Below are 56,952 nucleotides of genomic sequence, written 5' to 3'. Positions count from 1 at the left end.
CAGTTGAGGTCGGCCAGGCCGTTGACGGGCGGCTTGCCGTGCTTCTCCTCGTACGCCTCCTCCAGGTGGTCGGCGCGGTAGCGCTTGTGACAGGAGGTGCACTCGGTGAGCGGGTCGGAGAAGGTGGCGACATGGCCGGAGGCGACCCAGACCTCGGGGGCCAGGATGACCGAGGAGTCAATGCCGACGACGTCCTCGCGCGAAGTGACCATGTAGCGCCACCACTGGCGCTTGAGGTTCTCCTTCAGCTCGACGCCCAGCGGCCCGTAGTCCCAGGCGGCCTTCTGGCCCCCGTAGATCTCACTGCAGGGGTAGACGAAGCCACGGCGCTTGCTCAGGCTGACGATGGTGTCGATCTTGTCGGCGGCCACGGTGCTCTCTTCATTGCGACGGCGAGGGATGGCGAATGCCTCAGATTACCGGCGGGCGCACCCCTTGGATCAAATCGGCAGGGGGTTAACGGGATCCGGACTGTGATCCGGGCATCTCATCGGCCTTGTTGACAATCGTTTCCAGTTTTGTTGAAAATGACTGTCATGAACGTACGCCGCCTCATACCCACGACCGCCGTCGCCGGAGCAGTCGCCCTCGGCCTCACCGCGCTCTCCGCGCTCTCCGCATGCTCCTCCTCCGACGCGGTCGACCACGCGGGCGGCGACAAGCTGAACGTGGTGGCGTCCTTCTACCCGATGCAGTTCCTGGCCGAGAGGATCGGTGGAACGCACGTCTCGGTCACCCAGCTAACGAAGCCGGGCGTCGAGCCGCACGACCTGGACCTCACCCCGCGCCAGATCGGCGGACTGAGCGAGGCCGACTACATCCTGTTCCTCAAGGGCGTCCAGCCGGCCGTCGACGACGCTGTCGGCCAGGCCGGCGTCGAGAACACCGTGGACGCGGCGGAGCTCACCACGCTCGAGAACCACGGCGCCGAGGTCGAAGGCCACGACCACGGCCACGAGGAGGGCGAGGAGCACGCGCACGAGGGCGAGGAGGCGGGCGCCGACCCGCACATCTGGCTGGACCCGGTGAAGTACGCGGAGGTCGCGAAGGGGGTCGGCAAGTCCCTGGAGAAGGCGGACCCCGGCCACGCCGCCGACTACCGCAAGAACACGGACGCCCTGGTCACCGAGTTGAACGCGCTGAACACGGCGTACGAAACCGGGCTGAGGAACACCGCGACCAAGACCTTCATCACCACCCACTCCGCCTTCGGATACCTCGCCGAGCGCTACGGCCTGACCCAGGAGGGCATCGCCGGCATCGACCCCGAGGCCGAGCCCAGCCCCGCCCGGATCAACGAGATCCACACCGTCGCGTCGAAGAACAAGGCCACCACCGTGTTCTTCGAGACGCTCGCCAGCGACAAGACCGCCAAGACGCTGGCGAAGGACCTCGGACTGAAGACCGACGTCCTGGACCCGCTGGAGGGAATCACCGACTCCTCCAAGGGCGCTGACTACCTCGAGGTCATGAAGTCCAACCTGGCCGCGCTGCAGAAGGCTCTCGGCGCGAAGTGACCCCCACCCCGCCCGTACCAGTCGCATCGGAGGCGCTCATGCCCGAGCCCAGCAAGCCCGAACCCGTGATCAGCATGCGCGGAGCCACGGCGACGCTCGGTGCGCGCCCCGTGCTGCGCGGCGTCGACCTCACCGTTCTCCGCGGTGAGGTCGCCGCGCTGCTCGGCGCCAACGGGTCGGGCAAGTCCACGGCCGTGCGCTCCGTCATCGGCCAGGTCCCGCTCACCGGCGGCACCGTCGAACTGTTCGGCACCCCGCTGCGCCGCTTCCGCACGTGGTCCCGCGTCGGCTACGTGCCGCAGCGCACCACGGCGGCCGGCGGCGTCCCCGCCACGGTCCGTGAGGTCGTCTCCTCCGGGCGCCTTTCGCGTACGAAGCTGAGGCTGCCGGGCAAGGCGGACCGGGCGGCCGTCGACCGTGCCATCGAGCTCGTCGGACTCGCCGACCGGGCCAAGGACTCCGTGAACGCCCTCTCCGGCGGGCAGCACCAGCGGGTCCTGATCGCCCGTGCCCTGGCCGCCGAGCCGGAACTGCTGATCATGGACGAACCGATGGCCGGCGTCGACCTGGCCAGCCAGGAGATCCTCGCCGCGACGCTGCGCGAGCAGGTCGCCGCCGGTACGACGGTGCTGCTCGTCCTGCACGAGCTCGGCGCGCTGGAGCCGCTGATCGACCGGGCGATCGTGCTGCGCGACGGCTGCGTGACGCACGACGGACCGCCCCCCGAGGCCCTGGGCCAGCACGCGCTGCCCGGCCACGACCACGTACACCCCCACGCGGCCTCCGAGCCCGTCCGGACGGGACTGCTGACCTGATCATGGAATTCCTCACACCCCCCTTCATGCAGCGGGCCCTGATCGCGGCCGTCCTGGTCGGGATCACCGCCCCCGCCATCGGCATCTTCCTGGTCCAGCGCCGCCAGGCCCTGATGGGCGACGGCATCGGGCACATCGCGATGACCGGTGTCGGCCTCGGCTTCCTGCTCTCCGCCAGCCCCATCTGGATGGCCACGCTCGTCGCCGTCGCGGGCTCGGTCGTCATGGAGCTGATCCGCTGGTACGGACGCACCCGCGGCGACATCGCCCTGGCCATGCTGTTCTACGGTGGCATGGCGGGCGGGGTGATGCTGATCAACCTCTCCGACACCGGCTCCAACGCCAACCTCACCTCGTTCCTCTTCGGCTCCCTGTCGACGGTCTCCGAGGAGGACGTCCGCGCGATCGTCGTGCTGGCCGCCTTCGTGGTGCTGGTGACGGTGGGACTGCGGCGGCAGCTGTTCGCGGTCAGCCAGGACGAGGAGTTCGCCCGGGTCACCGGCCTTCCGGTGCGGGCGCTCAACCTGCTGATCGCCGTGACGGCGGCGGTGACGGTGACCGTGGCGATGCGGGTCGTCGGTCTGCTGCTGGTCAGCGCGCTGATGGTGGTCCCGGTCGCGGCGGCGCAGCAGATCTCGAAGTCCTTCAAGGTGACGTTCGTCCTGGCCGTCGTCATCGGCACGGCCGTGACCCTGAGCGGCACCGTGACCTCGTACTACCAGGACGTGCCGCCCGGCGCGACGATCGTGCTGCTGGCCATCGCCGTGTTCATCGCACTGACCGCACTCGCCGCGCCACTGGCCCGAAGGCGCGCCCGTGAACGCGGAGCGGACACGTCCCAGTGCACCCTGGAGGTACCGAAGGCCCGCACGGCCACGGACGACGTCCGTGTCTGATGTGTCGACCGTGCCGCCGGTACGGGCTGGCACAATGGCCCGACATACGTACGGGCGACATGAGGAGGCACCTGTGGCCACGGCGCCGATCAGTGGCACGAACGCGGCCCCGGTACGCGGCCGGTCCACCAAGCAGCGGGCGGCGGTCGCCGCGGCGCTGGACGAGGTGGACGAGTTCCGCAGCGCCCAGGACCTGCACGATGTGCTCAAGCACCGGGGGGATTCGGTCGGGCTGACGACGGTCTACCGCACCCTGCAGTCCCTCGCGGACGCGGGCGAGGTCGACGTCCTGCGGACGACGGACGGCGAGGCCGTCTACCGGCGCTGCTCGACGGGGGACCACCACCACCACCTGGTGTGCCGGATCTGCGGCAAGGCCGTCGAGGTCGAGGGACCTGCCGTGGAGCAGTGGGCGGAGACGATCGCCTCGCAGCACGGCTACGTGAACGTGGCCCACACGGTGGAGATCTTCGGCACCTGCGCGGAGTGCGCGTCACCCACCGAGTAGGCCGCCCGCCCCGGAGGTCCTCCGGGGCTCCCCGGAGGACTCAGAATCTCGTCGGACGGCCCGTGCGGTCCCGGGCGGTCAGCCGGAATCCCGGCTGACCGCCCCCCGCTCCACGACGTCCGGTTCCTGCGGCACGGCCCCTCCCCCGCTCGACGGGCCGTGGTCGTACAGACCGGTCAGACGGCCGGTCCCTGTCCCGTCGCCGCCTCTTCCTCGGCGCCGCCGAAACGGCGGTCGCGCCGGGCGAACTCCAGGCAGGCGCGCCACAGGTCCCGGCGGTCGAAGTCCGGCCACAGGACGTCCTGGAAGACCATCTCTGCGTACGCGCTCTGCCAGATCAGGTAGTTGGACGTGCGCTGCTCCCCGCTGGGGCGCACGAAGAGGTCGACGTCCGGCATGTCCGGGTAGTAGATGTACTTCGCGAACGTCTTCTCGTTGACCTTCGACGGGTCGAGCTTCCCTGCCGCGACGTCCTGCGCGATGCGCTGCGCGGCGTCGGCGATCTCGGCCCGGCCGCCGTAGTTGACGCAGAAGTACAGCGTCATCTTGTCGTTGTCCTTCGTCTGCTCCTGCGCGACCTGGAGCTCCTGGACGACGGACTTCCACAGCTTCGGCATGCGGCCGACCCAGCGGATCCGGATGCCGAGCTCGTCCATCTCGTCACGCCTGCGGCGGATGACGTCGCGGTTGAAGTTCATCAGGAACTTCACCTCGTCCGGCGAGCGCTTCCAGTTCTCGGTGGAGAAGGCGTACAGCGAGAGGTTCTTGACGCCCATCTCGATGCAGCCCTTGAGGACATCCATGACGACGCCCTCGCCGACCTTGTGGCCCTCGGTGCGCGGGAGGCCCCGCTCCTTGGCCCAGCGGCCGTTGCCGTCCATCACGACCGCGACGTGCTTGGGGACCAGCTCGCCGGGGATCTTCGGCGGGGTGGCACCGGAGGGGTGCGGCTCGGGGGTCTTGTACTCGCGCCGGCTACGGCCACCGAGAATCCCGCGTACTGCCATGAGCTCTCTCGTCTCCCTGTGTCACTTTTCCACGTACCGCAGCGAGCGCAGCCCGCGCTCCAGATGCCAGTGCAGGTAGGCGGACACCAGTCCGCTGCCCTCCCTGACATGACGCGCCTCGGACGCGTCCGCCGTCTCCCAGTCACCGGTGAGCAGTGCGCTCAGCAGCTCGAGGGCCTCCGCTGAGGGTACGACGCTGCCGGGTACCCGGCAGTCGCCGCATATGACGCCGCCCGCCGCGACGGAGAAGAACCGGTTCGGACCGGGCATTCCGCACTTGGCGCAGTCGTCGAAGCTGGGGGCGTAGCCGTTGACGGCGAGGGAACGCAGCAGGAAGGCGTCGAGGATGAGGTTCGGCGCGTGCTCGGCGCGCGAGAGGGTGCGCAGCCCGCCCACCAGCAGCAGGTACTGCTGGACCGCGGGCTCGCCCTCGTGGTCGGTGAAGCGCTCGGCGGTCTCCAGCATCGCGGTGCCCGCGGTGTAGCGGCCGTAGTCGGAGACGATGCCGCCGCCGTACGGGGCGATCGTCTCGCTCTGGGTGCACAGGGGGAGACCGCGGCCGATCAGTTCGCTGCCGCGCGCGAAGAACTGCACGTCCACGTGGGAGAAGGGTTCGAGCCGCGCCCCGAACTTGGACTTGGTGCGCCGCACCCCGCGCGCGACGGCACGCACCCGGCCGTGGCCGCGGGTCAGGATCGTGATGATCCGGTCGGCCTCGCCCAGCTTCTGCGTACGCAGCACGACGCCGTCGTCCCGGAACAAGCTCATGCGCCCATTGTCGCCCACCGGGACGGCGGCCCGTCGGCGGTCCTCATTCCTGGTGGCCCGCGGGTACGACGAGGCCGGACTCGTAGGCGATGATCACGAGTTGTGCCCTGTCCCGGGCGCCCAGCCTGCCCATGATCCTGCTCACATGCGTCTTCGCGGTGAGCGGGCTGAGCCCCAGGGTCTCGGCGATCTCCGTGTTGTTGAGTCCGCGCGCGACGAGGCCGAGAACCTGGCGCTCGCGGTCCGAGAGACGGTCCGGGCCGCCGGTCGCCGCGGTGGCCGGCGGGCGGGGAGCGCTGAGCACCCGGGCGATGAGCCGGGCCGTCGGGCCCGGGGAGAGCAGTGCCTCGCCCGCGGCCACCGTCCTGATGGCGGCGAGGAGCTCGGCGGGCCGGGTGTCCTTGACCAGGAAGCCGGACGCGCCCGCACGCAGTGCCTCCACGACGTGGTCGTCGGTGTCGTACGTCGTCAGCACGAGGACCTTGACCCCGGCGAGGTCCTCGTCGGCGGCGATGCGGCGGGTGGCCTCGATGCCGTCGAGTTCGGGCATGCGGATGTCCATGACGACGAGGTCGGCCCGTGCCGAGCGGGCCTTCTCGACCGCCTCCAGGCCGGTGCCGGCCTCGGCGACGACGGTCATGTCCGGGGCGGACCCGACGAGCATCGCGAAGGCGGCCCTGACGAGGGTCTGGTCGTCGGCGAGCAGGACCCGGATCATCGCGCGGTCTCCTCCGTGCCGGCGGTGACGGCGTCGGCGGCCGCACGCTCCGCGTCGTGGGGTCCGGGCGGTGAGCCGTCCCGGGGCCCGGGCAGCGGCAGCACCGCTGCGACTTCGAAGCCGCCCCCGGGAAGGGGTCCCACGGCCAGTGTGCCGCCCGAACTGCGTGCGCGTTCCCGCATCCCCACGATGCCGAATCCGGGCCCGGAGCCGCCCGTCCCGGAGCTTTCCCGCCCCGCGCCGTCGTCGGTGACCGTGACCCGCAGGGCGCCACTGCCTGGATCCGGTTCCACGGCGACCCTGATCCGCACCCCCGGCCCCGCGTGCCGCACGGCGTTCGTCAGCGACTCCTGCACGATCCGGTACGTGGCGGCGCCGGTCGCCGGGGCGATCCCCTCCGCCGGGTCCCGTACGGAGAGCTCCACCGTCGCTCCCGCCGCCTCGGCAGCCCGTACGAGACCGGGCAGGGCGACCAGGCCGGGCAGCGGCCCCTCGCTCTCGTGGGAGTCCGTACGCAGGACCTGGAGGGTGGTGCGCAGTTCGGCGCGGGCCTCCCGGCAGGTCCCGGCGATGTCGTCGAGGGCCCGCGCGACGGCTTCGCGGTCCAGGCGCTCCGGGTCGACGGTCAGGATGTGTGAGGCCACGGAGGTCTGCACCCCGATGACGGTGATGCTGTGGGCCAGGAGGTCGTGCAGGTCGCGTGCGATCCGCAGCCGCTCCTCGGTGACTCTGCGCCGGGCCTCCTCCTCCCTGGTGCGCTCGGCCCGTTCCGCGCGCTCCACCATGGAGGCGACGTACCGGCGGTAGAACCGCACGTCCACACCGAAGAACAGCACGGCGATGATCCAGCCGGAGGTCCGCAGCAGTTCGAGCCCCTGGTGGGCGTCGATGGCCGACACGACGGACACCATCGCGCCGAGCACGACGCCGCCGGTGAGCAGGGTGCGCAGGGGACGGCCGGTCACCGCCACGGTGTAGAGCACGATGAGGGTCTGCGGCATCGGTGCCGTGTGGGCGTTGTCCATCCCGTGGTAGGCCATGAGGACCGGGATCATCGCGAGCAGGACGACGACGGGGTTGCTGCGGCGCCACACCAGCGGCACGGCACTGGCCAGGAGCAGGGCCCAGCCGACCGCGTCGGGGGCCCTTCCGTCGTGGGTGACGAGGCCGAGCACGACGGACAGCGCACCGGCGCCCCCCGCGATGAGGGCGTCGGTGCGCAGCCTGTGCGGCGCGTCCATGGGGTCGCGGTTGACGACGGCCAGGACGCGCTCGCCGCGGCGCGTGGTTCGGGTTGCGGACACGCTGCCATCCTCGGTCAGTTGCGCGGTTCCCGTCAGCGGGTCGCTGTGAGTTCCGGTGTGCGGGGGCGGTCAGCGGAGGGCTTTCGGCCGAGTGCGCCCGGCCACCACACCCGGCGCCCCAGAGCCACACTCGCCGAGGTCACCAGGTAGGTGCGGACCAGGAAGGTGTCCAGGAGCACACCGACCGCGATGACGAAGCCCATCTCGACCAGGGCCGTCATCGGCATGCTCGTGAGCACGCCGAAGGTGGCCGCGAGCACCAGCCCCGCCGAGGCGATGACCCCGCCGGTGGTGCGCAGGGCGGTGAGCGCGGCGGCCGTCGGTTCGGCTCCGGAGAGGCATTCCTCCCGCATCCGGTGCAGGAGGAAGATCCCGTAGTCGACGCCGAGCGCCACCAGGAAGACGAAGGACAGCAGGGGGAGTCCGGGGTCGGTGCCCTGGAGGCCGAGGAGCGGCTCGAAGAGGAGTCCCGCGATACCGAGCGAGGCTCCCCAGACCGCGACGACGGCGGCGACGAGCAGCAGTGGGGCGACGAGGCTCCGCAGCAGCACGACCAGGATCAGCAGGACGGAGAGGATGACGAGCGGCACGACGAGCTTCAGGTCGCGGGCGCTGGTCTTCTCCAGGTCCATCTGCTGAGCGCTGGGTCCGCCCACGTGGCTGCCCTCCAGAACGCCGCGCAGGGCCTCGATGGTGGCCTGCTCCCCCGCCGACTCGGGCGGGTCCTGGGCGGTGACGGACAGCTCGGTCCAGCCGCCGCCGCTGCGGCCGCGTTCGACGGCCGCGACGCCGTCGGTCGTGCGGGCCGCGGCCAGTGTGCCGTCCGCCCGGCCGGTGGGGGTGATCACGGTGATCGGCTGGGTGGAGCGCTCGGGGTAGGCGGCGGAGAGGGTCTCCATCGCGGTGATCGACTCGGGCCTGGTGGTGAAGGAGTCCTCCTGCTTGAGGTCGCCCGGCATGCTGAACACGCCGAGCGCGAGTGCGCCGAGCAGTACTCCTCCGGAGACGAGCACGGCGACCGGCCTGCGTCCGGCGGAGCTGCCCATGGCGGCGAAGAGCGACCGGCGCTGCTTGGGCGTGCTGCCGTACGCGGGCACGAGCGGCCAGAAGACGCGGCGGCCCAGGAGCACGAGGAGCGCCGGCAGGAGGGTCATCATCGCGAAGAGGGCGCACAGCACCCCGACGGCCGCGATGGGCCCCATGCCCCGGCTGCTGTTGAGGTCGGCGGCGAGCAGGCACAGGAGCCCGGCCGCGACGGTGCCCGAGGAGGCGACGACAGCGGGCCCGCAGCCGCGCAGGGCGGCGGCCATGGCGTCGCGGGGCTGCGCCCAGCGGCCCAGTTCCTCGCGGTAGCGGGCCACGAGCAGCAGGGCGTAGTCGGTGCCCGCGCCGAAGACCAGGATGGTCATCACACCCGAGCTCTGACCGCTGACGGTGATGTCGAAGCCCTGGTTGAGCCCGTACACCACCGCCATCGACAGGAAGTCGGCGAGCCCCGCGACGACCAGGGGCACCAGCCACAGGAACGGGCTGCGGTAGATCAGGATCAGCAGGATCGCGACCACGGCGACGGTCGTGTAGAGCAGCGGACCGTCCAGGGACCCGTAGACCTCCTGGGCGTCGGTCATCAGCGCCCCGGGGCCGCCGACCTCGACGCTCAGCCCACCGCTTCCCTCGGCCGTCCCGCGCACCTCGCCGACGAACGCGGCCCTGGCTTCCTCGTCCTGGCCCGGCTCGGTCGAGGAGACGGGGGCCATCAGGGTCGTGCCGTCCTCGGACGGAATGCCCCGAGGGGTGGCGGTGAGTGTGTGGTCGCGTGCGACCGCGGCGGTCTGTTCGCCGGCCGTGGCCCGGTCGGCCGCGGTCAGTCCGCCGTCCCGGTGGTAGACGAGGACGAGGTCGGTGGACTCACCGCCGGGCAGCGTGTCCTGGATCTTCGCGACCTGGGTGGAGTCCGCGCCCGCCGGCAGGTAGTCCACGGCACGGTCACGCTGTACGTCGGCGAGACTGCCCGCGAACGGCCCCACGACGGCCATCAGCGCGACCCAGAAGGCGACGACCACCCAGGGCACGGCCTGGCGCAGCCGTGACCTGTGCTCGGGCTGCGGTCGCCCGGCGCTCATTTCCGTTTCGGCCCTCATGACGGGGCCCTCCCCTCCTGGACGGTGTCGGTCCTGTCCAGACTCCCGTCCGGGGAGGGCCGATTCGTCGCACGCGGGAGGGACATCACCGCTACTGCCGGGGGTGGCCCACGGCGTCCGGTACTCCCTGGGGAGTACCGCGGCTCCGGGGCCTACGAAGGTGTGCGCGCGGCTGCCGCGAGCAGTTCGGCGGTGTCGCCGGGGCAGAGCTGGAGCGCGCCGCCCACCGTCGTCAGCACCTCGCGTTCGGCCGGGCTGTACGGGCCGTCGGCGAGCGCGATCCTGGCGCCCTGCAGCAGGACCGTCTCGCGTCCGGCCACGGCCAGATGCGGGGCGAGCGGCTTCAGCACCTCGTGCAGTTCGATGGCGAGGGCGGCGCCGCAGGCCTCGGCCGCGGGGTCGGTGCCGTCGCCGTGCCCCGTGTCCGCCGCGAGCACCTCGACGATGGTGAAGAGCTGTTCCTGGGTGCAGTCGTCGAGTCCGGCGTCGCGGACGGTGGCCGCCGCGGCCTCCAGGACCGTACGGGAGGTGGTTCCGCCCGCGGCGAGCACGGCGAGCGTGACGGTGTGCACGGCTTCCCGGAGCATGGCGGAGAACCGGGTGGTGGTGGGGTGCTCGAGGGTGTCGGTCGGGAAGTGGGCCCGGCAGGCCGCGCATTCGATCACGGGGCCGGTGCCGCCGCGCCGCAGCAGCGGCAGGCCGAGCACGGTGAAGCGGTTGCGTCCGGCCAGGCGCCGGTAGTTGCGGTCGCCTCCGCAGCCGGGGCAGAAGAACTCACCGTCGCCCGTGGTGTCCCATACGGTGCGGATGCCACAGATGCGCAGTCTTATGGCGCGTTGTCCTTTGGCTGACCGCACGTCGCACACCTCCGTAACGCTCCGGCAACATTGCCGCGTTGGACGTGATGTTAGCCACATGCGTGATGTGGCGTCAGTATCCCGGATGTCACAACACCCGGAGATGGCCGAACCCCGTCCACCCTCGGCGGGTGGACGGGGCTCCTGAACCGGGTGGTTCCGCGACTTCTCGGACGTATCTCCGAAGGGTCGGCGGAGCCGTCAGCGCGTCGCGCGGTTGACCGCGGAGACGACCGCCTTGAGCGAGGCGCGCGTGGTGTTGGCGTCGATACCGATGCCCCACAGCACCTTGCCGTCGATCGCGCACTCGATGTAGGAGGCGGCCTGGGCGCTCGCGCCCTCGCTCATCGTGTGCTCGGTGTAGTCCAGCAGACGTGCGTCGATGCCGATGGCCTGCAGTGCTTCGAAGAAGGCGGAGATCGGACCGTTGCCGGTACCGGTCAGCACGGTGTCGGCGCCGTCGACGGTCGCCTGGACGGTGAGCGTGTCCTTGCCGTCCGTGTCGGTCGTCGTCTGGCCGGAGCGGATCTGTACGCGTCCCCAGGCGTTCTCCGGGTTGGGCAGGTACTCGTCCTGGAACGTCGACCAGATCTGGTTCGGCGTGACCTCGCCGCCCTCGGCGTCGGTCTTGGCCTGAATGATCCGGGAGAACTCGATCTGCATCCGGCGCGGCAGGTCCAGCTTGTGGTCGTTCTTCAGGACGTAGGCGATTCCGCCCTTGCCGGACTGCGAGTTGACCCGGATGACGGCCTCGTACGAGCGGCCGACGTCCTTCGGGTCGATCGGCAGGTACGGCACCGCCCACTCGATGTCGTCGACGGTCTTCCCCTGGGAGGCGGCGTCGGCCTCCATGGCGTCGAAGCCCTTCTTGATGGCGTCCTGGTGGGAGCCGGAGAAGGCGGTGTAGACCAGGTCGCCCGCGTAGGGGTGGCGCGGGTGGACCTCCATCTGGTTGCAGTACTCGGACGTGCGGCGGATCTCGTCGATCTGCGAGAAGTCGATCTGCGGGTCGACACCCTGGGAGAACAGGTTCATGCCCAGCGTGACCAGGTCGACGTTCCCGGTGCGCTCGCCCTGGCCGAACAGGCAGCCCTCGATGCGGTCGGCGCCCGCCATGATCGCCAGTTCGGCGGCGGCGACGGCGGTGCCGCGGTCGTTGTGCGGGTGGACCGACAGGCAGACGTGCTCGCGGCGGCTCAGGTTGCGGGACATCCACTCGAACCGGTCCGCGTGCGTGGACGGCGTCGAACGCTCCACGGTGGCGGGCAGGTTCAGGATGATCTCGCGGCCCTCCTCCGGCTGCCAGACGTCACAGACGGCCTCGCAGACCTCCAGGGCGAAGTCCAGCTCGGTGTCGGTGAAGATCTCCGGGCTGTACTGGTAGCCGAAGATCGTCTCGTCGCCCAGGATCTTGTCCGCGTACTCCATGACCAGCCGGGTGCCGTCCACGGCGATCTGCTTGACCTGCTCCTTCGAGCCGCGGAAGACCACACGGCGGAAGGTGGGCGCGGTGGCGTTGTACAGGTGGACGGTGGCGCGGCGGGCGCCGACCAGCGACTCGACGGTCCGCTCGATCAGTTCCTCGCGGGCCTGCGTCAGGACGGAGATCGTCACGTCCTCGGGGATCGCGCCCTCTTCGATGATGGAGCGCACGAACGCGAAGTCGGTCTCGCCGGAGGACGGGAAGCCGACCTCGATCTCCTTGTAGCCCATGCGTACGAGCAGGTCGAACATCTCGCGCTTGCGGGCCGGGGACATCGGGTCGATCAGTGCCTGGTTGCCGTCGCGCAAATCGGTGGACAGCCAGCGGGGCGCCCGGGTGATGCGGTTGTCCGGCCACGTGCGGTCGGAGATGTCGACGGCCTCGTACCCGCGGTACTTGTGGACCGGCATCCCGGACGGCTTCTGGAGCTGCGTCGCGTTGGTGACCGGAGTGGGCCCGTTGACGGGGGCGGCTGCGTCGTCGGCGTTCACGGATTCAGCAGCGTTCGCAGCGGAATTTACGGCAGTCATGGCGTAGGGCTCCTCGGAGGTCCAGCAGGGGCGGCCGACTGTGTCGCTGCAACAGCGAACTCCGCGGGGAGGGAGCCGGCCTACGACTACAGGCCCTCGCCGCGGCAGCTAAGAAGGAGCAGCCCGAAACGCATGATGCGGCAAGACTAACCGAGAGGCGCCTGATACGTGGGTCCGTATCAGTATGCGGGATCGGATCACCATGAGGGCAAAACGGTGACTCATCACTCTATTTCGTCAATCACCATCGCAACCAGTGACAGTTCGGTCACGGAGTGCCACAGTCATTTGCATGCAGCCTCGACCGAACAACGGGTTCCACCCCGTCTTCTGCACCATCGTGCCGCCCCATCTCCTCGACAAGCTGTCCCAGGCCGACGACCCGCGCCTGGCCGGCCCCGCACGCCGCACCCTGCGGGCCGACGCGGCCCGGCGCAACCGTCGCCGGATGACCGCGCTGGCCTACACACCGGAGGTCCCGAGCACCTCGGACCCCGTTCCCTCCAAGCCTCACCGGACCCTGTACGACTGCCGCCACGGCACGGACCTGCCGGGCCACAAGGTCCGTGACGAGGGCGACGAGGCCACTCAGGACGCCAGCGTCAACCGTGCGTACGCGGGACTCGGCGCCACCTTCGAGTTGCTCCTCACGGCGTACGGCCGCAGCTCGATCGACGGCAAGGGGCTGCCGCTGATCGGCTCCGTGCACTACGACGAGAAGTACAACAACGCGTTCTTCGACGGCGAGCAGATGGTCTTCGGCGACGGGGACGGCGAGATCTTCCTCGACTTCACCGTCGCCATCGACGTGATCGCCCACGAGCTGGCGCACGGGCTGACCCAGTACACGGCCAACCTGGCGTACCAGGGCCAGTCGGGCGCGCTCAACGAATCGGTGTCCGACGTCTTCGGCTCCCTGGTCAAGCAGTACTCGCTCGGCCAGAGCGCGGAACAGGGTGACTGGCTGATCGGCGCGGGTCTGCTCGCGCCCCGTGTCAGCGGGGTCGCGCTGCGCTCGATGAAGGCTCCGGGCACGGCGTACGACGACGATGTCCTCGGCAAGGACCCGCAGCCCGCGTCGATGGACGACTACATCGAGACGGACGAGGACAACGGCGGGGTGCATCTCAACTCCGGCATCCCGAACCGCGCGTTCTACCTGCTGGCCACGGCGCTCGGCGGCAACGCGTGGGAGCGGGCCGGCCAGATCTGGTTCGACGTCCTGACCGGGGGCGCTCTGGCCCAGGACGCGGAGTTCGCGGACTTCGCCCGGCTGACGGTCGCCGCGGCGCGGAGCCGCTTCGGGGAGGGCGACGAGGCGGAGGCGGTACTCAAGGCGTGGTCGGAGGTCGGCGTTCCGACCAGATGAGCGGGTAGGAGCCGGGCAGGTACGAGCGGATCAGACGGGAGCCGGTGCGCGATGCGGATTCAGGTGAGCCGGACCGGCGGGTTCGCCGGCATCGCACGCCGGGCCGAGGTCGACACCTCGGGCCGGCCCGACGCCGCGGAGTGGGAGGCCCTCGCCCGGGCGGCGCTCGCCGCGGGCCGGGACGGTCCGCCCGCGGGCGTGCCGGACGGCTTCCGCTACCGGATCACGGTCGGCGACCGGACCGTCCACTGCGCGGACCCCCGCCTGACCGAGGCGCAGCGCACGCTGATCGCGCGGATCCTCCAGGAGGGCGCGTAGGCCGGACGGCCCGGGGGTCGCCGGGACGGACGGCCCGCGTGGTGCCGGTGCCGCTCAGAAACCCAGCTTGCGCAGCTGCTTGGGGTCCCGCTGCCAGTCCTTGGCGACCTTCACGTGCAGGTCCAGGAAGACCGGCGTGCCCAGCAGTGCCTCGATGTGCTTGCGCGACTTCGTGCCGACGTCCTTCAGCCGCTGGCCCTTGGGGCCGATGATGATGCCCTTCTGGCTGGGGCGCTCGATGTAGACGTTCGCGTGGATGTCGAGCAGCGGCTTGTCCGCGGGGCGGTCCTCGCGGGGCAGCATCTCCTCGACGACGACCGCGATGGAGTGCGGCAGCTCGTCCCGTACGCCTTCGAGCGCGGCCTCCCGGATCAGCTCCGCGACCATGACCATCTCGGGCTCGTCGGTGAGGTCGCCCTCCGGGTAGAGCGGGGGGCTCTCGGGGAGCAGCGGGGCGATCAGGTCGGCCAGCAGGCCGACCTGCTGGTCCTTGACCGCGGAGACCGGGATGATCTCCGCCCACTCGAAGCCGAGCTCCTCGCCGGCGCGGGAGACGGCCAGCAGCTGCTCGGCGAGCGCCTTGGAGTCGACCAGGTCGGTCTTGGTGATGATCGCGATCTTCGGGGTCTTCTTGATCCCGGCGAGTTCCTTGATGATGAACTTGTCGCCGGGGCCGAGCTTCTGGTCGGCTGGCAGGCAGAAGCCGATGACGTCGACCTCGGCCCAGGTGGTCCGTACGACGTCGTTCAGCCGCTCCCCGAGCAGTGTGCGCGGCTTGTGGAGACCCGGCGTGTCCACCAGGATCAGCTGCGCGTCCGCACGGTGCACGATGCCTCGCACCGTGTGCCGGGTGGTCTGGGGGCGGTTGGAAGTGATCGCCACCTTCTGACCGACCAGAGCGTTCGTGAGGGTGGACTTGCCCGCGTTGGGGCGGCCCACGAAGCAGGCGAAGCCGGCCCGGTGGGGGGCGTTGTTCTCAGCCTGCTGCGCAGCAGCTTCTGTGTTCGGTCGAGCGCTCATGGCGCCCATTCTCCCCGATCCCGGCGGCGGCGTTGCACAGCAGGGCGCATCCGCCCCTGTTCAGCCCGCGGCGACCGTGGTCCGCAGCGTCCCGTCCGGCCCGGCGAGCAGCACGGGCGTGTCGGGTCCGCCCAGGTCACGGACGGCGGCCCGGTCCTCGGCCGAGGGGGCCTCGGCCTGGGAGACGACCGCGGCGGCCTCCAGGGATGTGGCACCGCCGGCCACCGCCATCGCGACGGCGGTCTGCAGCGCGCTGAGCTTCAGCGAGTCCAGGGCGACGGTGCCCGCGGCGTACGTACGTCCCGTCTCGTCCCGTACCGCGGCGCCCTCCGGCACTCCGTTGCGGGCGCGGACGCTGCGGGCCAGGGTGACGATCTTGCGGTCCTCGGGTCCGAGGTCGGTGCTGTCGGTCATGTGCTGAGCATACGAAGCGGGAGTGCACCCGCCCCGCAACGGGGTCCGGTCACCCGGGCACGGGGTACATCGAGCCGCGCCGCCCCTCGGGCGAGTCCAGCCACTGGAGCTTGGCCTCCGTACCCGTGTCGGGCAGCGGAGTGTGCAGCACGATCACCAGGTCCGGGCGGGCCGGGACCCGCAGCTGGGTGGACTCCACGCTGAGTGTGCCGACGAGTGGATGCTGCAGTTCCTTGCGGACCTGGCCGCCGGGGGCGACGTCGCGCCGGTCCCAGAGCGCGGCGAACTCGGTGCTGAGCCTCCTCGCCTCGGCGACGACGGCTCGGAACCCGTCGTCCTCGGGGTGGTCCGAGCAGGCGGCCCGGAACTGCGCGACGACCTGGGACGCGATCAGCTCCCACTGTGTCGACCTGGCCCGGTACACCGGGTCGGTGAAGAAGGCGATCATGCAGTTCTGGACGATGCCGGGACGCATGCCGAGCACCGCCGAAGCCGCGTCGTTGTAGAGCACGGTGTTCCAGTACCGGTCCATGATGTGGGCCGGGAAGGGCATCCAGGCGTCGATGAGCCGGGTGAGGCCCGCGCACATGTCGCGGTCGGCCGGATCGACCTCGGGTGCGGGCGGGTTGAGGCCTGCCAGGACGTAGAGATGGCGGCGTTCCGCGCTGTTGAGCCGCAGCACCCGGGCCACGGAGTCCAGGACCTGGGGCGACACGGTGATGTCGCGGCCCTGCTCCAGCCACTGGTACCAGGAGACGCCGACGCCCGCGAGGACGGCGACCTCCTCGCGGCGCAGCCCGGGGGTACGCCTGCGTGCCCCGCCGTCCGGCAGTCCGGCCTCGGCCGGGGTGACCCTGGCCCTTCGGCTCATCAGGAACTCCCGCAGTTCGGCGAGGCGGTGCGCCTTGTCGCCGGCGACGCTGCGGGCCGTGGTGCTGTTCTGGGCCGGTGAGGCCACGTACTCCCCCTGGTGTCCGTGTCCGTGCGTGCGCCTGCCTGGTGGTGCGGCCAACAGGATAAGTTCCCGCTCCCCACGGATATTCCTGCGGCTCCAGGCTGTCGCACATGGCGATCGAAACCCCAACCACCGCACCCGTCGGCACCGATGACCCCGTGAACCCCGCACCGGCCCGGCTCTCGGGCCGGGCCCGTCTCGTGCTCTTCGTGCTGTGCGCCGCCCAGTTCATGGTGGCGCTCGACTTCTCCGTACTGAATGTGGCACTGCCCGTCCTCGGCAAGGATCTGGGGCTCAGCACGTCGGGGCTCCAGTGGGCCGTCACGGCGTTCGCCCTGCCGTCCGGCGGCTTCCTGCTGCTCTTCGGCCGGATCGCCGATCTCTACGGCAGGCGCAGGCTGTTCCTCACCGGCCTCGCCCTGTTCGGGGCGTCCTCACTCCTGGCGACGCTGGCCTGGGACCCCGCGTCGTTCCTCGCGGGACGGGCGCTGCAGGGACTCGGCGCGGCCGTGATCGTGCCGACCGGGATGTCGCTGCTGACCACGACGTTCCCGGAGGGGCCGCTGCGGGACCGGGCCCTGGGCATCAGCGGCACGCTGCTCTCGCTGGGCTTCACCGTCGGCATGGTGGCGGGCGGTGTGCTCACCGACACGCTCGGCTGGCGCTCCACGATGGGGCTCCTGGCCCTCGCCTCGGTGACCGTGCTCGTCCTGGCACCGAAGGTGCTCGCCGAGTCCCGTACGCCGGAACGGCCGAAGCTGGACGTGCCGGGTGCCGTGACCGTCACCGGCGGTCTGCTCGCGCTGATCTACTCGCTGTCGACGGCGGCCCAGCGCGGCTTCGGCGACGCTGACGTCCTCGTCACGCTCGTCGTGGGGGTGGCGCTCCTGGCGGCCTTCGGGATCGTCGAGTCCCGTTCGGCGGCTCCGCTGGTCTCCCTTCCGATGCTGCGCCGCCGCACGGTGGCGTTCGGCAACCTGGGCGGTCTGGCGACCTTCTCGATGATGAGCACCGTCGTCTTCGTCCTGACCCTGTACCTCCAGGAGGTGCTGGGGCTCTCCGCCTTCGGGACGGGGCTGGTCTTCGGTGTGCAGGGCATCGCCTCGGTGGCGGCGGGGATGTACGCGTCGAGGGTCATCGGCCGCTTCGGCGCCCGCCCGACCCTGGTCGTCTCGCTGCTCGGTCAGGGCCTGTTCATCGGGGCGCTGCTCGCTCTGGGCGAGGACTCGGGTGTCCTGCTCGCGACGGTGGCCGTCTCGCTGGCCAGCATGTTCCACCTGGGCGCGATCATCTCGTACGGGGTGACGGTGACGTCCGGTGTCCCTGACGAGGAGCAGGGCCTGGCGACCGGTCTGGTCACCACGACCCAGCAGGTGGGGATCACGGTCGGCATCCCGCTGCTGGGCGTGCTCGCCACGACGCAGGGCGCGCTGTTCGACGGCGTGCGGCTGGTGGTGGCGTCGGCCGCGGTGATCCTGGTGGCGGCGGGCCTGGCGGCGGGTGCGGGTCTGCGGCGGGCGGGCTGAGCGCCGCGCTACGGCCGGTCCAGCTTGAGGCGTTCCGCCTTGGGGAGGCCGGCCACCACCAGGTCGTAACTGTCCTCGATGAGCTCCCGGACCATCCGGGCCGGGAGCCCGGAGACCGTCACCGTGTTCCAGTGCCGCTTGTTCATGTGCCAGCCGGGCACGATCGCGGTGTATTCCTCCCGGAGGCGTACGGCGTCGTCCGGGTCGCACTTGAGGTTGACCGTCAGCGGCCGGGCGTCCAGCGCGCTGAGGGCGAACATCTTCCCGAGGACCTTGAAGACCGAGGTCTCGGGGCCGAAGGGGAATTCCTCGGCACTCGCGTTGAACTCCAGGCAGAACGCCCGCAACTCCTGGGGAGTCATCCCGATTCCGTTCCCTCCGGTTCCACCAGCACGGTGACGATCTTGTTCCGGCGGCCCGCCGGGGACTCCGCGGTGAGCCGGAGCCTGCGGCCGTCGGGGAGGTCGACCGCCGAGGAGGCTCCGGCGATCGGGACCCGCCCGAGAGCCTTCGCCAGCAGACCGCCGACCGTCTCCACGTCCTCGTCGTCGTATTCGTCGAGGTCGAACAGATCCCCGAGGTCGCCGATGTCGAGCCGCGCGGTCACCCGGAAGCAGCCGTTCTCCAGCTCCTGGACCGGCGGGAGTTCGCGGTCGTACTCGTCGGTGATCTCGCCGACGATCTCCTCGAGGATGTCCTCGATGGTGACGATGCCCGCCGTGCCGCCGTACTCGTCGATGACGACCGCGACGTGGCTGCGGTCCTGCTGCATCTCGCGCAGCAGGTCGCCGGCGTTCTTCGTGTCGGGTACGAACGCGGCGGGGCGCATCGCCGTGGAGACGAGGTCGGCCTCCGCGTCCCTGTTGATGTGCGTCTTGCGGACCAGGTCCTTGAGGTAGACGACGCCGACGATGTCGTCCTCGTTCTCCCCGGTGACCGGGATCCGCGAGAAACCGGAGCGCAGGGCGAGGGTCAGCGCCTGGCGGACCGTCTTGTAGCGCTCTATGCAGACCAGGTCGGTGCGGGGCACCATCACCTCGCGCACGAGGGTGTCGCCGAGCTCGAAGACCGAGTGCACCATGCGGCGTTCCTCGTCCTCGATGAGCGACTCCTGCTCGGCGAGGTCGACCATCGCGCGCAGCTCGGCCTCGCTGGCGAAGGGGCCCTTGCGGAAGCCCTTGCCCGGGGTCAGCGCGTTGCCGATGAGGATCAGGAGCTGCGGGATCGGGCCCATGATCCTGGCCAGCGGCAGCAGGACGTACGCCGCCGCCGTGGCCGTGTTCAGCGGGTGCTGGCGGCCGATGGTGCGCGGCGAGACCCCGATGGCGACGTAACTGACGAGGACCATCACGCCCATGGCGACGGCCAGCGCCTCCCAGGTCTCCGGGAACTCGCTCAGGCAGGCGTACGTGACGAGCACGCCGGCCGACATCTCGCAGGCGACCCGTACGAGCAGGGCCACGTTGAGATAGCGGGTGGGGTCGGCGGCGACCTGCGACAGCTTGTCGCTGCCGCGCCGGCCGGCCCGGACGGCGCCCGCTGCCCGGAAGCTCGACGTCCGGGCGATCCCGGCCTCGGCACAGGCCGCCAGCCAGCCGACGACGAGCAGAAGGACGACGCCCGTGACGAGGGGGACGCTCACGAGACGGTGGGTGCGGGCGACGGCCCGGTCAGCCCGCGCTCACCGCGCCAGCCGTCGACGATCGCCGCCTGCAGGCCGAACATCTCGGCCTTCTCGTTCGGCTCCTCGTGGTCGTATCCGAGGAGGTGCAGCACTCCGTGGACGGTGAGGAGCTGCAGTTCCTCGTCCATGGAGTGCCCGGTGTCCGCCTCTTCGCCCTGCTTCTTCGCGACCTCGGGGCAGAGCACGATGTCACCGAGGAGCCCCTGCGGGGGCTCCTCGTCGTCCTTGGCCGGCGGACGGAGCTCGTCCATCGGGAAGGACATGACATCCGTCGGTCCCGGGAGGTCCATCCACTGGATGTGGAGCTGCTCCATGGCCGCGGTGTCGACCACGATCACCGAGAGTTCGGACAGCGGGTGGATCCGCATCCGGGCGAGCGCGTAGCGGGCGATGTCGAGGATCGCCTGCTCGTCGACCTCGGTTCCGGACTCGTTGTTGACGTCGATCGACATGGTGCGGTGCGACTACTTCCCGTTGCGGCCGTCTCGGCCCTCTGCGTTGTCGTACTTCTCGTACGCGTCGACGATACGGCCGACCAGCTTGTGCCGGACGACATCCTGGGACGTGAGCCGGGAGAAGTGCACGTCCGGGACACCTTCCAGGATCTCCTGCACCTGGCGCAGACCGCTCTTCGTCCCGGTCGGGAGGTCGACCTGGGTGACGTCACCCGTGACGACGATCTTCGAGTCGAAGCCGAGCCGGGTCAGGAACATCTTCATCTGCTCGGCGCTGGTGTTCTGCGCCTCGTCGAGGATGATGAACGCGTCGTTCAAGGTCCGGCCACGCATGTACGCCAGCGGCGCCACCTCGATCGTGCCCGCCGCCATCAGCCGCGGGATCGAGTCGGGGTCGAGCATGTCGTGCAGTGCGTCGTACAGCGGGCGCAGGTACGGGTCGATCTTGTCGAACAGCGTGCCCGGCAGGAAGCCGAGCCGCTCGCCCGCCTCGACGGCCGGCCTGGTCAGGATGATCCGGCTGACCTGCTTGGACTGCAGGGCCTGGACCGCCTTGGCCATCGCGAGATAGGTCTTGCCGGTGCCTGCCGGGCCGATACCGAAGACGATGGTGTGCTTGTCGATGGCGTCGACGTACCGCTTCTGGTTGAGCGTCTTGGGGCGGATCGTGCGGCCGCGGCTGGAGAGGATGTTCTGGGTGAGCACCTCGGCGGGGGTCTCCACGTCGTCCCCCTTGCCGTTCCCGCTCGCCCTGAGCATGGCGATCGAGCGTTCCACAGCGTCCTCCGTCATCGGCAGCCCGGTGCGGAGCACCAGCACCATCTCGTCGAACAGGCGCTGGATCAGGGCGACGTCCGCCGCGCTTCCAGTCGCGCTTATCTCATTGCCCCGGACATGGATGTCGGCAGCCGGGAACGCCGTTTCGATCACGCGCAGCAGCGAGTCACCCGATCCCAGGAGCATCACCATGGGGTGTGCGGCCGGAATCCTGATCTGGGCACGCGCCTGCGGCTGTGTAGGTGACTGAGTCATGGGCCGGCCCTCGGGCCTGCACATACCTCCCGTTGCAGGGCAGTCGCTGCTCGACGGCCTCTGGAGTACCAGCGTACGACTCCGTACTGACAACACCGAGAGGTTTTACCGCGCGATCATCAGCCCTTCACTGGCGGAAGCCGATGGTCGGGACGGCACGGCGCAGCGGCCACGCCCGGCTGGCGGCGGGCAGGAGCTCCTGGAGGAACGCGTACCGCTCCAGGGCCGCCGGGTCCTGGTCGGCGCAGGCGCGCACCTGCTGCCACCATGCGGCGATCTCCGCCCAGCCGGGCGCGGACAGCGATCCGCCGAACTCCTGCACCGAGAGGGCGGCGGTCAGTCCGGCGAAGGCGAGGCGGTCGGCGAGCGGCCAGCCGGCCAGGGTGCCGGTGACGAACCCGGCGACGAACACGTCGCCCGCCCCGGTGGGGTCCAGGGCCTCCACCTCGATGGCCGGCACCTCCGCGGCGGTGCCGGTCTCCCGGTCCACCGCGTACGCGCCTTCCGCGCCCAGGGTGACCACGGCTAGGGGTACCCGCTCGGTCAGGGCGTGTGCGGCGGCGCGCGGGCAGTCGGTGCGGGTGTAGCGCATGGCCTCCTCGGCGTTGGGCAGGAAGGCCAGGCAGTGCCGCAGGTCGGGGAGGGCGTCCAGGTCCCAGCGGCCCGTCTCGTCCCAGCCGACGTCGGCGAAGACCAGAGCGCCGTCACGGGCCGCCCCGGCCACCCAGGGCTCGCTGCGGCCGGGGGTGAGCGAGGCGATGGCCGCGCGGGCGCGCGGCGGGCAGTGCGGGAACGTCCGGCCGGGTGCGGGGGTGTCGGGGGCCGGCGCCTCGTGGCCGTGGGAGACCATCGTGCGCTCGCCCTCGTACGCCATGGAGACGGTGACCGGGGAGTGCCAGCCGGGAACCGTGCGCGACATCGACAGGTCGATGTGTTCGCCCTGTTCCAGGGCGTCCCAGCAGTACTCCCCGTAGTGGTCGTCGCCGAACGCGGCGGCCAGCGAGGTGCGCAGTCCGAGCCTGGCGAGCGCGGTGGCCATGTTGGCGACGCCGCCGGGGCTGGAGCCCATCCCCCTGGCCCAGGACTCGGTGCCGCGCACGGGTGCGCTGTCCAGGCCGGTGAAGATGATGTCCAGGAAGACCGTGCCCGTCAGGAAGACGTCGCAGGGCGGGTCCTGCGGGGCGCGCAGCCCGAGCAGCGGGTCGATGCCTGGATTACCTGTGCTCACCGTGCGCTCCCCGGCCGTGGCAGATCTGAACAGTGCGAGATCCGGCCAGTTTGCCCGATCCGCTCGCGCAGTCCGGGAGTCCGCGCCGTCTCGCACACACCGACCCTGACCTGCATAAACATGCGCTGCTACCCGGTCAAGAAGTGAATAAACTCGAAAGTGACCCAGATCACATCGCGACGACTTTCCGTCCGCTGTGCGCGCTTGATACAAATTGGCCCGCGAGCACCGTTCACGACAGTTGACGACGAGTGTCGCATCTCCCGCTTTTTATCGCTTTACCCTCCCCTGCGCCACTCCTCGCATTGCCCTCCCCTGCCTTCTTCTGCCTCTTCTGGCATGTCTTCAGGAACGCCCATGTCCTCGCGCCCTCGCGCCGCGTGGCCCCTGGTTGCCGTGTTCACCGCCGGTTACCTCGCCGCCTATCTGCTCCCCACCATCGTCGGCCGTCTCAGCGCCTATCTGGGGCTGAGCTCCGCCCAGGCCGGACTGGTCGGCAGCGCCCTCCTGCTGAGCTCGGCCTCCGCCGGTTTCACCCTGGCGGGGCGCGTCGACAGATACGGGGCACGCAGACCGGCGCGCATCGGGCTCGTACTGGCCGCGCTGGGCTACGGCTGCGCGGCGCTGACGGGCTCCGTGCCGCTGGTGGTCGCGGGTGTCGTCGTCGGCGGCTTCGGATCGGGCGCGGCGACCGCGGTCGCGGCGTCCGGCATCGCCGCCCAGCGCGATCCGCACCGGACCTCGTCCCTGGGGCTGCTCAGCGTCTCGGCGACGGCCGGTGCGCTCTACCTGACGATCCCTCACCTCGGCGGCGGGCACCGGCTCCCCTTCGCCTCGATCGCCCTGGTCGCGCTCCTCGTCTGGCCCGCCACCTCCAGGCTGGGCGGCTCCGTGCCCGCGGGCGGCGGCGCGCAGGTCTCCGGCCGGCTGCCGCACCGGCGGTCGGGGCTGGTGCTCGCGGGCGGAATGCTCGTCTGGTCCATGGCGCAGAACGCGCTGTGGGGCGTGAGCAGCCGGATCGGCGTCGTCCAGGTCGGGCTCTCCGAGGTGACCGTCGGCGCCGTGTTCGCCGCCGCGCTGGGAGCGGGCCTGCTCGGTGTCATGGGCGCCGGGATGCTGGGTGCCCGGCTCGGCCGCGCCGTGCCGATCGGCCTCGGGACGATGATCATCGCTGCGAGCATCGTGCTCAGCTCGTCGGCGCAGGACCTCGGCTCCTTCGCGACCGGCGAGATCATGTGGAACACCTTCTACCCGGTGGTCCTGTCGTATCTGATCGGTCTGGCCGCCTCGCTCGATGTGCGTGGCCGCTGGGCGGTCCTCGCGGGCTCGGCGTCGTCCGTCGGTGTGGCCTGCGGACCCGTCCTCGGCAGTGTGCTCTCCGAGCAGGCCGGCTACGCGGTGATGGGCCTGATCCTGGGGGCGGCCACGCTGCTGGTCGCGGCCCCCGTCACCGCTGTCGCACTGCACACCGGCGGGCGCCCGCTGGTGCCGGGTTCGGTCCGGCGCAGGGGCGGTGCCCCGGCCGCGCTCCTCGCCGCGACGACCGGCAGCATGTCCGGCGCGGTGCCCAAGCTGGGCGCGCCGGAGCAGGCCGTCACGGAGATCAGCGTTCCCGCGCTGCGCCGGAGGCGGCTGGTCAGGAGCGCGTTCCGGACGGCCGGCCCCGCGGGCGGGTCCGGTCAGTCGAACGCGTACGCCTCGACCTCGCAGAGGTAGCGCGCCCTGCGCTCCTCGTCGTGGTCGAGGAAGGCCGCCTCGAAGGAGTTGCGGGCCAGGGTGCGCAGCTGCTCGCGGTCCAGGCCGAGCGCCTCGTGGACGGCGTGGAAGGTGTCTCCGACGTATCCGCCGAAGTAGGCGGGGTCGTCGGAGTTCACCGTGCAGAGCAGCCCGGCGGCCATCATGGCCGGCAGCGGGTGGTCCTCCAGGGTGTCGACGGCGCGCAGCCTGACGTTGGACAGCGGGCAGAGCGTGAGCGGGATCCGCTCGGAGACGAGCCGGTCCACCAGCTCCGGGTCCTCCATGCAGCGCAGCCCGTGATCGATGCGCTCGACGCCCAGGACGTCCAGGGCCTCGCGGATGTACTCCGGCGGGCCCTCCTCGCCGGCGTGGGCGACCTTGCGCAGGCCGAGGGCCGTGGCCGCCGCGTACACCTCGCGGAACTTCGCGGGCGGGTGGCCGGCCTCCGCGGAGTCGAGTCCGACGGCGCTGATGCGGTGGAGGTACGGCTTCGCGGCCTCCAGGGTCTCCAGCGCCGATTCCGCGGACAGGTCGCGCAGGAAGCACATGATCAGCTGGGTGGAGATGCCGTGCGTCTCCTCGCTGCGCTCCAGCGCCCTGCCGAGCCCTTCGATGACGGTGCCGATCGGGACACCGCGGTCGGTGTGAGCCTGCGGGTCGAAGAAGATCTCCGCGTGCCGGACACCCTGGGCGGCGGCGCGGGCGAGGTAGGCGTCGGCCAGTTCGGCGAAGTCGTCCTCGGTGCGCAGCACCGCCATGAGCGCGTAGTAGAGGTCGAGGAAGCTCTGCAGGTCCTCGAAGAGGTAGGCGGTGCGCAGCTCTTCGGTGTCCGCGAAGGGCAGGTCCACCCCGTTGCGTGCGGCGAGCGCGAAGGCCAGCTCGGGTTCGAGGGTTCCTTCGATGTGGAGGTGGAGTTCGGCTTTGGGGAGGTGCACAGTGTTCTCGTTACTGGTGGCGGGTGGGTACGGGGACCCTGATCAGGTCCTGGGCGATGGTCAGTTCACCTTCGAAGCCGGCTGCCCTGGCCTGGTGCTCGAAGGCCTCGGAGTCGTTGTAGCGCTGCGAGAAGTGCGTCAGCACGAGGTGCCGTACGCCTGCTTCCTTCGCCGCCCGGCCGGCCTGCCCGGCGGTGAGGTGGCCGTGGTCGGCGGCGAGGCGGCTGTCCTCGTCGAGGAAGGTCGACTCGATGACCAGCATGTCGCAGCCCTCGGCGAGGGCGTGCACGCCGTCGCAGAGCCGCGTGTCCATGATGAACGCGAACCGCTGGCCGCGCCGCTGTTCCGAGACCTCGTCGAGCGGGATGCCGCGCAGGACGCCGTCGCGCTGGATCCGTCCGACGTCCGGCCCGCCGATGCCGTGCTCGGCGAGCTTCTCGGGCAGCATGCGCCGCCGGTCGGGTTCGGTCAGGCGGTAGCCGTAGGACTCGACCGGGTGCGAGAGCCGGTGGCTGTCCAGCGTGTACGCGTCCGTGGTGGCGAGGATCCCGTCGGCGGCGACCGGTACCTCGGTGAGTTCGACGGACTGGCGGTAGGCGGTGGCGTACCGCAGCCGGTCGAAGAAGTGCTGTCCGCTCGCCGGGAAGTGGGCGGTGACGGGGTGCGGGACCTGGTCCAGGTTGATCCGCTGGATCACCCCGGCCAGGCCCAGCGAGTGGTCGCCGTGGAAGTGCGTGACGCAGATCCGGTTGATGTCGTGCGCGGCGACGCCCGCCCGCAGCATCTGGCGCTGCGTGCCCTCGCCCGGGTCGAAGAGGATGCCCTCGCCGTCCCAGCGCAGCAGGTAGCCGTTGTGGTTGCGGTGACGCGTCGGGACCTGGCTGGCGGTGCCGAGGACCACGAGCTCTCGTACGGACACGGTGTGCGGCTCCTAGCCGGGGGGCCACTGCATCCCGCGTCCGCCCAGGACGTGGGCGTGCGCGTGGAAGACGGTCTGTCCCGCGCCGGCACCCGTGTTGAGGACGATGCGGTAGCCGGTCTCGGTGATCTTCTCGTCGGCGGCGACCAGCCCGGCCTCGCGCAGCACGTCCGCGGCGATACCGGGCTCGGCCGCGGCGAGGGCGGCGACGTCCGGGTAGTGCGCCTTCGGGATGACGAGAACGTGCGTGGGGGCCTGGGGGTTTATGTCACGGAAGGCGACGGTCGTGTCGCTCTCCCGGATGATGGTCGCCGGGATGTCCCCCGTAACGATCTTGCAGAACAGGCAGTCGGTCTGCGGCTCTCCCGCCATGGCCCGGCCTCCTCGGTCGCTTGGTGATCGTGATCGGTACACCGGCATGCTATCCGTCCGGACCTGCCGGGCTGCCGGACCTCAGCTCCAGCGGCCGGTGCGTCCCATCAGCAGGGCGGCAGCGGCCGTCCCGGCGGTCGAGGTGCGCAGCACACTGGGCCCGAGCCGGTACGGCGGCGCGCCCGCGGCGGCGAAGGCGGCGAGCTCCTCGGGGGAGACTCCGCCCTCCGGTCCCACGACGAGCACGATCGAGCCGCCGTCGGGGAGTTGCGCCGTGGCGAGCGGCTCACTGCCGCTCTCCCGGTCCTCGTGCAGGACGCCCGCGAAGTCCGCGGCGGCCAGCAGCGCGGCGACCTGCTTGGTCGTCATCGCCTCGGCGACCTCGGGGAACAGCACCCGGCGGGACTGCTTCCCCGCCTCCCGGGCCGTGTTGCGCCATTTGGCCAGGGACTTGAGGCCGCGCTCGCCCTTCCACTGCGTGATGCAGCGCGAGGCCTGCCACGGCACGATCGCGTCGACTCCCGTCTCCGTCATCGTCTCGACGGCGACCTCACCGCGGTCACCCTTGGGGAGTGCCTGGACGACGGTGATGCGGGGCGCGGGTGCGGGCTCCTCGTGCACCGTCGCGAGGTCCGTGACGACGAGCCGGTCCTTGCCCTCGGCCGCGCGTACGACGCCTTCCGCCCAGCGGCCGCGCCCGTCGGTCAGGACGACGTCCTCCCCGGCGTGCAGCCGCTTCACGGACACGGCGTGCCGTCCCTCGGATCCTTCCAGGACGAACTCCGGCCCGCTGGGCATGCGTTCGACAACGAAGACCGGTGCCGTCACTGTGCACCCCTCCCACTCACTGCCGCCCATGCGGCGTCCGTTTCGGTGGCGAGCAGTTCCACGAGTTCGCCGGCGGGCAGCTCGCGTGCCATCCGGTGGCCCTGGCCCGCCCACAGGGCCATGCCCTGGGCGTCGCCGGCCTTGGCGGCGGCCTTGCGCAGCCCGCTGGTCAGGTGGTGCACCTGCGGGTAGGCGGCGGGGGCGTACGGGCCGTGCTCCCGGACGAAACGGTTGGCCAGCCCCCGCGCGGGGCGGCCGGAGAACGCCCGGGTGAGTGCCGTCGTGACGAACAGCGGGTTGGTCAGGGCCTGTTTGTGCAGCAGGTGCGCCCCCGACTCGGGGCAGGCCAGGAACGCCGTGCCGAGCTGTGCCGCGTCGGCGCCCGCGGCGAGCACCGCCGCGATCTGGGAGCCGCGCATCAGCCCGCCGGCCGCGACGATCGGCAGCTGCACGGTCTCGCGGACCTGGGCGACGAGGGAGAGCAGCCCGGTGCCGGTGAGGCCCGCCTGCGCGTCGTCGTGGTGCGTGGACTGGTGGCCGCCCGCCTCGACGCCCTGCACGCAGACGGCATCGGCTCCCGCCCACTGCGCGTTCCGCGCCTCCTGCGGGGAGGTGACCGTCACGACGGTGAACGTGCCGACGCCGGCGAACGCGTCGAGGGTTTCGCGGGCGGGGCAGCCGAACGTGAAGGAGACGACGGGTACCGGATCCTCCAGCAGTATCGCGACCTTGGCCTCGTAGCCGTCGTCGCCGCTGGAGTCCGGGTCGCCGAGCGGAGTCCCGTACCAGGCGGCCTCACCCGCGAGCTGGTGGCGGTACACCTCGACGGCGCTCGGGTCGGCGAGAGCCGCCTGCGGCATGAAGAGGTTGACGCCGAACGGCTGTCCGGTCAGCCCCCGCAGCTGTTTGATCTCGTTGTACATCCCGTCCGCCGTCTTGTAGCCGGCGGCGAGGAAACCGAGCCCTCCGGCCTCGGCAACGGCCCCGACGAGCTGCGGACAGGAGACGCCGCCCGCCATCGGGGCCTGCACGATCGGATACCGGCAGAGATCGGTCAGCGCCAAGGACATGACGGCATCGTGCCACGTCCGGTGCGGCGTGCCGAATCAGCCTTTTCCAGCCGGGCGTACGGCCTGCCGCCGAACGCCGCACCGCCCGCCGGAGAACCGGCGGGCGGTGCGGGTGACGCTCGGAATCCGGCTCAGCGGCCGTTGAAGGCGTCCTTCAGCCGGGAGAACAGCCCCTGCTGCCCTGGCTGGAACTGGCCGGTGGGCCGCTCCTCGCCGCGCAGCTTCGACAGCTCCCGCAGGAGGCGCTCCTGCTCGGGGTCCATCTTCGTCGGGGTCATGACCTCGACGTGCACGATCAGGTCGCCGCGCCCGCCACCGCGCAGGTGCGTGATGCCGCGCCCGTGCAGCGGGACCGACTGGCCGGACTGGGTGCCCGGCCTGATGTCGATCTCCTCCAGGCCGTCCAGCGTCTCCAGCGGCACCTGGGTGCCGAGCGCCGCGGCCGTCATCGGGATGGTGACCGTGCAGTGCAGGTCGTCGCCGCGCCGCTGGAACACCGCGTGCGACAGCTCGTGGATCTCGACGTACAGGTCGCCGGCCGGACCGCCGCCGGGGCCGACCTCTCCCTCGCCCGCGAGCTGGATCCGGGTGCCGTTGTCGACACCTGCCGGGATCTTCACGGTGAGGGTGCGCCGCGAGCGGATGCGGCCGTCACCGGCGCACTCGGGGCACGGCGTCGGCACGACCGTGCCGAAGCCCTGGCACTGCGGGCAGGGCCGCGAGGTCATGACCTGGCCGAGGAAGGACCGGGTGACCTGGGAGACCTCGCCACGGCCGCGGCACATGTCACAGGTCTGGGCGGAGGTGCCGGGTGCGGCGCCCTCACCACTGCAGGTCGTACAGACGACCGCCGTGTCGACCTGGATGTCCTTGGTCGTACCGAAGGCCGCCTCGGAGAGGTCGATCTCCAGCCGGATCATCGCGTCCTGGCCGCGCCGGGTGCGCGAACGGGGTCCGCGCTGCGACGCCGTGCCGAAGAACGCGTCCATGATGTCGGAGAAGTTGCCGAAGCCGCCCTGTCCGAATCCGCCCGCGCCACCGCCTCCGGAGGCGGACAGCGGGTCGCCGCCGAGGTCGTAGACCTGCTTCTTCTGCGGGTCCGACAGCACCTCGTAAGCGGCGTTGATCTCCTTGAACCGCTCCTGGGTCTTCGGATCCGGGTTGACATCCGGGTGGAGCTCGCGGGCGAGCCTGCGGAATGCCTTCTTGATCTCGTCCTGAGATGCGTCGCGGCGCACGCCGAGTACGGCGTAGTAGTCCGTGGCCACTTACGACTCCGCCAGGATCTGTCCGACGTAACGTGCCACTGCGCGTACCGCTCCCATCGTTCCGGGGTAGTCCATGCGGGTCGGTCCGACCACGCCGAGTTTGGCGACTGCCTCGTCGCCCGAACCGTAGCCGACCGCGACGACGGACGTGGAGTTGAGGCCCTCGTGGGCGTTCTCGTGCCCGATACGTACGGTCATGCCCGAGTCCTTGGCCTCACCGAGCAGCTTCAGCAGCACGACCTGTTCCTCCAATGCCTCCAGCACCGGCCGGATCATCACGGGGAAGTCGTGCCCGAAGCGGGTGAGGTTGGAGGTGCCGCCGATCATCAGCCGCTCCTCCGTCTCTTCGACCAGAGTCTCGAGAAGTACGGAGAGCACCGTCGAGACGGTCCCCCTGTCCTCGTTCTCGAAGGACTCCGGCAGGTCCTGCACCAGTTGCGGGACGTCCGCGAAGCGGCGCCCCACGACCCGGCTGTTGAGCCGGGCCCGCAGATCGGCGAGAGAGGTCTCACCGAACGGAGCAGGGCAGTCGATCATACGCTGTTCGACCCGGCCGGTGTCCGTGATCAGTACGAGCATCAGCCGGGCGGGGGCGAGCGAGAGCAGTTCGACGTGCCGCACCGTCGAGCGGGTCAGCGAGGGGTACTGCACGACGGCGACCTGCCGGGTCAGCTGCGCGAGCAGCCGCACCGTACGGCCCACGACGTCGTCGAGGTCGACCGCTCCGGCGAGGAAGTTCTGAATGGCCCGGCGCTCCGGCGACGACAGGGGCTTGACGCCCGCGAGCTTGTCGACGAAGAGCCGGTATCCCTTGTCCGTCGGGATACGCCCCGCACTCGTGTGCGGCTGGGCGATGAAGCCCTCGTCCTCCAGCACCGCCATGTCGTTGCGGATGGTTGCCGGGGAGACCCCGAGCTTGTGCCGCTCCGTGAGCGCCTTGGAGCCGACGGGCTCCTCGGTGCCGACATAGTCCTGGACGATGGCGCGCAGCACTTCGAGTCTGCGTTCGCTGAGCATCGCGCACACCTCCAGCTGTGGTTCTCCGGTGTCTGCCTGGCACTCTGTGCTTTCGAGTGCCAGCAATCCCCCCGGTCAGTGTACGGGGGCAGGGTGGGCGAAGGGCAAGGGCGACCGGCCACGCCGTCGCAGGACTGTGCAGGTCGTTGCCGATAGCGTCGTTGCATGGACGCCTCTTGGGAAGAGTACGGCTGGGAGCGGTTGGGCAACGTTGCGGGGCGCCGCCGCCTTCCCGGCTGGGACGCGACGGCCGCGCTGGTGGCCGGGACCGAGGGCGCGCTGCTCTACGACACCGGATCGACGCTCCGGGAGGGTGCCGAACTGCGGACCCGGGCGGAGGGGCTGCTCGGCCGGAGGGTGACGCATATCGCACTGAGCCACCCGCACTTCGACCATGTGCTCGGCACCGCGGCCTTCGCCGGGGCGGAGGTCTACGGGGCGGTCGGCACGAGGGACCTGCTGGGGCGCTGTGCGGAGGAGCTTCGCGCGGACGCGGTGCGTCACGGGGTGTCCGAGCACGACGCCACCGTGGCGACGGACGTCCTGGTGGCCCCCCGGCACGAGGTGAGCGGTGAGCGGACGCTCGACCTGGGTGGCGGCCTCCAGGTGCTGCTGGCCAACGTGGGGCCGGGCCACAGCGGCCACGACCTCGCGGTGCTGGTGCCGGGCTCTCCCGTGGTGGTGCTCTGCGGCGACCTGGTCGAGGAGTCCGGCGAACCGCAGGCGGGCCCGGACGCGGTCCCGGCCCGCTGGCCTGCCGCCCTGGACCGGCTGCTGTCCCTGGGCGGCGAGGAGGCGCTGTACGTACCGGGGCACGGGGCCGTCGTGGACGCCGCGTTCGTACGGGCGCAGCGCGACCGGCTGGCCGCCCGGTTCGGCGTGTCCTGACGGTCCGGCGATCTATCGTCGTGCCATGCGCAGCTACCAGCCGGACCTGACCCCGCCGTGGAAGCGGTCCGCTCCCGTCCCCGAGGTCCCCGCCGAGCCCGATCTGGTCGTGGAGGAGGTTGCCACCGGTTTCTGCGGTGCGGTGATCCGGTGCGAGAAGACGGCCCAGGGGCCGACGGTCACCCTGGAGGACCGCTTCGGCAAGCACCGGGTGTTCCCGATGGGGCCGCGCGGCTTCCTGCTGGAGGGCCGGGTCGTCACCCTCGTACGCCCGGCGGCCGCCGGGCCGGCCGGGCAGGCCCGTACGGCCTCCGGCTCGGTCGCCGTCCCCGGGGCGCGGGCACGGGTGGCGCGGGCGGGCCGGATCTATGTGGAGGGCCGGCACGACGCCGAGCTGGTCGAGCGGGTCTGGGGGGACGACCTGCGCATCGAGGGCGTGGTCGTGGAGTACCTGGAGGGCATCGACGACCTCCCCTCGATCGTGCGCGGGTTCGCCCCGGGCCCCGATGCCCGGCTCGGCGTCCTGGTCGACCATCTGGTGCCGGGCTCCAAGGAGTCCCGTATCGCCGCGGAGGTCACCGACAGGAACGTACTGGTCGTGGGGCACCCGTACATCGATGTCTGGGAGGCGGTGAAGCCGTCGTCCGTGGGGATCCCGGCGTGGCCGGTCGTGCCGCGGGGCCAGGACTGGAAGACGGGCGTCTGCCGCTCGCTGGGGTGGCCGGAGAACACGGGAGCCGCCTGGCAGCACATTCTTTCCAAGGTGAGCTCCTACAAGGACCTGGAGCCGCAACTCCTGGGCCGTGTCGAGGAATTGATCGACTTCGTCACCCTTCCTGCCTGATGTCCCGGGGCCGTTGAAGAGGATCCGGTACCGATCCCCATGAATGCCTGCGCCACCCACGCACCATCGGTTATTGAGAGGTGAGGGGCCCGACGGTGCGGTGCTGCTGGACGGGCCCAGCAGGCAAAAGGGGAAGGCCGGGGGCGGATGGCGCGCGAAGTGTGGCGGGACAGTGCGGAGAACGAGGCGGCCTCCGCTGTCTTCCACCTGATGCAGCAGCTGATCGACCAGTACCGGGTCAACCGCCCGGTGATGCCCCTCGTGGTCGCGCAGGCCGAGGACGCCGGTGCGGGGCCCGACATCGACAGCAGGGTCGAGCAGATCGTCCGGCAGGTCCACCGGGCGAACCAGCTGCGCCGCGTCCCCGTGAAGCTGCTGGACGACCACGGCGCCACCCCGTACGAGGCGGCGCTGTCCATGGTGCGCGCGCTGACCGAGCGGCCCTGGGAGACCCGGGGCACCTCGCAGTACAAGCCCTTCACCTTCCCCCGCTCCCGCCTCCTGGACGCCATCGAGCAGGCCACCGCGACGGTCCTCGAACGGCAGCCCGAACGGGTCTCCGCCCGCAGTGACCGCGACGAACGGATCCTGGAGCAGCTGGGCAGCCTGCGCTGGCGGGCGAGCCGGTCGGGGCGGAACAACTGGTGGGACTCGCTGCGCGCGTCGATCCGGCCGGAGACGTTCCTGGGCGCCGTCTTCATCGCCGTACTGAGTGTGCTGCTCGGCGAGATCGGCTGGCTGCTGACCGCCCTGGTCGCCGCCGCCGCCCTGCTCGGCCTCGCGGTCGTGCGGCTGGTGACCACGGCGGCCCCGCCGCTGCTGTGGCTGCGCCGGGCCAGCCGGTGGCTGGCGACCACGTCCTCGCTGGCCGCGTCCAGCACCGCGTATCCGTCCGACGGCTGGTCGTGGTTCTCGCCGAGCCGTTCGTGGCGGGTGATCCGGGCCAGGGCGGCCGCTGTCGCCGAGCGGGTGGCCGACGCGGGGGCGGGCGTCGAGCACGCGCGCCAGTTCCATCTGGAGCTGCGGGTCCAGGCACTGCTGGAGGACCTGCTGGACAGCTACCGGCCGCACGCCCCGGACTGGCGGCGCGGCAAGCGCACCGTCCCGCCCGTGGTGTTCCTTCCGACGGCCACCCATGACAACGGCGGCGTCCTGCTGATCAACGCGATCAACAACGTCCGCTCCCGGCGCAGCGAGGTGGACCCCCTGCTGCTCCTGGCCTCCCTGCCGGCCGCGCAGATCATGCGGCACACCCCGCCGCTGCCCCAGGAGCCCGCCGCGAACAGCGGCGCCGCCAGGTCGGGGGCCCGCGCACGGTACGAGAGCTGGGTCGACGACCTGAGCGTGGGCCAGGCCCCCGCGGCGGCCGTGTCGCTGGCCTGGGTGCTGCGGCTGCCCCTGTCCACCGGCCAGCTGACCCACGAGCACGCGCACGCCCAGCTCGTCACCGAGCGCGTGCGCCGGACCTGGGCGTGGTGGGTGATGTCGCGGACGACCGTCGCCCTCGTCCTGGTCGGCGCGCTGCTGGGGGCCTTCCTGTGGAGCGAGCACTGGAAGGAGACGTACTGCTACGGCCCGCTCGTCGGCCGCAACACGGACGCGGTCAGACTGCCGGGTCCCGAGGGCGCCAAGGAGTGCATCGGGGTGGCGACGGCTCCCGAGGTGCTCTTCGCCGAGGGCAACGGCCTGGAGCTGAGCGGTGTGGGCGAGGGCGTGACCTTCGAGCGGATCGAGCGGGCGATACGGGACCAGAACGCCGACATAAAGCCCGGCGAACCGCACGTCACCATCGTCTACGCGGGCCCTCTCACCGGCACGGACAGGAACAAGGAGGACACCCGCAAGGGCCTGGAGGAGCTGACCGGAGTCTTTCTCCACCAGCGGTTCGTCAACGAGACGGCGGACCGTTCCGTCAAGCTCCGGGTCCTGACGGCCAACGGCGGTCAGGACATGCTGCGGCAGACGACCGCCGCCCGGAAGATCGTCGAGGTCGCCCGGCGGGACCCCTCCGTCGTCGGCGTGGTCGGCCTGGGCCGCAACACCACCGAGAGCGCGGCGGCCACCGGGCTGCTGCAGCGCGCCGGCCTGCCCGTGGTGAACACCACCAACTCCGACAGTGATCTGGCCCGCGAGTACCCGAACTACTTCGGCCTCGCCGCGACCGACGAGGAGCAGGCGGACGTGCTCGGCCTGCTCGCCGGCCAGCTGGCGGACAAGCTGCAGGATCCGCAGGCGGTCGTCCTGTCCCGAAGAGTGGGCAACGAGGACAAGGACCGCTACACGACCGAGCAGCGCCGGGTGGGCAAGGAGATGCTGGAGACGTCCGGCTTCACGCTCCCGGCGGACAGCGACGACGACGGCACCCAGTACTCCCTCTCCAAGGACGGCGGCTCCGCGAACCTCGACGGCCCCCTGCAGCGCATCTGCGGCGGGGACCGGGTCCCCGACGCCCTGTACTTCGCCGGCCGGGTCGAGGACGTCAACACCCTGATGTCCGGCCTCGGGCAGACCAGCGGCTGCTCGGAGAAGGCCATCACGGTCTTCACCGGGGACGATCTGACGAAGGCGCGCTTCGACGACGCGACGAAACTCGCCGAGAAGGTGACGCTCTACTACGGCTCGACGGCGCCCATGAGCCGGGGCGGTGGCCGGACGTTCTACGAGGACTCCCGCAGGTCCCTGGAATCGCTGCTCCCCGAAGGGAAGCGGCTGGAACCGCTGCCGAAGGGCCGCCCGCCGTACGAGGACAAGCTGTATGCCAGCGGCCAGACCGTCATCTCCTACCAGGCGACGGTGGCCCTCTACGCGGCCGCGACCCGCAGCGACAACCCGCGGAGCGCGGCGGAGACCTGGGCCACGCTGTACTCGGTCGCCCTCCACGACATGCCGACCGGGACCGTCACCTTCCGCGGGACGATCCCCTACGCCGCCCAGAAGGTGCACGGGTTGAACATCATGAAGGTCACGCGTCCGGGGCCGGATGCCGAGATCCGCATCGTGTGCGGCCGGGCAACGGGTGACCCGGCGGTCCTCACCCGCAAGGACTGCCGGGTGAGGTGACCGGGGGCTCGGGAGCTCAGTCCACCAGGTCGCGCACCACGGCGTCCGCCAGCAGGCGCCCGCGCAGCGTGAGGACCGCCCGGCCCTCCCGGTACGGGGCGGGCTCCAGCAGCCCGTCCGTGACGGCCCGGCCGGCCGCGGCGAGCCCGGCGGGCGCCAGCAGGGACAGCGGGCATCCCTCGACGAGCCTGAGTTCGAGCAGGATGCGCTCGACCCGCCGGTCCTCGTCGGCCAGGACCTCGCGCCCGGCACCGGGCGAGCGGCCCTCGGCCAGGGCCTGCGCGTACGCCCCGGGATGCTTGACGTTCCACCAGCGCACCCCGCCCACGTGGCTGTGCGCTCCGGGTCCGGCGCCCCACCAGTCGGCGCCTCGCCAGTACAGCTCGTTGTGCAGGCAGCGTCCCTCGGGCGTCCTGGACCAGTTCGACACCTCGTACCAGGAGAAGCCCGCCGCGGCCATCGCCTCGTCGGCGATCAGGTAGCGGTCGGCGTGGGCGTCGTCGTCGGTCATCGGGATCTCGCCGCGCTTGATCCGGCGGGCCAGCTGGGTGCCCTCCTCGACGATCAGCGCATAGGCCGACACATGGTCGGGGCCCGCGCCGATCGCCGCGTCGAGGGACGCCCGCCAGTCGTCGTCGGACTCCCCCGGGGTGCCGTAGATGAGGTCGAGGTTGACGTGCTCGAAGCCGGCCTCGCGCGCCTCGGCGACACAGGCCTCGGGCCTGCCGGGCGTGTGGGTGCGGTCCAGGATCTTCAGGACGTGCTGCCGGGCGCTCTGCATCCCGAAGGAGACACGGTTGAAGCCGCCTTCCCGGAGCGCCGTCAGGTACGCCGGATCGACGGACTCCGGATTGGCCTCCGTGGTGATCTCGGCGTCGTCCGCGAGCCCGAACTCCTCACGGATCGCCCCGAGCATCCGGACGAGGTCCGCGGCGGGCAGCAGGGTGGGCGTACCACCGCCGACGAAGACCGTACGGACCGGGCGGGGGTCGTCGCCGAGCACCTTGCGGGCCTGGCGCACCTCCTCGATCAGGTGCGCCGCGTAGTTGTCCCGGGAGGCCAGTGCCCCTCCGGAGCCGCGCAGCTCGGTCGCGGTGTAGGTGTTGAAGTCGCAGTAGCCGCAGCGGGTGGCGCAGTAGGGCACATGCAGGTAGAAGCCGAGCGGCCGGTCGGCGGCGCCTTCCAGGGCATGACGGGGCAGCGCTCCGTCGTCGGGCACGGGCTCACCATCGGGCAGTACGGAAGGCATACCGTCCATTGTCGCTCGCCGCCGGACCTTCCCCGTCCACGCTCCTTCTCAGCCGACCTGGAGGACGAGCAGGGCCAGGTCGTCGTCGGGCGGGCGCTCGGCGAAGGCGTGGACGGCGTGCTTTATCCGGTCGGCGATCCCGTCGGCCGAAAGTCCGGCGCAGCCGGCCAGGGCGTGGGCGAGCCCGTCGCCGTCATCGAACATCAGCCGCCCGGAACGCCTCTCGGTCACCCCGTCGGTGACGCAGAGGAGGCTGTCACCCGGTTCCAGGTCGAAGCTCTGGCTCTCGTACGCCACATCCTCGACCACCCCGAGCAGGACCTGCGACTCGGCGGCCGTGGTGACGGATCCGTCCGGGCGGAGCAGCAGCGGGAGGGGGTGGCCGGCACTGGCCACGGTGCAGCGCACGCCGCCGTCCGGGAGGGGCACGATGTCGCCGTACAGCAAGGAGAGGAAGCGGGACTGGGTGCCGTCCTGGATCTGCTGCCCGCCCGCCGCCGCGACCATCAGGGCGGCCGCCTCGGCCGCCTCCATCGCGTCGTCGAGGAGGAGCCGGTTGAGCCGGTCGAGGACCTCGCCGACGCGGAAGCCCTCTCTGGACAGCAGCCGCAGCCAGGGCCGGGCGAGACCCGTGACGACGGCGGCCTCGGGACCGCTGCCCTGCACGTCCCCGAGTACGAAGCACCAGCGGCCTCCGGGGCACGGGAAGAGGTCGTAGAAGTCGCCGCCGACGACGCCGTCGTCACTGGGCTCGTAGACCAGTGCGCTGGTGACACCGGGTATCTCCGCGACCTTGCTGGGCAGCAGGCCGCGCTGCAGGATGCGGCTGATGGTGGCCTGCCGGGTGTAGGCGCGGGCGGCGCCCACGGCGAGGCCGACACGGCGTACGAAGTCCGCGATGAGTGCGGCGACCTCGTCGGGTACGAGCGCGACGCCCTTCCGGCCCACGAGCACGGCGCCCAGCGTGCGGCCGCCCGCGGTGATGCGGTGCGCGAGCGCGGCCCCGCCCTCGCCCGCCGGGTCACCGGGCCACGGGATGGGTACGGGGCCGGTGCCCACGCTGCCGGATAACCGCAGCGGCTCCTTCTCCAGCATCGGGCGCAGGAGCTCGCTCCCGCCCTCGTCGCTGTGCCAGACCCCGGCGAGCCGTGGTACGGCCGCGTGCCCGCCGCCTTCGCTCTCCAGCCAGATCGCGCACCAGTCGGCGAGCCTGGGCACGAGCAACTGCCCCGCTATCGACGCCACGAGGTCCTCGTCGAGCTGGCCCGCGAGCAGGTCGGAGGCCTCGGCGAGGAAGGAGAGCGCACCGCGTCCGGCCCAGCCCGCGTCGTCGCGTTCGGCCCGCCCGGACGCGGGGGCGAGGATCTCCCCGGCACGCAGCCCGCGACGGCGGGCGGCCTCCTCGGACGACGAGGGCTCGGGCAGCGCCTCCCAGTCGTCGGCGGTCAGCCGCGCCCACACGGTCTTGATGCCGGTGCGGTAGGTGATGCCCCAGGATTCGGCGAGGGTGGCGACCAGCTGCAGTCCCCTGCCGTACTCGGACGGATCGGGCCGTTCCGTCTCGCCGTCGCGCACCGAGCGGGCGGGATGGTGGTCGGTGATCTCCAGCACCAGGCCGGCCGGCTCGGCCCCGGCCGCGTCCTCCAGCCTGAAGAGCAGCTCGACCGCCGTACCGGCGTGCACGACCGCGTTGGTGACGAGCTCGTTGGCCACGGTCACGGCGTCGTCGGTGACCCGGTCGCTGAATCCCCCGGCGGCGGGCAGCCCGAGCGCGGTCCAGTCGGCGAGCGCGGCTCGGACGAACCTGCGGGCCGCCGAGGGGGCCAGCGGGATTCCGGGCAGGCTGGTACGGGCAACCATGCGGGGGTCGCCGCCCTGACCGGCGACGACGGTACCGGGACGGTGAACAATGTCCCGCTGCAAGGGAATGGGTCCCACGGTGCGGCTCCTGACAGTTCTCGCGATACACCGCTGACGTGTACGACAGAGTGACAGACCGACCGTGTCCATAAGCACCGAGTGACCGAAGTGGGCTGTGCCGAACGGAAACAAGCTGGACAGCGGGACGGGGCCGGCGGGTGCTTCCGCACCCGCCGGCCCCGTCCGGGCCTGTCCGGGGGCCGTCGCCCACCGGCCCCGCCCTGAGCCGCTCCTCGGCCGTTACGCCTCGCGGGAGCCCGCGTACATCTCGTCGATGAGGTGCTTGTACTCGCGCTCGACGACCGGCCGCTTCAGCTTGAGGCTGGGGGTCAGCTCGCCGTGCTCGATGTCGAGGTCACGGGGCAGCAGCCGGAACTGCTTGATGGTCTGCCAGCGCTGCAGACCCTCGTTGAGCCGCTTCACATAGCCCTCGACGAGCTCCACGGCCTGCGGGGAGGCCACCACGTCGGCGTACGGCTTGCCGCCCAGTCCGTTCTCCTCCGCCCAGCCGAGGATGGTCGGCTCGTCGAGCGAGATGAGGGCGGTGCAGAAGTTACGGTCCGCGCCGTGCACCAGGATGTTGGAGACGAACGGGCACACCGCCTTGAACTGTCCCTCGACCTCGGCCGGGGCGATGTACTTGCCGCCGGACGTCTTGATCAGGTCCTTCTTGCGGTCGGTGATCCGCAGGTAGCCGTCCTCGGACAGCTCGCCGATGTCGCCGGTGTGGAACCAGCCGTCGGACTCCAGCACCTCTGCGGTCTTCTCGGGCAGCTGGTGGTAGCCCTCCATGAGGCCGGGGCCGCGCAGCAGGATCTCGCCGTCGTCCGCGATCCGGACCTCGGTGCCGGGGAGCGGCTTGCCGACGGTGCCGGTGCGGTAGGCCTCGCCCGGGTTGACGAAGGAGGCGGCGCTGGACTCGGTGAGGCCGTAGCCCTCCAGGATGTGGATCCCGGCGCCGGCGAAGAAGAAGCCGATGTCCGGGGCGAGTGCGGCGGAACCGGAGACGCAGGCACGGAGCCGGCCGCCGAAGGCCTCACGGATCTTCGCGAAGACGAGGGTGTCGGCGACCTTGTGCTTGGCGCCGAGCGCGAACGGCACGGAGGCCTTGCCGGTACGGCGGAAGTTGTCCTGCGACACCTTCGCGTACTCGCGGCCCACGCCGGCCGCCCACTGGAAGATCTTGTACTTGGCGCCGCCGCCGGCCCGTGCCTTGGCCGCGACCCCGTTGTAGACCTTCTCGAAGATCCGGGGGACGGCCGCCATGTAGGTCGGCTGGACGACCGGAAGGTTCTCGATGATCTTGTCGACGCGGCCGTCGACGGCCGTGACGTGGCCGACCTCGATCTGTCCGGAGGTGAGGACCTTACCGAAGACGTGGGCGAGCGGCAGCCAGAGGTACTGGACGTCGTCGGCGTTGATCAGGCCGGTCGCCACGGTGGCCTTGGCCATGTACGACCAGTTGTCGTGCGGCAGCCGTACGCCCTTGGGGCGGCCGGTGGTGCCCGAGGTGTAGATCAGGGTCGCGAGCTGGTCGGCGGTGATCGCGGAGACCCGGTCCGTGACCGCGTCCGGGTTCTTCGCCAGGTACTCGGCGCCACGGGCCTCGAGCTCGGCCAGCGTGAGGATCCAGCCCTCGGGGTCGCCCTCCACGGGCTCCGCGCCGGCCGGGTCCACGACGACCACATGGGCGAGGTGGGGCAGCGCGTCCCGGCTCTCCCGGGCCTTCGCCAGCTGGGCGGCGTCCTCGGCGATCAGCACACGGCTCTCGGAGTCGGCCAGGATGAAGGCGGACTCCTCGGTGTTCGTGGACGGATAGATCGTCGTGGTCGCGGCGCCGGCACACATCACGCCGAGGTCGGCGAGGATCCACTCGACACGGGTGGCGGAGGCGAGAGCGACGCGCTCCTCCGGGCGGACACCCAGTCCGATCAGACCGGCCGCGATGGCGTGGACCCTGGTCGCGGCCTGCGCCCAGGTCAGCGACTTCCAGTCGTCCGGTCCCTGCCCGGAGGCCGACGGCACCGGGTAGCGGTACGCCTCACCGTCCGGGGTGGCCGCCACGCGGTCGATGAAGAGAGTCGCCACGGAGGGCGGTCGGTTATCGATCAAGGTCTGTGTGTCGCTCACGACGTCCTCCGGGCCTGCGGCATTGCTACGACCGGCTGCTGGGGTAATGGTGCTGGATGCTGGGGGGCGGCTGCCTGCTGTTCCTGCTTCTCGTTCCCGCTCGACCTGCTTGTTTAACTGGTGAGTAACTAACGGGTGGTGATCAGAGTAGAGCGCGCAGGTCCATGGCGTAAGAGGCAACAGGCCGCCGCTTCATAACGAACGGGCCCCCGTGCCGCAGGCGTCTGCGGCACGGGGGCCCGTCGGGCTACTCCCGGGTAGATTCCAGGAGCGGAGGGCGGCTCTACTTCTTGGCCTTGCCCTCGCCGGCCGACTCGTCGGTCGACAGGACGGAGATGAACGCGTCCTGCGGCACCTCCACGTTGCCGACCATCTTCATCCGCTTCTTGCCTTCCTTCTGCTTCTCCAGCAGCTTCCGCTTACGGGAGATGTCACCGCCGTAGCACTTGGCGAGAACGTCCTTGCGGATGGCGCGGACGGTCTCACGGGCGATGACCCGGGAACCGATGGCCGCCTGGATCGGCACCTCGAAGTTCTGCCGGGGAATGAGCTTCTGCAGCTTGGCGACGAGCCGCACGCCGTACGCGTACGCCTTGTCCTTGTGCGTGACCGCGGAGAACGCGTCGACCTTGTCGCCGTGCAGCAGGATGTCGACCTTGACGAGCTGGGCGGACTGCTCGCCGGTGGGCTCGTAGTCGAGGGAGGCGTAGCCACGGGTCTTCGACTTCAGCTGGTCGAAGAAGTCGAAGACGATCTCGGCGAGCGGCAGGGTGTAGCGGATCTCGACCCGGTCCTCGGAGAGGTAGTCCATGCCGAGGAGGGTGCCGCGGCGCTGCTGGCACAGCTCCATGATCGCGCCGATGAACTCGCTGGGCGCCAGGACCGTGGCCCGGACGACCGGCTCGTGCACCTTGTCGATCTTGCCCTCGGGGAATTCGCTCGGGTTGGTGACGGTGTGCTCGGTGCCGTCCTCCATCTCGACGCGGTAGACCACGTTGGGGGCGGTGGCGATGAGCTCCAGACCGAACTCGCGCTCGAGCCGCTCGCGGACCACGTCCAGGTGCAGCAGGCCGAGGAAGCCGACGCGGAAGCCGAAGCCGAGTGCCGCGGAGGTCTCCGGCTCGTAGACCAGGGCGGCGTCGTTGAGCTGGAGCTTGTCGAGGGCCTCGCGCAGGTCCGGGTAGTCGGAACCGTCGAGAGGGTACAGGCCCGAGAACACCATCGGCTTGGGGTCCTTGTAGCCGCCCAGCGCCACGGTCGCCCCGTTGTGCAGGGAAGTGATCGTGTCACCGACCTTGGACTGCCGGACGTCCTTCACCCCGGTGATGATGTAACCCACTTCGCCCACACCGATGCCGTCGGCCGGGGTCATCTCCGGGGACGAGACACCGATCTCCAGCAGTTCGTGGGTGGCGCCCGTGGACATCATCCGGATGCGCTCGCGCTTGTTGAGCTGACCGTCGATGACACGGACGTAGGTGACGACACCCCGGTAGGGGTCGTAGACGGAGTCGAAGATCATCGCGCGGGCCGCCTCGTCCGCCTGGCCGACGGGGGCGGGGACGTCCCTGACCACCCGGTCGAGCAGGGCGTCCACACCGACACCGGTCTTCGCGGACACCTTCAGTACGTCCTCCGGCTGGCAGCCGATGAGGTTGGCCAGCTCCTCGGAGAACTTCTCCGGCTGCGCGGCCGGCAGGTCGATCTTGTTGAGCACCGGGACGATGGTGAGGTCGTTCTCCATCGCGAGGTAGAGGTTGGCGAGCGTCTGGGCCTCGATGCCCTGCGCCGCGTCCACCAGGAGAACCGTGCCCTCGCAGGCGGCGAGCGAGCGGGAGACCTCGTAGGTGAAGTCCACGTGCCCCGGGGTGTCGATCATGTTGAGGACATGGGTGGTGCCCGTGCCCCCGCCCGTGGTCGGTGCCCACGGCAGACGTACCGCCTGGGACTTGATCGTGATGCCGCGCTCGCGCTCGATATCCATCCGGTCGAGGTACTGAGCGCGCATCTGCCGCACGTCGACCACGCCCGTCAGCTGGAGCATCCGGTCGGCAAGCGTCGACTTGCCGTGGTCGATGTGCGCGATGATGCAGAAGTTGCGGATCAGTGCCGGGTCGGTACGGCTCGGCTCGGGCACGTTGGTAGGAGTCGCGGGCACGCAGGGTCCTGATTCTTGAGACGCCGAACGCCGTGTCTCGGGTCGATGTCGGGTCGGACGGATCTATACGCAGCTTCCATCGTCCCACGCCTGCGGGGCTGGGACCGGTTTGGGCCGGTCCGTGGGCGACTGGTACCGTGGGCAGCTGTGCCTCGTGGCCCTCAGAAGCGGCGTGGCGCACATAGAAGATCCAACGAACCTGAAAAGGCTCTTTCGTGGCGAACATCAAGTCCCAGATCAAGCGGAACAAGACGAACGAGAAGGCGCGCCTGCGCAACAAGGCCGTCAAGTCGTCGCTCAAGACCTCGATCCGCAAGGCCCGTGAGGCTGCCGCTGCCGGTGACGTCGAGAAGGCCACTGTGGCCGTCCGTGACGCGTCCCGCCAGCTCGACAAGGCTGTCTCGAAGGGTGTCATCCACAAGAACGCCGCCGCCAACAAGAAGTCGGCGCTGGCGCTCAAGGTTGCCGCCCTCCAGGGCTGAGCACTGATGTGATCGCCGGAACGGACTCCGCGGGCCCTCTCTCCCGCTCCTGACCGGCACTCCGTGCCGCACACCGAACCTGCGTTCGCCACGCGGGTGCGGCACACAAAAGCGTGAACCGAAGGCCCCGGCCACCGTCCTCCCCAGGACGGCGACCGGGGCCTTCGGTGTGTGCGCTTCGTGCCGTGCGGCCGGGGCCGGGGCCGGCCCCGGCCCCGGCCCGCTCCTAGCGCCCGCCGGAGCGGGCCGCCCGGGCCACAGCCACCACGGCCTTCTCCAGTGCGTACGCAGGGTCGTCCCCGCCGCCCTTGACCCCGGCATCGGCCGCCGCGACCGCGATCAGGGCCGCAGCCACTCCGTCCGGTGTCCATCCACGCATCTGCTGGCGCACCCGGTCGATCTTCCACGGCGGCATACCGAGCTCGCGGGCGAGGTCCGCGGGCCTTCCGCCCCGGGCCGACGACAGCTTGCCGATCGCCCGCACGCCCTGGGCGAGCGCGCTGGTGATCAGGACGGGGGCGACCCCGGTGGAGAGCGACCAGCGCAGCGCCTCCAGCGCCTCCGCCGCCCTGCCCTCGACCGCGCGGTCGGCGACGGTGAAGGAGGAGGCCTCCGCCCGGCCCGTGTAGTAACGGGCGACGATCGCCTCGTCGATGGTGCCCTCGACATCCGCGGTCAGCTGCGAGACGGCGGCGGCCAGCTCCCGCAGATCGCTGCCGATGGAGTCCACCAGCGCCTGGCACGCCTCGGGGGTCGCGGAGCGCCCCAGCGCCCGGAACTCCGACCGTACGAAGGAGAGCCGCTCGGCCGGCTTGGTCGTCCTGGGGCAGGCGACCTCGCGGGCCCCGGCCTTCCGTACCGCGTCCAGCAGCCCCTTGCCCTTGGCGCCGCCCGCGTGGAGGAGCACGAGGGTGATCTCCTCGGCAGGCGCGGCCAGGTACGCCTTGACGTCCTTGACCGTGTCCGCGGAGAGGTCGTGTGCGTTGCGGACGATCACGACCTTGCGCTCGGCGAAGAGCGACGGGCTGGTCAGCTCGGCGAGCGTGCCGGGCTGCAGCTGGTCGGAGGAGAGGTCGCGGACGTCCGTGTCGGCGTCGGAGGCGCGGGCTGCCGCCACCACGTGCTGCACGGCACGGTCCAGGAGCAGGTCCTCCTGGCCCACGGCGAGCGTCACGGGGGCGAGCGGATTGTCGGTGGAACTACTTCTGGTGGCCATCGCGGTCCAGCATCCCACGGCCCTGTGACAGGGCGGCGGGGCTGCCTTCCCGGGCGTACCGGAGAATGACCGGGTGAGCGATGTGAGACATGTGCTGGTGCTGCCCGACCGCGACACCGCCGAGGACGCGGCCGAGGAACTCGCCGACCGGTTCGGCGTCACCGAGGAGCCCCAGCTCGTACGCGACGCCCTGGCCGGCGAGGACGACGCCGAGGACGCCCAGTGGCTGGTGGTCGTGGAGGACCCGGACGGACGGCTGGACTCCGCGGCGCTGGACGCGTTCGCCGCGGAGTACGAGGGGTGGCTGGAAGCGCCGTAGCGGCGTAGCGGCGCGCCCTCCCGGGGCGTGCCTACCGGGAGGCGGCTGGGCTCCCGGGGGCGGATCGGCTCCCGGGGCGGATCAGTTCTTGGGGACGATCTGGATGTCCATGTCGATCTCGATGCTCGAGCCGACCGCCGCGATACCGCGGGCCAGCATCGTCTGCCAGGTGAGGGTGAAGTCCTCGCGGTGCAGTTCGGTGGTGGCCCGGCAGGCGGCGCGGGTCTCGCCCTCCAGACCGTTGCCCAGACCGAGGTACTGGGTGTCCAGGGTGACGGTGCGGCTCACACCGTGCAGGGTGAGCGCGCCGCTGACGCCCCATCGGCTGCCACCGCGGTGGACGAAGCGCTCGCTGTAGAACTCGAGGGTCGGGTAGCGCCCGACGTCGAGGAAGTCACCGGAGCGCAGGTGGTCGTCGCGCATCCGGACGTTCGTGTCGATGGACGAGGCGTCGATGACGACGTGCATGGCGGAGTCCTCCATGCGGTCGGCGATCCGGACGGCGCCGGCGAAGGTGTTGAACCTGCCGTGGATGCGGGCCATGCCTATATGACGTGCCGTGAAACCGATCTGGGAGTGCGTCGGCTCGATGTCCCAGTCGCCCGGATCGGGGAGCTGCGGGGGCACGGACACCTGGAGGGTCACGTCACCGAGGCTCGCGTGACCGCTCTCCGCGACGGTGACCGGGCCGTGGAACGGGGTGAACCCCTCTGCCGTGACAGCGAGTCGGTAGTCACCTGCCGGAACGGTGGCGACAACGCTCCCGAAGGGGTCCGTCTCCCCGCCGACGGCCTTGCGGCCCGCGCTGTCGGTGATGACGAACTCGGCGTGGCGCACAGGTTCGTTGACGGGGTCGAGCACCCGGCAGCTGAGCAGACCGGCGGTGCGCGGGACTGTGAGTCCGGCGACAGCGCTGGTGAGAGTGCTGCCGGACTTCGTCTTGTTGCCTAGCCAACGGCCGAACATGCGCGCGTACTCCCAAGGGCGGTTCTCACCTCGGACCCCTGACAGTTGGACGTCGTTGTCGGAGCAGTGGCCCGCCGACGAAGGAACATTCGATCACTGATGCGATGTTCGAGGCAAACGCAGGAGCTCGGAAGGGGTTGTGGTGAGGTGTTACCGAAGGTCCGAATTGGTCGCTCCGTTTGTGTGTGCCACCCATGTCACGCATTCGGGAACCGGCGCACTTCGGGCAGGGCGGTGACACGCAGCCCGAAGTGGTCCCGGTAGGCGGCCAGTACCTCCCCGTCGGTGTCCAGCTCCGTCTCGTGCCGCTCACCCCGAACGGTCGTGATCAGGGTGCGGCCGCTGAGTGTCACGCGCCCGTTGCCGGTTCGCCGGGAGCAGACGAGGGAACCGGTGAAGTAGGAGTCCGGCGAGGTCCGGTGGTACCAGCACCCTGCCCGGAAGTCTGCCAGCACCCGCGGGCGGAGATCGAGGCGGAACTGCCGCGAGCCGCCGCGCAGCAGGTCGAGGTCCCCGTGCGGAGCGGGTCTGAACCGGAACACGCCGATGGGGTCCTCCTGTTCGGTGCGGTCCTCCAGCAACAGCGGCTGCACGGCGTGGTCGCCGAACCCGACGTCGGCCAGCCAGGGGCCCGTGCCGTCGTCGGTCTCCACGCGCAACGCCATGTGGTCGTACGGAATGCCGAGCTTCCCGCCGTCGCCGAAGATCCGCGCCTGGAGCAGCGTGACACGGAAGCCGAGCGCACTCAGCAGCGCGGCGAACGCGCCGTTCAACTCGTAGCAGAATCCGCCTCTCCGGTCCGTCACGATCTTCTCGATGAGCCGCTCGTCGTCCAGGACGATGTCCTCGCCGGCGTGGATCGCCAGGTTCTCGAAGGGCACCGTCATCAGGTGGCGGAGCTGCAGATCGCGCAGGGCCGCCGCGTCGCAGCGAGCGGGGCGGGCGGCACCGATGCGCTCCAGGTAGGCATCGGCCCATGTGCGGATGGAGGCGTCGGCAGTCTCCCGGAGCTCCAGGGATTCCTCGTTCATGTGGGAAGTCTGTCCCGGTTCGCGGTACTGCGCCATCAGCCACGAGTCCTAGGACCGCCGACGGAGGTGGTGGACTCGGCTGATGGCTAGCGTGTGGGCCATGACGGAGCGAGAGCCGGCACGCGGCCCGGAACAGCGCAAACAGGACGTGCTCGATCACCTGGAGAACGACGACGACGCCTGGGTTGCCACGGCTTCGGCGGACGGCGTGCCCTGCCTGGTGCCGCTGTCGTTCGTGTGGGACCGAGGGACGCTGCTGCTGGCCACCCGGCGCACCAATCCGACAGCGGTCAACCTGACGCCGTCCGGACAGGCCAGGGTCACCCTGGGCCACACCCGTGATGTGGTGCTCATCGAGGGCACGGCCGAGGTCGTGGAGGGCGCGGAGCTCCCCGCCGAGTCCGGGGACGCGTTCACCACGAAGCTCCATTGGGACCCGCGGGGCCGACCCGCATGGGTGTACCTGCGCATCACCCCGGACACCGTCAAAGCCTGGCGGGAGGAGAACGAGCTGACCGGCCGTGAGCTGATGACCGAGGGGAACTGGCTCATCTGAGAGGTGGCCGCGGCACCGCCAGGGCCGCGTGCTCATGAGCGACCTGCCGCGCGCAGTTCCGCCCCGGCGCCCGTCACCGCGATCGCACCGTCGGTGTCCGTGCGCAGAACCTTTGCTCCTGCCGCTCCGAGCGCCTCGACCGTACGGGCCGCCGGATGCCCGTACGGGTTGTCCGCTCCGCACGAGATGAGGGCGAGCCTCGGACGAGCGCTGCGCAGGAGGGCGGGGTCCTGGTAGGCGGAGCCGTGGTGCGCCACCTTGAGCACGTCCACCCGGGGCAGCGCCGGGTAGCTGCGCAACACTCCCTGCTGGGCCGGGGGTTCGAGGTCGCCGAGGAGCAGGAGGGTCAGCCCGCCGGACCGTACGAAGAGGGTGACGCTGGAGTCGTTCGGCTCCTCGGTGACGAAGGCGGGCGCCGTACCTCGCGAGTCGGCTGCCGGCCAGAGAACCCGCCAGTCGAGCGGGCCGAACCGCCGGCGCTCCCCGGGAATTGCCGGCACAACGGGAATGTGCGCCGCAGCCGCCGTTCTCCTCACGAACGAGGCCTGGTCCGCCGGTTCGCCGAGGCTCGTCGTCTGGATCGCTCCGACCTGCCTTCCACGCAGTGCACCCGGCAGGCCCCGCACATGGTCGGCGTGGAAGTGGGTGAGTACGAGGAGCGGCACGCGCGTGATGCCGAGGTCGCGCAGGCACCGGTCGACGAGGCGGGGGTCGGGGCCGGTGTCGACGACCACCCCCGTGCCCTCGCCCGCAGCGAGGACCATGGCGTCTCCCTGCCCCACGTCGCACATGGCGAACGCCCAGCCCGGAGGCGGCCATCCGGTCATGATCCGGGTGAGCGGCACCGGTCTCAGTACGGCCAGAACCAGAAGGAGGCCTGCTGCCGAACAGACCCAGGGATGCCGGGCGAGGCGGCGGGCGGACAGCACGACGACGACGGTGAGCCCTGCCAGGAGTGCCGCCCCCGGCCAGCCTCCCGGCCAGTCGGCCTCCGCTCCTGAGAGGCCCGCTCCGTAGCGGGCCACCGACGCGATCCACCCGACCGGCCAGCCGGCGGCTCCGGCGAGCAGTTCTGCCACAGGCATGGCCACCGGGGCGACCGCCAGCGCGGCGAAGCCCAGGACTGTCGCGGGCGCCACCGCGAACTCGGCCAGCAGATTGCAGGGGATCGCCACCAGGCTGACCCGTGAGGCGAGGACCACGACCACGGGGGCGCACACCGCCTGAGCGGCGCCGGCGGCAGCCAGCGCCTCGGCGAGCCGCGGCGGAACCCGGTGCCGTTGCAGGGCGCTGCTCCAACGCGGCGCAAGCGTCAGAAGAGCTCCGGTCGCCAGCGCGGACAGCAGGAACCCGTAACTGCGGGCCAGCCACGGGTTGTAGAGGACCAGCAGCAGAACAGCGGCCGCCAGCGCGGGAAGGAGTGATCTGCGACGGCCCGTGCCGATGGCGAGCAGTGTGATCAGGCCGCAGGCCGCCGCACGCAGAACACTCGGCTCGGGGCGGCAGACGAGGACGAAGGCGAGTGCGATCCCACCGCCGGTCAGTGCCGTCATCCGCAGGGAAATCCCCAGCCTGGGTGCCAGACCGCCGCGTTCGCTGCGCAGGGCGGTGCCGGGTGGGCCGATGAGCAGGAAGAGCAGGATCGACAGGTTGGCGCCGGAGACGGCGAGGAGGTGGGTGAGGTCGGTGGCCTTGAAGGCGTCGTGCAGCTCGGGCGGGACCCGGGAGGTATCGCCGACGACCAGCCCGGGCAGGAGCGCCCGCGCATCGGGGTCGAGCCCGTCCGTCGCCTCCCGCAGCCCGGCGCGCAGCTCTCCTGCCGTGCGTTGGAGGAGCGTCGGCCGGCCGATGATCCGCGGCGCCTCGTCGGCATCCGTGCCCAGCACCGCGGCAAGGCGTTCCCCTTCGTAGCGCGGTGGTGCGAGCCGTCCGCCCAGACGGAGCCTGGTCGACGGCAGCAGCCGCCGCCACTGTGCTGCCGCGTCACCGGGCGCGACCATGACGAGGACGGGGGTACGGAGCCGGGTGACGGCACCTCCGGGAGCCCTCAGCCGATCGATCTCGGCGTCGAGGAGCAGGGATACGGGGGTGCTGTGGTCGCCCCGGACCCGCGGCTGGGTCTGCCGCGGGTCGGACGTCACCGTCACCTCCACATCCACCCGGGTGTGGTCCCGGGCCAGGCCGGGGACGGGGCCGCTCCGTACATCCGCCGCGTGGAGCCCCGCCGCAGCGGCCCCTGCCGCGGCACAGAGCAGTGCCGCGGCAGCGGCTGTCGCCCTGGATCCGGGCCGCCACGCCCCGGCTGCTCCCCCCGTGGGCGGGTCACCACCGGCGCCCCCACCGGCCCCGGCTCGTCCCGCCCGGCCCCACAGCCGAGGCACCACCAGAAGCCCCAGGGCGATGCAGGTGCAGACGACGGCCCCGACGGCCGTCCATCGGCCCGGCACCACGAGGGCGACCGCGGCCGCCGCCCATGCCGCCAGGGCGGGCGGGACGAGCCGGAGATCGACCGGACCTTCCTGCCGCGGATCGGCGGCACCCAGCCGCCCACCCGCAACCGCATGGACGTCGGCGCTGGTCATGGCCTGACCAGCGGCCGGAGATCCGCGAACCGCCGGTCACCGATCCCGTTCACCTCGCGGAGTTCGTCGACGGACCGGTAACCCCCGTGCTCGGTGCGGTAGTCGACGATGTGCTGCGCGAGTACCGGTCCGACGCCGGGAAGTGTCTCCAACTGCTCGACGGTGGCGGTCGTCAGGCTGACCGGCGCCGGCGGCCCCGCCTGCCCTGCGCCTTCACCTCCGCCACCGGCCGTTCCACCCGCCGATCCGCCCGCGGCAGGCGGCACAGCGGGCACACCCACCACGACCTGCTCGCCGTCCGTCAGAACCCGCGCCCGGTTGAGCGCGGTGACATCCGTGCCCTCGCGCACGCCTCCCGCTGCACGCAGTGCGTCCGCAACCCGTGAACCCGCGGGCAGATGCTGGATTCCCGGCCGCCGCACCTTGCCGCTCACGTCGACGACGATCTGCCCGCCCACCGCGACTGTCGGGGGCGGCCCGGCGGACGGCCCGGGCATCAGGCCGGGGCCTTGGGAGTCGAAGGATCCCGGCGCGGCCGCGTGCGCCGCTGCGGCCTCCTTCACCTGCTCGGGGGCGGGTACGGGCTGGGGACGCACCGACCAGAAGTGCGTGGCGGCGAGGGCCGCGGCTCCTGCCAGGACAACAGCGAGCGCCGCGAGCGCCTTTGGTTCCAGACCGCACCGGAGCTGTACCCACAGCGGTAACCGCTCCCGCAGAGCGGGCCCGACGGCCTGCCACCACCGCGACACCGCTGTTGTGCCTCCGCTCACGGGCGGTGCGCCACGCACCTGTTCCGGCTCCGCAGCCGCCCGGGCAGCGACAGTGCTTGCAGTCGGCGTGGAGGCCGACGCCCAGGAAGGAACCGTCCTGGCGCCACGCACACGAGCGGAGGCGGGGCCGGGAACGCGAGCGGGCGTCTGAGCGGATGCGGCGGGTGAAGGGGCCACCACCGGAGCGCCGGCTGCGACCGTCACAGGGATCGTCGCCCCGGAGTCAGCGGGAGCGACAGGCCCAGCAGGGGCGACGGGCGCAGCGGGAGCGACGACCGCAGCAGGGGCGAGAATCCCGGCGGGGGCGGCCGTTCCTCTCGCGTGCCGGCCGCCCGCCCCTCCGTACGCCCCCATCAGCGCGTCCGCGCGGCGACGTGAAGCCGCCGCGACCTCGGCATCGCGTCCGCGCCCAGCCCTGCGCCGATGACCACGGCGGGCACCGGGTCCGGTGCCCGCCCCTCCCCCGGGTCTGACGCCGGGACCACTGCCCGAACGAGGACCGGCGCCGCCCGGACCGTGCCGGGCATGTTCGGCAGAGCCCGGAACCGGGCCGGGGCCGGGGCCGGGATGCGGTCCGGGCAGGTGCCCGTGCCCATCCCCATGTCCTGGCCCGCGCATGGCGCGGTGTGCGGAGCGGCTGGTCGGTCGGACGGTTGCGCGGGTGGCTGCGTGAAGTGATCGGAGGGCCATGTGTCACGACGCTAGACACTTCCCGCGAATTCCGTCCGGAGGCCTCAATTCCGGTGGATAACCCACCGGTTGTGGATATTTCTCTCACCCGCCGGAGTGAGGCCGAACGTCGAACACGCGGGGCGGGATCAACGGGGCGAGACCACGGCCCCCAACAGTCCGGGGCCGGTATGGGCCCCGATCACCGCACCCACTTCGCTGACGTGCAGCTCGACCAGCCCCGGAACCCGCTCGCGCAGCCGCTCCGCCAGCCGCTCCGCCCGCTCCGGCGCGGCCAGATGGTGCACGGCGATGTCCACCGCACCCGATCCGGCACGCTCGGCGACGAGCTCCTCGAGCCGCGCGATCGCCTTGGAAGCCGTCCGTACCTTCTCCAGCAGCTCGATACGTCCGCCGTCCAGCGTGAGCAGCGGTTTCACCGCGAGTGCCGACCCGAGCAGCGCCTGAGCGGCGCCTATGCGCCCGCCCCGGCGCAGGTAGTCCAGTGTGTCGACGTAGAAGTACGCGGACGTGCCCGCGGCCCGCTTCTCCGCCGCCGCGACCGCCGCGTCCAGGTCACCGCCCGCCCCGGCCGTCTCCGCCGCGGCCAGCGCGCAGAATCCGAGCGCCATGGCGACCATGCCGGTGTCCACCACCCGTACCGGCACCGGCGCGTCCTTCGCCGCGAGCAGGGCGGCGTCGTACGTGCCCGAGAACTCGGCCGACAGGTGGAGGGAGACGATGCCCGTGGCCCCGGCCTCGGCCGCGGCGCGGTAGGTGGCGGCAAAGACTTCGGGGCTGGGCCGGGACGTGGTCACGGAGCGGCGCTTCTGCAGGGCCAGAGCCAGCGACCTGGCCGAGATCTCCGTGCCCTCCTCCAGAGCCTGGTCGCCCAGGACCACAGTCAGGGGCACTGCGGTGATGCCGTGCCGTTCCATCGTCTGGCGCGGCAGGTAGGCCGTTGAATCGGTGACGATCGCGACATGGCGGGACATGAGCCGGAGGTTACCTTCCGGGACGGGGGCACGGCAGCCCGGGCCCGGGCTGCCGATCATTCCCAGTCGGTCCGGAAAGATTCCGGCCGGGCCCGGTCACGGGCGTTCCGTTTCAGTTCGTGGTCTCCGGCCTGGCGGACTTCTGCCACGGGTACCCGGTCTGCAGCCGCGGGTCCGGAGGCGTGAGCGCCTGCGGGGCCTCTTCGTCGGCCGGGCCGCTCCAGCTCTGCGCCGTCGCACCGTCCTGCGTCGACGGCTCCTCCGTGGTCCAGTGCCGCAGGGCACCCGCCTCCACGTCGATCTGGGCGTTCAGCGCCGCCAGATCGTCGTCGGCGAACTGCCGCGCCCGGTCACGCGCCGCCCAGCGCAGCGACTCCGCCGAGTGCGTGATGCGCTCAGTGCGCTCCTTCAGGCTCGGCAGCAGCGTGGCGACCGTCGCCCGGTCGGGTTCGCGCTCCAGCCTCTTTAGTTCGTCGTCGAGCTCTCGTCCGTGCACGCTGAGCCGCTGGAAGAGTCCCATCGACTCCGAGAGCGAGGAATCCTCCGCCACCCCGGCGCCGAGTGCGTCCTGGGTGGCGCGCATCGACGTCCGCAGAGCGAGCCGCAGCTGCGCAAGCTCCCCCTGGACGCCGGGCTGGCCGTAGCTCTTGGCCCGCAGCGCGGTGTCCTCGACGGAGCGGCGCGCCTGCGTGATCGTGCGGTCCACGCCACGCTTGGCGGCGCGGACGGCCTTCACTCCGGCGTACACCCCGAGTGCCATGAACGCTACGAAGAGCAGCGTCAGGATCAGGATCACGGCTTCCATGAACGCCCCTCGGTTGTCGATGCGGCTGCCGGTGTGCGGTCGCCCCTTCTACGGTAAACGGAACGGGCAGGCCAGGGGTTCCATCGGAACCCCCAACCTGCCCGTAGGGGAAAGCCCCAAGGCCGGTCCGGGAACCGCTCCGCGACCGCCGGGAGCGGTTTCCGAGCCGTACGGGACCGGGTCAACGGGCCCCGGCCGTCACGCGGGGACGATGTTGACCAGCTTCGGAGCCCGCACGATCACCTTGCGGATCCCGGCTCCGCCCAGTGCGGCCACGACGCCCTCGTCGGCCAGCGCCAGCGCTTCCAGCTCCTCGTCCGTGATCGACGGGGAGATCTCCAGGCGTGCCCTGACCTTGCCCTTGATCTGCACCACGCAGGTCACGGTCTCGTCCACGACGTAGGCCGGGTCGGCGACCGGGAAGTCCTGGTGCACGACGGACTCGCTGTGGCCCAGCCGGCGCCACAGCTCCTCCGCCACGTGCGGAGCCAGCGGTGCGACCAGCAGCACCAGCCGCTCGGCGACCGACCGCGACAGCGGGCCGCCCGACTTCGTCAGGTGGTTGTTCAGCTCGGTGACCTTGGCGATGGCGGTGTTGAAGCGCATCCCGGCCATGTCCTGGCCGACACCGTCGATGGCCTTGTGCAGCGCCCTCAGCGTGTCCTCGTCGGGCTCCGTGTCGACCACGGTGACCTCACCGGTCTCCTCGTCGACGACGTTGCGCCACAGGCGCTGCAGCAGCCGGTACTGGCCCACCACGGCCCGTGTGTCCCACGGCCGCGAGACATCCAGCGGGCCCATGGCCATCTCGTACAGGCGCAGCGTGTCCGCCCCGTACTCGCCGCAGATCTCGTCGGGCGTCACGGCGTTCTTCAGGGACTTGCCCATCTTGCCCAGGACACGGCTGACCTTCTCGCCCTGGTGGTAGTACGCCCCGTCGCGCTCCTCGACCTCGGTGGCCGGGACGGCGATCCCACGGCTGTCCCGGTACACGAAGGCCTGGATCATGCCCTGGTTGTACAGCTTGTGGAACGGCTCGGCGGACGAGACGTGCCCCAGGTCGTGCAGCACCTTGGACCAGAAACGCGCGTACAGCAGGTGCAGCACGGCGTGCTCGGCGCCGCCGACGTACAGGTCGACCCCACCGGTCGGCTGGCCTTCCCGCGGGCCCATCCAGTACTGCTCGATGGCCGGGTCGACCAGCTGCCGGTCGTTGTGCGGGTCCAGGTAGCGCAGCTCGTACCAGCAGGAACCCGCCCAGTTCGGCATGGTGTTGGTCTCGCGGCGGTAACTTCGCAGACCAGCCCCGTCGCCCAGGTCCAGCGTGACGTTGACCCAGTCGGCGTTCCGGGACAGCGGGGTCTCGGGCTGGGTGTCGGCGTCCTCCGGGTCGAAGGTGCGCGGCGAGTAGTCCTCGACCTCGGGCAGCTCCAGCGGCAGCATCGACTCGGGCAGCGGGTGGGCGATGCCCTCCTCGTCGTACACGATCGGGAAGGGCTCGCCCCAGTAGCGCTGCCGGCTGAACAGCCAGTCACGCAGCCGGAAGTTGACGGTGCCCTCTCCGACTCCGTGCTCCTGCAGCCACTCGGTGATCTTCGCCTTCGCGTCGACGACGCCCAGACCGTCCAGCGAGATCTCGTCGTTCGCCGAGTTGACCAGCTTCGCCTCGTACGAGGCGAAGGCGTTCTCCCAGGTCGAGGTGTCGGTGCCGCGGTCGTCCGACGGTTCGACGACGCAGCGCATCGGCAGCTCGAAGGCGCGCGCGAAGGCGAAGTCCCGCGCGTCGTGCGCGGGTACGGCCATGATCGCGCCGGTGCCGTAGCCCATCAGGACGTAGTCGGCGATGAAGACAGGGACCTTGGCGCCGCTGACGGGGTTGGTCGCGTACGCGCCGGTGAAGACGCCGGTCTTGTCCTTGGCCTCGGCCTGGCGCTCCACATCGGACTTGGCGGCGGCCTGCTTGCGGTACGCCGTCACGGCCTCGGCGGGGCTCGCGTGGCCGCCGGTCCACACCGGGTGGGTGCCCTCGGGCCAGGCTGCGGGAATGATCCGCTCGACCAGCTCGTGCTCGGGTGCCAGCACCATGTAGGTGGCACCGAACAGGGTGTCCTGGCGGGTGGTGAATACGGTGATGTCACCGGCTCCGTCGACCGGGAAGTCGACACGCGCCCCTTCGGAGCGGCCGATCCAGTTGCGCTGCTGCAGCTTGATGGCCTCGGGCCAGTCCAGCCCGTCCAGGTCGTCCAGCAGCCGGTCCGCGTAGGCCGTGATGCGCATGTTCCACTGGCGCAGCTTGGCCTTGAAGACGGGGAAGTTGCCGCGCTCGGAACGGCCGTCGGCGGTCACCTCTTCGTTGGCCAGTACGGTGCCCAGCCCCGGCGCCCAGTTGACGGGGGCGTCGGAGGCGTACGCCAGGCGGTACTGCCCCAGGACATCGGCTCGCTCGGCGGTGCTCAGCGCGCTCCACTCGCGGCCGTCCGGGGCCGGGCGCTCACCGCTCTCGAACTGGGCGACCAGTTCCGCGATCGGGCGGGCCCGGTCGGCCTCGGTGTCGTACCAGGAGTTGAAGATCTGCAGGAAGATCCACTGGGTCCACTTGTAGTAGTCCGCGTCGATCGTCGCGAAGGAGCGGCGCTTGTCGTGGCCCAGGCCCAGTCGGCGCAGTTGGACCTTCATGTTCTCCATGTTGGCCTCGGTGGAGGCCCGGGGGTGCGTACCGGTCTGCACGGCGTACTGCTCCGCGGGCAGGCCGAAGGCGTCGAAGCCCAGCGTGTGCAGGACGTTGTGCCCGGTCATCCGCTGGTGGCGGGCGTAGACATCGGTGGCGATGTAGCCCAGCGGGTGGCCGACGTGCAGTCCCGCACCCGAGGGGTACGGGAACATGTCCATGATGAACTTCTTCGGCTTGGCGGCCAGTTCCGGATTGTCCGCCAGGTCACCGGTCGGGTTCGGTGCCTCGTACGTCCCCTCGGCGTCCCAGAAGTCCTGCCAGCGTGCCTCGATGTCGGCGGCCATCGCTGCCGTGTAGCGGTGCGGCGCAGCCACCTCGACTGCGGAATTCGTCTCGCTCATGATCCTCAAAGCTCCATCGATCGTCATCTGCCGGCGCCCACGTCTACGGACACACGTCTACGGAAACGAAAAATCCCCTCGCACAGGAGGGGACGCCGCGCCGAGTCCGACCAGGCATTCTCACCGGTCGGTAGTGATCAGCGCGGCTCGCTAAGCAGAAGGCGTACGGCACGCATGGCGTCAGGGTACCGCACAGCCCCGGAACACCGCCGGGCACATACCCGTCGCAGAGGACCCGCAGGGGCGCCGCACGCACGGCCCGACGCCCCACGACTTCACCACGATCTCTGCGCAGTACCTACACACTCCGGGGGTTACTCCGCGTACTGCCCTCTATCGGGGCAACAACTCAAACCTCGTACTGGCCGGTATGCAGCGACTTAGCATGCGGCAACGGGACCGCTTTGCCGAACCATTCGGAGTTGCCCCCATGAAGCCTCATCGCAGGATCCGCTCATCCCCCTCAATGAGCAGCAGCCCGGGACTGAGCCGCCCGGTGCAGGGCGGACTGACCGTCGCCGCGCTGGTGCTCCTCCCCCTGGTCGCCGT

50 protein-coding genes (2 of these 50 only partly in view) are annotated in these 56,952 nt (G+C 71.0%); 15 read left to right on the top strand and 35 right to left on the bottom strand.

Annotated elements, in window-relative coordinates; all coding sequences use genetic code 11:
- Positions 1-371 carry the 5' portion of a glycine--tRNA ligase gene (locus OG257_RS26005; RefSeq protein ID WP_329211256.1) on the bottom strand. Its footprint begins 1,012 nt before the window's first position, so only the first 371 of its 1,383 coding nucleotides appear in the window; the start codon lies at positions 369-371; its stop codon lies off the left edge, out of view.
- Positions 372-536: 165 nt separating this feature from the next.
- Here OG257_RS26005 and OG257_RS26000 point away from each other — a divergent pair, with 165 nt between their 5' ends.
- The 4 genes from OG257_RS26000 to OG257_RS25985 all read left to right on the top strand — a co-directional run bounded on the left by OG257_RS26000 (position 537) and on the right by OG257_RS25985 (position 3,736).
- Entirely contained in the window at positions 537-1,517 is a 981-nt protein-coding gene (locus OG257_RS26000) for a metal ABC transporter substrate-binding protein (protein ID WP_329211254.1), read from the top strand.
- A 38-nt stretch (positions 1,518-1,555) separates the two neighbouring features.
- Positions 1,556-2,332: a metal ABC transporter ATP-binding protein gene (locus OG257_RS25995; protein WP_329211252.1), complete on the top strand. Its 777-nt coding sequence runs from the start codon at positions 1,556-1,558 to the stop codon at positions 2,330-2,332.
- Between the two features lie 2 nt (positions 2,333-2,334).
- Positions 2,335-3,228, top strand: a complete 894-nt coding sequence (locus tag OG257_RS25990; protein ID WP_329211250.1) for a metal ABC transporter permease — start codon at positions 2,335-2,337, stop codon at positions 3,226-3,228.
- A gap of 73 nt (positions 3,229-3,301) precedes the next feature.
- Positions 3,302-3,736, top strand: coding sequence for a Fur family transcriptional regulator (locus OG257_RS25985; protein ID WP_329211248.1), 435 nt, complete (start codon positions 3,302-3,304; stop codon positions 3,734-3,736).
- Between the two features lie 176 nt (positions 3,737-3,912).
- Here OG257_RS25985 and OG257_RS25980 read toward each other — a convergent pair whose 3' ends face one another.
- From OG257_RS25980 to leuA, 7 genes are all read right to left on the bottom strand, one after another.
- Positions 3,913-4,743, bottom strand: coding sequence for an isoprenyl transferase (locus tag OG257_RS25980; protein WP_329211247.1), 831 nt, complete (start codon positions 4,741-4,743; stop codon positions 3,913-3,915).
- A 21-nt stretch (positions 4,744-4,764) separates the two neighbouring features.
- A complete protein-coding gene (gene recO / locus OG257_RS25975; protein ID WP_329211245.1) occupies positions 4,765-5,511 on the bottom strand; it encodes a DNA repair protein RecO in 747 nt (248 codons plus the stop codon).
- Between the two features lie 43 nt (positions 5,512-5,554).
- Positions 5,555-6,229 carry a response regulator transcription factor gene (locus OG257_RS25970; RefSeq protein WP_329211244.1) on the bottom strand — a complete coding sequence of 225 codons (675 nt, stop codon included), beginning with the start codon at positions 6,227-6,229 and terminating at the stop codon, positions 5,555-5,557.
- Positions 6,226-7,470, bottom strand: a complete 1,245-nt coding sequence (locus OG257_RS25965; protein WP_443054576.1) for a sensor histidine kinase — start codon at positions 7,468-7,470, stop codon at positions 6,226-6,228. The genes OG257_RS25970 and OG257_RS25965 overlap by 4 nt, the downstream gene beginning before the upstream one ends.
- A 95-nt stretch (positions 7,471-7,565) precedes the next feature.
- The gene (locus OG257_RS25960; RefSeq protein WP_443054575.1) at positions 7,566-9,656 is read right to left on the bottom strand and encodes an MMPL family transporter; all 2,091 of its coding nucleotides are present in this window, start codon (positions 9,654-9,656) and stop codon (positions 7,566-7,568) included.
- A gap of 170 nt (positions 9,657-9,826) precedes the next feature.
- Entirely contained in the window at positions 9,827-10,531 is a 705-nt protein-coding gene (locus tag OG257_RS25955; protein ID WP_329211239.1) for a tellurite resistance TerB family protein, read from the bottom strand.
- Positions 10,532-10,732: 201 nt separating this feature from the next.
- On the bottom strand, positions 10,733-12,544 hold the full coding sequence (leuA, locus tag OG257_RS25950; protein ID WP_329211237.1) for a 2-isopropylmalate synthase: 1,812 nt from the start codon (positions 12,542-12,544) through the stop codon (positions 10,733-10,735).
- Positions 12,545-12,836: 292 nt separating this feature from the next.
- On the opposite strand from leuA, the gene OG257_RS25945 reads away from it, so the two are divergent.
- Both OG257_RS25945 and OG257_RS25940 read left to right on the top strand, forming a co-directional pair.
- Complete coding sequence (locus OG257_RS25945) at positions 12,837-13,913, top strand: M4 family metallopeptidase (RefSeq protein ID WP_329211236.1); 1,077 nt, start codon at positions 12,837-12,839, stop codon at positions 13,911-13,913.
- 51 nt (positions 13,914-13,964) lie between these two features.
- Positions 13,965-14,231: a protealysin inhibitor emfourin gene (locus OG257_RS25940; RefSeq protein ID WP_329211234.1), complete on the top strand. Its 267-nt coding sequence runs from the start codon at positions 13,965-13,967 to the stop codon at positions 14,229-14,231.
- A gap of 54 nt (positions 14,232-14,285) precedes the next feature.
- Here the strand turns inward: OG257_RS25940 and era are convergent, their stop codons facing one another.
- From era to OG257_RS25925, 3 genes are read right to left on the bottom strand one after another with little or no spacing between them, the layout of a single operon-like run.
- Positions 14,286-15,260, bottom strand: coding sequence for a GTPase Era (gene era, locus OG257_RS25935; RefSeq protein ID WP_329211232.1), 975 nt, complete (start codon positions 15,258-15,260; stop codon positions 14,286-14,288).
- A 51-nt stretch (positions 15,261-15,311) separates the two neighbouring features.
- On the bottom strand, positions 15,312-15,665 hold the full coding sequence (locus OG257_RS25930) for a cytidine deaminase (RefSeq protein ID WP_329211230.1): 354 nt from the start codon (positions 15,663-15,665) through the stop codon (positions 15,312-15,314).
- 49 nt (positions 15,666-15,714) lie between these two features.
- Positions 15,715-16,623, bottom strand: a complete 909-nt coding sequence (locus tag OG257_RS25925; RefSeq protein WP_329211228.1) for a helix-turn-helix transcriptional regulator — start codon at positions 16,621-16,623, stop codon at positions 15,715-15,717.
- 107 nt (positions 16,624-16,730) lie between these two features.
- Here OG257_RS25925 and OG257_RS25920 point away from each other — a divergent pair, with 107 nt between their 5' ends.
- Entirely contained in the window at positions 16,731-18,146 is a 1,416-nt protein-coding gene (locus OG257_RS25920; protein ID WP_329211227.1) for an MFS transporter, read from the top strand.
- Between the two features lie 8 nt (positions 18,147-18,154).
- On the opposite strand, the gene OG257_RS25915 is transcribed toward OG257_RS25920, so the two are convergent.
- From OG257_RS25915 to OG257_RS25895, 5 genes are all read right to left on the bottom strand, one after another.
- On the bottom strand, positions 18,155-18,508 hold the full coding sequence (locus OG257_RS25915; protein ID WP_329211225.1) for an MmcQ/YjbR family DNA-binding protein: 354 nt from the start codon (positions 18,506-18,508) through the stop codon (positions 18,155-18,157).
- Entirely contained in the window at positions 18,505-19,788 is a 1,284-nt protein-coding gene (locus tag OG257_RS25910) for a hemolysin family protein (protein WP_329211223.1), read from the bottom strand. The genes OG257_RS25915 and OG257_RS25910 overlap by 4 nt, the downstream gene beginning before the upstream one ends.
- The gene (ybeY, locus tag OG257_RS25905; RefSeq protein ID WP_329211222.1) at positions 19,785-20,282 is read right to left on the bottom strand and encodes an rRNA maturation RNase YbeY; all 498 of its coding nucleotides are present in this window, start codon (positions 20,280-20,282) and stop codon (positions 19,785-19,787) included. Before ybeY ends, OG257_RS25910 begins: the two co-directional genes overlap by 4 nt.
- A gap of 12 nt (positions 20,283-20,294) precedes the next feature.
- A complete protein-coding gene (locus tag OG257_RS25900) occupies positions 20,295-21,317 on the bottom strand; it encodes a PhoH family protein (RefSeq protein ID WP_329211221.1) in 1,023 nt (340 codons plus the stop codon).
- A 127-nt stretch (positions 21,318-21,444) separates the two neighbouring features.
- Complete coding sequence (locus tag OG257_RS25895; protein WP_329211218.1) at positions 21,445-22,545, bottom strand: carbohydrate kinase family protein; 1,101 nt, start codon at positions 22,543-22,545, stop codon at positions 21,445-21,447.
- 357 nt (positions 22,546-22,902) lie between these two features.
- Between OG257_RS25895 and OG257_RS25890 the strand changes: the two genes are divergently transcribed.
- Complete coding sequence (locus OG257_RS25890) at positions 22,903-24,261, top strand: MFS transporter (RefSeq protein ID WP_329211216.1); 1,359 nt, start codon at positions 22,903-22,905, stop codon at positions 24,259-24,261.
- On the opposite strand, the gene OG257_RS25885 is transcribed toward OG257_RS25890, so the two are convergent.
- The 7 genes from OG257_RS25885 to hrcA form a co-directional block, all read right to left on the bottom strand.
- The gene (locus tag OG257_RS25885; protein ID WP_329211214.1) at positions 24,225-25,217 is read right to left on the bottom strand and encodes an adenosine deaminase; all 993 of its coding nucleotides are present in this window, start codon (positions 25,215-25,217) and stop codon (positions 24,225-24,227) included. The genes OG257_RS25890 and OG257_RS25885 overlap by 37 nt on opposite strands.
- Positions 25,218-25,227: 10 nt before the next feature.
- Positions 25,228-26,136, bottom strand: a complete 909-nt coding sequence (locus tag OG257_RS25880) for a ribonuclease Z (protein WP_329211212.1) — start codon at positions 26,134-26,136, stop codon at positions 25,228-25,230.
- Positions 26,137-26,148: 12 nt separating this feature from the next.
- Positions 26,149-26,508 carry a histidine triad nucleotide-binding protein gene (locus OG257_RS25875; protein ID WP_329211211.1) on the bottom strand — a complete coding sequence of 120 codons (360 nt, stop codon included), beginning with the start codon at positions 26,506-26,508 and terminating at the stop codon, positions 26,149-26,151.
- Positions 26,509-26,589: 81 nt separating this feature from the next.
- The gene (locus OG257_RS25870; RefSeq protein WP_329211210.1) at positions 26,590-27,336 is read right to left on the bottom strand and encodes a 16S rRNA (uracil(1498)-N(3))-methyltransferase; all 747 of its coding nucleotides are present in this window, start codon (positions 27,334-27,336) and stop codon (positions 26,590-26,592) included.
- Positions 27,333-28,406 carry a nitronate monooxygenase gene (locus tag OG257_RS25865; RefSeq protein WP_329211208.1) on the bottom strand — a complete coding sequence of 358 codons (1,074 nt, stop codon included), beginning with the start codon at positions 28,404-28,406 and terminating at the stop codon, positions 27,333-27,335. The genes OG257_RS25870 and OG257_RS25865 overlap by 4 nt, the downstream gene beginning before the upstream one ends.
- Positions 28,407-28,537: 131 nt before the next feature.
- Complete coding sequence (gene dnaJ / locus OG257_RS25860) at positions 28,538-29,674, bottom strand: molecular chaperone DnaJ (RefSeq protein WP_329211207.1); 1,137 nt, start codon at positions 29,672-29,674, stop codon at positions 28,538-28,540.
- Entirely contained in the window at positions 29,675-30,691 is a 1,017-nt protein-coding gene (hrcA, locus tag OG257_RS25855) for a heat-inducible transcriptional repressor HrcA (protein WP_329211204.1), read from the bottom strand. It lies immediately after the preceding gene.
- A 165-nt stretch (positions 30,692-30,856) separates the two neighbouring features.
- On the opposite strand from hrcA, the gene OG257_RS25850 reads away from it, so the two are divergent.
- From OG257_RS25850 to OG257_RS25840, 3 genes are all read left to right on the top strand, one after another.
- Complete coding sequence (locus tag OG257_RS25850) at positions 30,857-31,579, top strand: MBL fold metallo-hydrolase (protein WP_329211202.1); 723 nt, start codon at positions 30,857-30,859, stop codon at positions 31,577-31,579.
- A gap of 25 nt (positions 31,580-31,604) precedes the next feature.
- Entirely contained in the window at positions 31,605-32,423 is an 819-nt protein-coding gene (locus OG257_RS25845; protein WP_329211200.1) for a DUF3097 domain-containing protein, read from the top strand.
- A gap of 147 nt (positions 32,424-32,570) precedes the next feature.
- Complete coding sequence (locus OG257_RS25840; RefSeq protein WP_329211198.1) at positions 32,571-35,483, top strand: hypothetical protein; 2,913 nt, start codon at positions 32,571-32,573, stop codon at positions 35,481-35,483.
- 16 nt (positions 35,484-35,499) lie between these two features.
- Here the strand turns inward: OG257_RS25840 and hemW are convergent, their stop codons facing one another.
- From hemW to lepA, 4 genes are all read right to left on the bottom strand, one after another.
- Positions 35,500-36,741: a radical SAM family heme chaperone HemW gene (gene hemW, locus OG257_RS25835; RefSeq protein WP_329211197.1), complete on the bottom strand. Its 1,242-nt coding sequence runs from the start codon at positions 36,739-36,741 to the stop codon at positions 35,500-35,502.
- 39 nt (positions 36,742-36,780) lie between these two features.
- A complete protein-coding gene (locus tag OG257_RS25830) occupies positions 36,781-38,670 on the bottom strand; it encodes an ATP-binding SpoIIE family protein phosphatase (protein WP_329211195.1) in 1,890 nt (629 codons plus the stop codon).
- A 222-nt stretch (positions 38,671-38,892) separates the two neighbouring features.
- Positions 38,893-40,782: an AMP-dependent synthetase/ligase gene (locus tag OG257_RS25825; protein WP_329211193.1), complete on the bottom strand. Its 1,890-nt coding sequence runs from the start codon at positions 40,780-40,782 to the stop codon at positions 38,893-38,895.
- 283 nt (positions 40,783-41,065) lie between these two features.
- A complete protein-coding gene (gene lepA / locus OG257_RS25820) occupies positions 41,066-42,940 on the bottom strand; it encodes a translation elongation factor 4 (protein WP_329211192.1) in 1,875 nt (624 codons plus the stop codon).
- 215 nt (positions 42,941-43,155) lie between these two features.
- Here lepA and rpsT point away from each other — a divergent pair, with 215 nt between their 5' ends.
- Complete coding sequence (gene rpsT / locus OG257_RS25815; protein WP_014156344.1) at positions 43,156-43,422, top strand: 30S ribosomal protein S20; 267 nt, start codon at positions 43,156-43,158, stop codon at positions 43,420-43,422.
- A gap of 226 nt (positions 43,423-43,648) precedes the next feature.
- Here rpsT and holA read toward each other — a convergent pair whose 3' ends face one another.
- Positions 43,649-44,638 carry a DNA polymerase III subunit delta gene (gene holA, locus OG257_RS25810; protein ID WP_329211190.1) on the bottom strand — a complete coding sequence of 330 codons (990 nt, stop codon included), beginning with the start codon at positions 44,636-44,638 and terminating at the stop codon, positions 43,649-43,651.
- Between the two features lie 73 nt (positions 44,639-44,711).
- Between holA and OG257_RS25805 the strand changes: the two genes are divergently transcribed.
- Positions 44,712-44,957 carry a hypothetical protein gene (locus OG257_RS25805; protein WP_329211188.1) on the top strand — a complete coding sequence of 82 codons (246 nt, stop codon included), beginning with the start codon at positions 44,712-44,714 and terminating at the stop codon, positions 44,955-44,957.
- A gap of 81 nt (positions 44,958-45,038) precedes the next feature.
- Here OG257_RS25805 and OG257_RS25800 read toward each other — a convergent pair whose 3' ends face one another.
- On the bottom strand, positions 45,039-45,923 hold the full coding sequence (locus tag OG257_RS25800) for a YceI family protein (protein ID WP_329211186.1): 885 nt from the start codon (positions 45,921-45,923) through the stop codon (positions 45,039-45,041).
- A 197-nt stretch (positions 45,924-46,120) separates the two neighbouring features.
- On the bottom strand, positions 46,121-46,954 hold the full coding sequence (locus tag OG257_RS25795; protein ID WP_329211184.1) for an arylamine N-acetyltransferase family protein: 834 nt from the start codon (positions 46,952-46,954) through the stop codon (positions 46,121-46,123).
- Between the two features lie 100 nt (positions 46,955-47,054).
- Between OG257_RS25795 and OG257_RS25790 the strand changes: the two genes are divergently transcribed.
- Positions 47,055-47,510, top strand: a complete 456-nt coding sequence (locus OG257_RS25790) for a pyridoxamine 5'-phosphate oxidase family protein (RefSeq protein WP_329211182.1) — start codon at positions 47,055-47,057, stop codon at positions 47,508-47,510.
- A gap of 32 nt (positions 47,511-47,542) precedes the next feature.
- On the opposite strand, the gene OG257_RS25785 is transcribed toward OG257_RS25790, so the two are convergent.
- The 5 genes from OG257_RS25785 to leuS form a co-directional block, all read right to left on the bottom strand.
- Positions 47,543-50,092: a ComEC/Rec2 family competence protein gene (locus tag OG257_RS25785; protein WP_329211180.1), complete on the bottom strand. Its 2,550-nt coding sequence runs from the start codon at positions 50,090-50,092 to the stop codon at positions 47,543-47,545.
- The gene (locus OG257_RS25780; RefSeq protein WP_443054484.1) at positions 50,089-50,862 is read right to left on the bottom strand and encodes a helix-hairpin-helix domain-containing protein; all 774 of its coding nucleotides are present in this window, start codon (positions 50,860-50,862) and stop codon (positions 50,089-50,091) included. Before OG257_RS25780 ends, OG257_RS25785 begins: the two co-directional genes overlap by 4 nt.
- A gap of 818 nt (positions 50,863-51,680) precedes the next feature.
- On the bottom strand, positions 51,681-52,526 hold the full coding sequence (locus OG257_RS25775) for a DegV family protein (protein WP_329211177.1): 846 nt from the start codon (positions 52,524-52,526) through the stop codon (positions 51,681-51,683).
- A gap of 112 nt (positions 52,527-52,638) precedes the next feature.
- The gene (locus OG257_RS25770) at positions 52,639-53,331 is read right to left on the bottom strand and encodes a hypothetical protein (protein WP_329211175.1); all 693 of its coding nucleotides are present in this window, start codon (positions 53,329-53,331) and stop codon (positions 52,639-52,641) included.
- Positions 53,332-53,529: 198 nt separating this feature from the next.
- A complete protein-coding gene (leuS, locus tag OG257_RS25765; RefSeq protein WP_329211173.1) occupies positions 53,530-56,403 on the bottom strand; it encodes a leucine--tRNA ligase in 2,874 nt (957 codons plus the stop codon).
- A gap of 466 nt (positions 56,404-56,869) precedes the next feature.
- On the opposite strand from leuS, the gene OG257_RS25760 reads away from it, so the two are divergent.
- Positions 56,870-56,952, top strand: partial view of a hypothetical protein gene (locus OG257_RS25760; RefSeq protein ID WP_329211171.1) — the beginning only. The gene runs 1,354 nt beyond the window's last position; only the first 83 of its 1,437 coding nucleotides appear in the window; it begins with the start codon at positions 56,870-56,872; the stop codon falls past the right edge of the window.

It is taken from the genome of Streptomyces sp. NBC_00683, assembly GCF_036226745.1.
In the GTDB taxonomy this organism is placed as follows: Bacteria; Actinomycetota; Actinomycetes; order Streptomycetales; family Streptomycetaceae; genus Streptomyces.
This window is presented reverse-complemented; position numbering and strand designations above follow the sequence as displayed.

What these genes read in the sequence shown, in the direction of transcription:
- OG257_RS25995 (WP_329211252.1), top strand. Translation starts at nt 1,556, where the DNA reads ATGCCCGAGCCCAGCAAGCCCGAACCCGTGATCAGCATGCGCGGAGCC.
- OG257_RS25890 (WP_329211216.1), top strand. Translation starts at nt 22,903, where the DNA reads ATGTCCTCGCGCCCTCGCGCCGCGTGGCCCCTGGTTGCCGTGTTCACC.
- OG257_RS25775 (WP_329211177.1), bottom strand. Translation starts at nt 52,526, where the DNA reads ATGTCCCGCCATGTCGCGATCGTCACCGATTCAACGGCCTACCTGCCG.
- leuA (WP_329211237.1), bottom strand. Translation starts at nt 12,544, where the DNA reads ATGACTGCCGTAAATTCCGCTGCGAACGCTGCTGAATCCGTGAACGCC.
- OG257_RS25875 (WP_329211211.1), bottom strand. Translation starts at nt 26,508, where the DNA reads ATGGCGGGAGAGCCGCAGACCGACTGCCTGTTCTGCAAGATCGTTACG.
- OG257_RS25845 (WP_329211200.1), top strand. Translation starts at nt 31,605, where the DNA reads ATGCGCAGCTACCAGCCGGACCTGACCCCGCCGTGGAAGCGGTCCGCT.
- OG257_RS25770 (WP_329211175.1), bottom strand. Translation starts at nt 53,331, where the DNA reads ATGGAAGCCGTGATCCTGATCCTGACGCTGCTCTTCGTAGCGTTCATG.
- OG257_RS25965 (WP_443054576.1), bottom strand. Translation starts at nt 7,470, where the DNA reads ATGGACGCGCCGCACAGGCTGCGCACCGACGCCCTCATCGCGGGGGGC.
- OG257_RS25940 (WP_329211234.1), top strand. Translation starts at nt 13,965, where the DNA reads ATGCGGATTCAGGTGAGCCGGACCGGCGGGTTCGCCGGCATCGCACGC.
- OG257_RS26000 (WP_329211254.1), top strand. Translation starts at nt 537, where the DNA reads ATGAACGTACGCCGCCTCATACCCACGACCGCCGTCGCCGGAGCAGTC.
- OG257_RS25865 (WP_329211208.1), bottom strand. Translation starts at nt 28,406, where the DNA reads ATGTCCTTGGCGCTGACCGATCTCTGCCGGTATCCGATCGTGCAGGCC.
- OG257_RS25970 (WP_329211244.1), bottom strand. Translation starts at nt 6,229, where the DNA reads ATGATCCGGGTCCTGCTCGCCGACGACCAGACCCTCGTCAGGGCCGCC.
- holA (WP_329211190.1), bottom strand. Translation starts at nt 44,638, where the DNA reads ATGGCCACCAGAAGTAGTTCCACCGACAATCCGCTCGCCCCCGTGACG.
- ybeY (WP_329211222.1), bottom strand. Translation starts at nt 20,282, where the DNA reads ATGTCGATCGACGTCAACAACGAGTCCGGAACCGAGGTCGACGAGCAG.
- OG257_RS25920 (WP_329211227.1), top strand. Translation starts at nt 16,731, where the DNA reads ATGGCGATCGAAACCCCAACCACCGCACCCGTCGGCACCGATGACCCC.
- OG257_RS25790 (WP_329211182.1), top strand. Translation starts at nt 47,055, where the DNA reads ATGACGGAGCGAGAGCCGGCACGCGGCCCGGAACAGCGCAAACAGGAC.
- OG257_RS25930 (WP_329211230.1), bottom strand. Translation starts at nt 15,665, where the DNA reads ATGACCGACAGCACCGACCTCGGACCCGAGGACCGCAAGATCGTCACC.
- recO (WP_329211245.1), bottom strand. Translation starts at nt 5,511, where the DNA reads ATGAGCTTGTTCCGGGACGACGGCGTCGTGCTGCGTACGCAGAAGCTG.
- OG257_RS25840 (WP_329211198.1), top strand. Translation starts at nt 32,571, where the DNA reads ATGGCGCGCGAAGTGTGGCGGGACAGTGCGGAGAACGAGGCGGCCTCC.
- OG257_RS25980 (WP_329211247.1), bottom strand. Translation starts at nt 4,743, where the DNA reads ATGGCAGTACGCGGGATTCTCGGTGGCCGTAGCCGGCGCGAGTACAAG.
- era (WP_329211232.1), bottom strand. Translation starts at nt 15,260, where the DNA reads ATGGGCGCCATGAGCGCTCGACCGAACACAGAAGCTGCTGCGCAGCAG.
- leuS (WP_329211173.1), bottom strand. Translation starts at nt 56,403, where the DNA reads ATGAGCGAGACGAATTCCGCAGTCGAGGTGGCTGCGCCGCACCGCTAC.
- hemW (WP_329211197.1), bottom strand. Translation starts at nt 36,741, where the DNA reads ATGGACGGTATGCCTTCCGTACTGCCCGATGGTGAGCCCGTGCCCGAC.
- OG257_RS25900 (WP_329211221.1), bottom strand. Translation starts at nt 21,317, where the DNA reads ATGACTCAGTCACCTACACAGCCGCAGGCGCGTGCCCAGATCAGGATT.
- OG257_RS25850 (WP_329211202.1), top strand. Translation starts at nt 30,857, where the DNA reads ATGGACGCCTCTTGGGAAGAGTACGGCTGGGAGCGGTTGGGCAACGTT.
- OG257_RS25945 (WP_329211236.1), top strand. Translation starts at nt 12,837, where the DNA reads ATGCAGCCTCGACCGAACAACGGGTTCCACCCCGTCTTCTGCACCATC.
- hrcA (WP_329211204.1), bottom strand. Translation starts at nt 30,691, where the DNA reads ATGCTCAGCGAACGCAGACTCGAAGTGCTGCGCGCCATCGTCCAGGAC.
- OG257_RS25785 (WP_329211180.1), bottom strand. Translation starts at nt 50,092, where the DNA reads ATGACCAGCGCCGACGTCCATGCGGTTGCGGGTGGGCGGCTGGGTGCC.
- OG257_RS25795 (WP_329211184.1), bottom strand. Translation starts at nt 46,954, where the DNA reads ATGAACGAGGAATCCCTGGAGCTCCGGGAGACTGCCGACGCCTCCATC.
- OG257_RS25990 (WP_329211250.1), top strand. Translation starts at nt 2,335, where the DNA reads ATGGAATTCCTCACACCCCCCTTCATGCAGCGGGCCCTGATCGCGGCC.
- OG257_RS25960 (WP_443054575.1), bottom strand. Translation starts at nt 9,656, where the DNA reads ATGAGCGCCGGGCGACCGCAGCCCGAGCACAGGTCACGGCTGCGCCAG.
- OG257_RS25915 (WP_329211225.1), bottom strand. Translation starts at nt 18,508, where the DNA reads ATGACTCCCCAGGAGTTGCGGGCGTTCTGCCTGGAGTTCAACGCGAGT.
- OG257_RS25800 (WP_329211186.1), bottom strand. Translation starts at nt 45,923, where the DNA reads ATGTTCGGCCGTTGGCTAGGCAACAAGACGAAGTCCGGCAGCACTCTC.